We start from the raw sequence: 56,746 nt of genomic DNA, 5'->3' as shown, positions 1-56,746 counted from the left end.
CCTGCGAGAGCTTTATCAAGAAGTGATCTTCGATCACAACAGAAGCCCGCGCAACTACCACGGCATGGAACGTCCGAGCCACGTGGCGCGGGGCCACAATCCCTTGTGCGGCGACGAACTCACCGTCTATCTGCGCGTCGAGGACGGCGTGGTGGCCGAGGCCAGCTTCATGGGCCAGGGCTGCGCGATCTCCACGGCTTCGGCCTCCTTGATGACCGAAGCCGTGCGGGGCAAGCCGGTGGAAGAAGTCGAAGCCCTGTTTCGCGATTTCCACGCCATGCTGACCGAGAGCCAGCCCGAGGGGCGCGACTTCGGCAAGCTTCAGGTGCTGGCCGGCGTCAAAGAGTTTCCGGTACGGGTCAAATGCGCGACCCTGGCCTGGCACACCCTGCACAATGCACTGGTTGGCGTATCGGATACCGCCAAAACCGAATGAGGCTGTTCCATGTATCACAACAGAAAACCCAACGAAGTGGTCGTAAACCGTGACTGCCCGGCCGTTTCCGTGCCCTTCGGCGAGCCGGTCACCATCCAGGAAGGCTGCGTCGCACAGATCACCCAGCGCCTGGGAGGCAGCTACACCGTCTATGTAGAAGGCAATCTCTATCGCGTCGAAGGGCGCGACGCCGATGCGCTGGGCCTGGAGCCGGTCGAGGCGCCGGCGGTCCAGCCTTCCTCGGGGCCGGCCACGGCCGATTCGGTCGAGGCCTCGGCGCTGGAATTGCTGGCCACTTGCTACGATCCCGAGATTCCGGTGGACATCGTCAACCTGGGCCTGGTGTATCGCTGCGAAGTCCTGCCCGGCCAGGAAGAGGGCAGGTTCCGCATCGAAGTGGACATGACGCTGACCGCGCCGGGCTGCGGCATGGGCACGTTCATTGCTGAAGAAGCGCGTACCAAACTGATGTCGATCCCCGGCGTCGAAAGCGTCAGCGTCGACCTCGTCTGGGATCCGCCCTGGAGCCGGGAGATGATCAGCGAACACGGCAAACTCGAACTAGGCCTAATGTAGGATGCCGACGATCAATACACTGATGTAAGATTCAGCGTGGATGCGGCATGGTTTAATTTTCGCCCTCGTCATCCGTTATACATGTGCGAGCCCTATAGTTGCGTGCTGCAGTCTTTAGCGTAAAGGTCGGGAGGCGTTGGATATGTCGTTGCATGAGGTGGCTGGAAACCCCCGCGGGTTTTTGGACGGAAGCATCGAAGCGACCTGGTACGGCTGCCTCAAAGACATCCTGAAAGAAGGCCGGCTGGTCCCGGTATTCCAACCCATCATAGACTTGCAGGCGGGCGCCATCGTAGGCTACGAAGGCCTCATTCGGGGTCCGGCCGACGGGCCGCTGCATTCACCCGTGGACCTGTTTCGGGTGGCCGGCCAAAACGGCCTTACCGTCGAGCTAGAGATACTGTGCTGCCAGACCCTGCTGGGCCGTTTTGCGGATCTGTCCTTGCCGGGGCAGCTGTTTCTGAACATCAGCCCGCCGGCGCTGCCTCATATCGCCCGCGATGCCCGAGTGTTGGTGCGAGATCTCCAGACGCTCGGGCTGTCGCCCGACCAGATCGTATTCGAACTGACCGAGCATGCCGCCCATGACGGCGAGCGTTTTCATGGGCTGCTCGCATCGTATCGCGATGCCGGCTTTCAACTGGCGCTGGACGACCTGGGCGATGGCCACTCCAGCCTGCGCCGCTGGTCGGAGTTCAAACCGGAATACGTCAAGGTCGACCTGCACTTTGTGCAGGGCATCCATCTCGATTCTCTCAAGCAGCAGTTCCTGCGTTCGATCCGCGACATCGCGCGCGAATCCGGGGCGCTGGTGGTGGCCGAGGGCATAGAGCATCAGGAAGAGCTGGAGTATCTGGCCGCCATCGGCATCCGGGGCGGCCAGGGCTTTTACATTGCCGTGCCCAGTGCCCAGCCTTTGGTCGAGCTGCCCGAATCCCTGCTTTCGGAACTGGCCGATTACCGAGAGGCGCGCAAGCCCATCTGGACGCCTCCGGCCGGCGGCGTAGTCAACGCCGGCAAGCTGCTGCGCAACGTGCCGCATGCGGCGCCCGGCATGTCCAATGACGGTGTATGCGAACTGTTTGCCGCCCACCCCGAACTGCAATCGATCCCGGTCGTCGACCGGGGAACGCCGGTGGGCATGATATTGCGCGACGACCTCATCGGCCGCTTCGCCCGGCCGTATCAGCGCGAACTGTACGGCCGCCGAAGCTGCACGCTGTTCATGGACTCCAACCCGCCCATGGCGGACGAGTCCACCAGCCTGCAGCAGCTCAGCCACATGCTGATCGAGGCGGATCGCTCCAGGCTCATCAGCGATTTCATCATCACCAGCCAGGGACGCTATCTGGGCATAGGCACCAGCTACGATCTGCTGCGCGAACTGACCGAAGTCCAGATCATGGCGGCCAGGCACGCGAACCCGCTGACCCAGCTTCCGGGCAATGTGCCCGTTAATCTGCATATCGAACATCTGCTCGCCAGCGAAGTTCCTTTCTGCGCGTGCTACGCCGATCTGGATAATTTCAAGCCCTTCAACGATGTGTATGGCTACGTCAAGGGCGACGAGATCATCCAGATGACCGGGCGTTTGCTCAGCAGCTACGCACGCAGCCGGGATTTCGTCGGCCATATCGGCGGCGACGATTTCCTGATCCTGTGGTGCAGCCAGGATTGGGAGGCGCGCTGCCATGCACTGCTGAAGGCCTTCGGCTCGATGGTAAGCGCCTATCTGTCGGACAACGGGCTTGTCAACGGCGACGCCGACGGCGGCTATTGCGCGCGCGACAGGGCCGGCAAACAACGCTTCTTCGCCTGGCCCAGCATCTCGCTGGGCATCGTCAAGGCCCAGCCCCTGCAATACGAGAGCTACCACCAGATCGCCGCCGCGGCCGCCGAAGCCAAGGCGCTGGCGAAAAACATCAGCGGCAACAGCCTGCACATCGAACGGCGCCACAGCCACCGGCCCCATCCGGGCGGAGCCGGAGGGGCCGACATCCACCAGCTATCGGCCTGAGCACTCGGACTGGCCGCCTATACACGTCCAGCCCAGCTTGGCGCCCCGCGACACCGCGGCATACACCGCCGCGTTGCGGTTGTGAACATCCAGGCGCTGATACAGCGTTTCGGTATGAGCCTTGGCGGTGGCGACCGAGATATTCAGGTACCGGCCCACTGTCTTCATGGGATAGCCGCGCGCCAACAGCACCAGTACTTCGTATTGGCGCGGGGTAAGGCCCAGCATTTCGGATTCGGCATGCGCCTGCAGCGAAAGCTTGGATTGGCCCTGTTCGTCCTCCTTGCCTGGAAGACACGGCGTCTCGGGACGTTTCACAGCCCGCGCCTTTTGCTCCGGCGCGAGCTGTTTGCGCAGGGGAAAGCAGGTGCCGCCGGCAAGAACCAGGCGGATGGCCGCTTGCAGCACTTCGGGATCGGCGTTTTTTGGAACGTAGCCGCACACCGCAGGGGGCAGGGTGATGGAGCCCGGCAACTGGTTGTGTTCGGACAGAAGCATGATCGAGCGAGGCGCATAGGCATGCATCGCCGCGTCTATCAGATGGTTGGTGTCTTCAGCTGGCGAGATCGATAGAAGCACGAGGTCGATGTCGCGCGAATCTTGGCTGGAGTCGAACAGGCTACCGTAGTCGGCGCCTTCTATTTTGACGTCGGGGACGACGTTGGCGATGAGTTGCAGGAGACCCAGTCGGAGTATTGCATGTGGCTCCACTACTTTGATAATGGTCATGCTTGTCTTCCTACGTGCGACGTTGCATTTTCGAAGGGGTGGTTCCGCGTCTGCCCGGTTTGGCGCACAAGCATCCTGCCGTTCGCAGCAGACGGCTGTTGCACGTGGGACGTTTCTGTACTGGGCGGCCCAGCACGCGTGTTTCCCCTCTTATGGGCCGTATTATTTCGGCCTTTTCAGCGACGTCAATAATTTAAATGAATTGATATACGTAAGTAAATGAATACATTGAAAATTATATGCAACAAAATAATACAACGTTTGTGCAAAATAGTCACTTGCTTGCAGCTGGTCTTTGGGTCGAGCAATCGAATTCGTAGCGCTTCTCGGCGCCCTTGCTTTCCGTCAGGACAAGTTCGATCAGGCACTCTCCCGAAGACTGGCTGATGGCCAACCGGGGCAGGGCCACCGCCGTGCCGGCCGGCACAGTCAGCGCGCCGCCCTGGCTGACGCGGCTGCTGCCGCCGCCGTTGACTACGGTGGTGCGCAGCAGATAGCGCAGATTGGTGGAATGGCTGCTCTGCACATAAGGAACAATCACTCCCGGACGGGGCTGGGCTTGTGTTTCGAGCCATACCTGCAGGTCGGTGTCGGCGTTCATGTTGCGAGTCCTCGTGGCGTGGGCCGCGCGGTAGCGCGTCCGGGTTGTCGGGCCGGCGGGGCCGGCGGCGCTGCAAGGCCCGGTTTCTGCCGTGCATCGCCGCGCGGTCCGCCGTGTCGGTCGTCAGCGCTGCTGGATGACTCCGACGTTGTGGGAGCCCACTTGCGTGAGCGTGGCTGTATGGCCCGAGTTGGCCTGCAGGATGACCGCCTCGTTGCGATAGCCGTTCTGGTTGATGGTCGCGTTCAGAGCGCTGCCTTCCTGACGGATATAACCATCGTTGCCATGCCCGGTCTGGGTGAGACGGGCCACCACCCAGCTCCCGGAGCCTTTTTGGTACACCCCGGCCAGGTTGTCGACGCCGCCCTGGTTGATGACTGCGTCGGTGTTGCTGCCGCGCTGGGTGACCCATGCGGTGTTGTCCCAGCCCCAGTTCTGATTGATGGTGGCGTTCTGGTTGTTGCCGGGCACGGTATGGAACCAGTAGCTGGATCCGCTTTGGTCGATCGTGGCATCGCCCGCGTTGGCCGTCTGGGTGATGACGGCATTGGAATTGTTCACGTCCTGCTGAATGACCACGGCGTCGTTGCCGTAACCGTTCACCGTGATGGACGCGGTGGCGCCGTTGTTGTCGTATTGCTCGATCGACGAATCGTTCCACGAGCCGGTCTGGGAAATCGTCGCGGTATCGGCCAGCGCAGAGCCCGCGCCGAACACCAAGCCGATGCCCAGGGCAAGAGCGGATAGTTTGAAAGTCATAGTGTTTCTCCTCATGATGAAGACCGGGAATACTTCACGGCACCCGGCGGTCTCCAGAACCGGGCCCGATCACAACTCGGTCCGCCTCATTCAACGCGGTCGGTCGCCGTCGCGGTGGAAGCCGCGACGGTCGGAGCCTGCGCGGCATCGAGCGGTTGGGCGTAATTGGCCTCGGCGTGCAGATAGTTCTGAATGATCGGCGAGTTCCAGTCGTCGGGGTTTTTCAGGGCCCAGTTGCTGTCCTTCAATCCCTGCACCGTCAGGTGCACCACGGCGGCCTCGATGGCTTCCTTGACGCACAGCTGGGCCGGTTCGTTCTGGGTGATGCCGCCTTCTATTTCAAGCAGATCCTTGAAGTTGACGAACTTGAAGACGCTGGGTCTGACTTCGTAGGAAAAAATCGTCTTGGTGGTGGACACGGTCTGCAGCACGCGGCCGGTGCGGATGTCCACGCTGCGCAGACCCACCGTCACCTGGTCCATACGGTATTGCGTGGACAGGCCTATGCCAAGAAAACGCGCCCCGGCTCCTCCCGTTCTGATGTTGCTTTCGTAGGAGATGATGCCGCCGTCTATCAATATGGAGGCCGGCATCAGGGCGGGAATGCTGATCTGAGGCGTATTCTTGTCCTGCGAACCGTCCAGGGCGCGCACGATGCGCCGCTCGGTCAGCAATTCCTGCAGGCTTTCACGCTCGACAGGGGTGAACCAGCCCGAATCCTTCAGTGCCTTGACGAGCATGGAGGCGGCGCCCTGCGTCACCGAGGTGGAGAAGGAGCTGTCGGGCGAAGGCTTGTACTGGCCGGTCTGGTCGCGAAAGCCATAGACCGCCACCACGATCCTGCCCTTGGGCTCGGGCAGCTTGAGCAGATCATGGGTGGAGGGCGTGGCAGGCGTCAGCTGGGCCGCGTTGCCGACGTCCACCGGTTCACGGTAGGACGCGCAAGCGGTCAGCGCCCCGCAAGCGGCGATCAGGATGCCGGCCCTCAGGCCGCGGAGCGGATGCACGGCGTTCGTGCGGCGGGCGGGCGCTTTCATTGTCCCACCTGGAAAGTGGTTGAGCCGCCCGTCACCTTGTCGATCGTCGTGATCGACAGCAGGCCGCCACCGATATCGACGATGTTGATGGTGAAATTGTCGGTCTCCAGGTTGCCCGGAATCAGCTTGCCGTCCTCTCCCACGATGCGCGAGGTGGCCGAAGCGGCCAGGCGGCCGAGGATGGAGCGTTCGAGCGTGTCCTGGAATATCTGCAGGGGCGACTGCTGGGAGTTGCCGTACAGCTCGTCATCGGCGTCCGGATCGGTATGCTTGTTGGTCGCCAGCGCCGAATTGAGCAGCACGGGCCCGTTCAGCGGGCTGCCGCCGAAGGACGGATTGAGCGGAAAGTACACCAGCTCGGTGGCGCAGGCCGTTGGGCCGGCAAGCGCGGCGGCCAACGCCGCTGCGGCATATAGCGCCGCGCCGCGTGGTTTGCGTGTGGTTTTCATTTAGAGCTCCTCTTCTCCAAGGTCCTGACTTTGAACCAGCATCCGCTGGATGTCGCTGTTGACCACGTTCTCGTAGACGAGTTCGGCGGCTTGTTCGCCGATCTCCTTGGCCGCTTGCCGGGCGGGCGACAGAAACATGTGGAATACCCGTCCCTGGCGGTACTGCACCCAGATTTCGCTCCCCCAGCGTGCCGAAGGGCGTTCATATACGGAGATCGAATAGCGGTGGTCGCCGTCCTTTTCGCGCCAGGCCCGGGCGAAGTACCGGTAGAAGTCGTTGCCCAGGACCGTGACCGTACGGTTCACCACGATGCCGCCGAGGGGGTCGTCCAGCACGCTTTTCTCAGGCTTGGAATGCAGCAGGTCGCTGTCCAGCTGAGCGCTAGCCGCATAGGCCGCCACCCAGCTGAGGGCCAGCAGCGCCGCCTGACAATGCTTGATCCAGCGAGTCATTTCCTGCCCCCTCTCGCGTTTACAAAAGAAAGGTGTTATTACTTGTGGAAACCGTATGTTCATAATAAAGAGCCACTTGCCTACGGACATGAGACGTATGCCCTATGCGGCGGCAGCCATACGGCCTACGTCTTTTCCGCCGCGCAAGCCGGCCCGGCGGCCTACGCCGAAAGGCGTATTGCGGAGGTGTCGGCGCTTTCCCAGCGGCTGATTTCCCCGTCTTCGGCGTGGTGTATGACCAGCAGCCGGCTGAGCCGGATGTCTTCCAGCTGGGCTCCCGACAGCGCAAAGCGCTCGGCCTGCGACACGTCGTCCATCGGCACGCGCGACTGCGGTGCGCTGCGGGTCAGGCGCTTGCGATAAGTGCCCCACAGCATCAGCAGCAGCGCGTTGATGGCTGCGATCGTCACGTACAGCAGCAATACCAGCGTGGTGGATGCCGGCTGGCCCATCACCGAAAATTCGAGACTATGGTCGGTGCCGTTCGCGACCGAGATCAGCCCGGCGGTGATCAGGTAGCTGAAAGCCAGCCAGCCCGCGCAGGTAAGCAGGGTATCGAGCAGTAAAATGGTACGGGGACGTTGGGTACGGATGATGGGCGTCATGACAACTCCTTGATGCCGCGATCCGGACTGGTCCACCGGGCGCGCCGGCGGCGGATGCGCAGCATGACTTTTGGAAAACTAACGAGGGTGGTGCACAGGTTGATGAGCCAGTACACGAATGGATACCAGACAATCCAAAAGAGGGAACGGGAGATATTGGGCTCGTAGCGCCGTTCGATGAAGACGCTGATCCCGAACTGCAGCAGGCAGGTCACGGCCAGCACCATGCCTGTGAAAGAGGGCGGCCATACGCGCGATACTCGCAAGGCCGGGTCCATGTCGACGAACTGCCCGACGACCCACAGCACGATCGTCATGGCCATGGCAAAAGCCCAGATGGTCGACAGCATGAACTCGATCATCAGAGGCCAGAGGCGCCGGTGCCGCCAGCTCCATAGCAGCGAAATATTCTTCAGCAGGACTTCGGCGCCGCCCTGCGCCCAGCGCAGGCGCTGCTTCCAGAGGCCGCGCAGGGTTTCGGGCATCAGTATCCAGCACAGCGCGCGCGGCTCGAAGAAGACCAGCCATTGATTGCGCTGCAGCTTCCAGGTGATGTCGATGTCCTCGGTGATCATGTCCAGGCTCCAGTAGCCGACGTCGTCCAGCGCCCGCCGCCGGAAGGCGGTGACCACGCCCGAAACGCTGAAGATCTGGCCATAGACGCGCTGTGTGCGCTTGATCAGTCCGATGATGGAAGAGAACTCGCCCACCTGTATGCGGCCCACCAGGGTCGAGCGCGTGCGGATGCGCGGATTGCCCGTCACGGCGCCCACGCGCGGCCGCCCCAGCATGGGCGCCACGAGGTAGGCCACCGCGTCCGGCTCGAGCATGGCGTCGCCGTCGATGCAGACGATGTACTCGCCGCGCGCCGCCATCGCACCCATGCGCAGCGCCATGGCCTTGCCCTGGTTGCGGGCCAGATGAATGATGCGCAGCGTCGGATGCAGGGCGGCGAGTTCGTCGAACATCTGGGCCGTGCTGTCGGTGGAGCCGTCGTTCACCGCGATGACTTCGATGTGGCCATAGCGCTGTCCGAGCGCGGCAAGAATGGCTTCCCCGCCGTGGGATGCTTCGTTGTAGCAGGGAATCACGATGGTGATGAGAGGGTTGCCGGGCAGCACCGGCGCGATCTTGCCCGGCGCCCATGGCCAGCGCTTTTCCCACACCAGCCAGAAGTACAGCCCGCCGGCCATCCAGATGCCCGCCATGAAGAGCGGATAAAAGAACACGAAGCTCAGCAGCACGGTGGTCGTCAGTGCAAAGGTCAGGCCGATCGGGATGCCGATGGCGATGCACAGGATCAGCAGGGCGGTCAGACGGACTCTCATTGGAAGGGATGCCAATTGTTGGAAAGGAAGGGCCGGATGACTTCCAGGCGCGGTTCGTCCTGCACGAAGTCGTCGGGGTAGTAGCCCAGATTGCGGGCGCCATTCAATTGCAGCCATTGCATCCATTCGGCGAGCAGGGCGGAATCGATATGGCCGCCGTCCGATCCGTCCGGGTTCTCGCGCCAGTCCCGCGCCTGCAGCTCGAAAATGGTGCGATCCAGCGCGCCGGGACGCCGGGCCACTTCCTCGACCATGCGCTTCAGCCAGCCCTTGCTGTCTCGGGCCGACACGCCTTCCATCCAGGGCATGGCCATGGGCGCGGTCCAATCGTAGGCAGTCAGAAAATCATCCAGGTTCTGAGCGAACCAGGCCTCGCTTTTCGGATCGACCACGGGCGAGGCGAACATGTTGCGGGCGGTCTCGACCTGCGGTCCGCGCAGCGCGCGCACATGCTGGGCCAGGGTCTCGGTGAAGTCGACCAGTTGGCGGCTCTTGAAGCGCGTCCAGCGCTGCAGGGTCGCCGGGTCCGAGCGTATCTGTTCGATCGAGTCGCCCAGGCCCGCGGCGCGGTAGGCGGCCAGGGCCGAGGGACTGGCGTCCTCGAAGTCGGAAAGCAGGGCATCGTCGTGAAACAGGATGCCGGCAAAGATCGCATTGCGCGACAGGTCTTCGTAGAGATCGATGATCTGCTGCCGGGCCCGCGGGTCGAAGGGCGAAAGCCGCTGATACTGGTCGGGATCCACGCGCGCCTGCCCGTCCTCCGGATACCAGCGGGTGACTCTTTCCAGCTCAGGGTCCAGCTGGAAGCTCAGTACGGGCATCCAGGCGAATACCTCGACGAACGCGCGGCTGCGTAACTGCCAGGCTGCGCGATTGAACAGGTCTGCCCGCATGGGCAGGTGGCGATTGGGGAAATAAACCTCGCGCACCAGGCCGTCTCCGCTGGGGTCGGCGAAGGCCTGCAGGAAGACGGCGCTGATGCCCATGTTGGCTACGCGCTGCACGAGCTTGCCCAGATTGCGTTCCATCTGCTCGGGATCGTCGTCGTAGACATAGTCCAGGTCGACATGGGCGATACGCATTTCAGGCGCGTCCTCCATGCCGATGACGGTCTGGGCGAAGGTCTGAAGCGTGGGATCGGCGGACACCAGCAGCCGCGGCATGCTCATGATGTCGTCGAGAGAGGCCAGCCTATTGCTCAGGTTCAGAGCCATCTGATAGCCGTTTTCCTGCACGATCTTGAGCGCGGGGCCGCTCGCTTCGCCATAGGGCCACACCCACACCCTCGGCTTCTTGCCGGTCGCGCGCCTGATTTTTTCGGTGATGCGCTGGACGTCGCGGCGCACGCGGTCTTCGTAGGCCGCGTCGCTTTCATAGCTGCTGCTGGCGGCGTCATAGGCGCGCGCCGCGGCGGCGGGCTGCAGATTGCCCTGGGGATTGGCCACGATGCCGTAGTGCAGGGCATCGGTGTGCGCGCCGATCTCCACCAGACCCGACCGCGCGATCTCGGTCACCTGTTCCCAGGTCAGAAAGCGGCTGCGCTCCACCATCTTGCCTCCGAAATCGACGCTGCTGTCGTCGGGCGTGTCGACCCACGAGCCGACGGGCGCCAGGACGGCGGGCCATTGAAAGGCACGCAGCAGCGGCAGAACACGGGTGTAGAAGCTGCGGTAGCCGTCGTCGAAGGTCAGCAATACAGCCTGATCGGGCAGGGGCGGCCCGCCGCGCTTGGCCGCCAGGATCTGGTCGACGGAGACGGGCTGATAGCCGTTGTCGCGCAGCCAGGAAAACTGCTCGACCAGATGATCGGTGCGCACGGACACGAAGGACTGGTCGGGGTCTTCGTCCTCGACGTCGTGATAGGCCAGTACCAGATAGTGGTTGCGCGGCCATGGCTGCTCCGATTTTTCCAAGGGGCGTTGTTCGGGGGGGACGAAGGCCGGGCGCTGACCCGCGCAGCCCGCCATGGCGAGCAGGGCGCAGAACATGAAGGCGAGGCAGGACAGACGGGTCGAATAGGCAGCCATCTCGTGTCTCAGAATCGAAGTTGAAGGTCGAACATGATGCGGGCCTCGCGTTCGCGCACGCCGTCGTAGGGACGGCTGATGCCGGCGATGCTGATGCCCGCTTCGAGTTTTTCGTCGAAGCGCACCCGAATTCCGTAACCGGCCGTGGCGATGGCTCCGGACCCGTATCCGCGTTGCGAGTAGATGCCCGCGCCCAGCATGAAGCGATGTTCCAGCACCGTGTCGTAGCGCCGGTACAGCGTGTGTGTCAGGGATAGAGAGGGCAGGACCGACAGGTCGGCGCGCGGATTGAAATAGGGCGTTTCCTGATGCGTGTTATGCGAAGCCGAAACTTCCAGGTGGCCATCGAGCTTGAGGTGCGGCGCGGTGTACAGCCGCTCGCGGCCGGCCACGGCGCCTTCGATGCGGCGGTTGCCGTCGCTGAAGCGAGAAGGCGAGAGCGTCAGGCTCCATTCCCGCCGTTCGTTGGCCCGCCACCGGACGTAGGCGTCCAGGCGGTTGGAGGTGATGTCGTTGGCCAGCGCCTTCAAGGGGGTCTCGCGCGAACGGAAGGCTACCTGGCCGCCTATCTGCCACTGGTCGCTCAAGTCGTAGGCGCCTTGTATGCGCGCTCCGATCTTGGCGCCCTGGCCGTAGTGGTTGGAAGACACTTCCGCCTCGGCGGTCAGGCCCCGGCTGCGCCATTCGGCGCCGGCCCGGAACCAGTGGTAGTCGGCGTCGTATTCGTCGAAATCGGCTTTCGCCAGGCCGCCGCCGGCAAAGCCGCGCCAGTTGTAGCCTATGGGCGGTGTGTAGACGACGGTGTCCACTCCCAGATCGCGATTGCCGGCCACCGGATTGTCCGACGCCAGTCCGCGCGTCGCCGAAATGCGCAACTCGGCGCGGTTGTGGCGTTCCCAGTCCCGCGCCAACTGACGCACGTGGGCGTTCTCCGGAAAGCGCGCGTTGACGTCCGAGATCAGTATCTCGGCCTGCCTCCACTCCTGCAGGCTCATGGCCGTCTTGCCCTGTTCCGACACCACGGCCATGGAGCGGGGCGTATGGGTTTCGGCGATTTTCAGTTCCTGCTCCGCGCGACGCGGCCATCCCCGCGCCAGGTAGACCTGGGCCAGTGAACTGCGCAAGCCGGAGTGTCCCGGCGCGCGGGCCACCATCTGCTCCAGGCGTCGCTGTGCTTCTTCGGCGTCGTCCGCGTAGTGGTAGCCCAAGGCCGCATATTGGCTGGCTTCCAGATTCAGATCGTTGGGCTCGGGCAGCGGCGTGCCTTTCAGATAGAGCCAGGCGGGCTGTTCCTGCAGGGCGTCCGCCATCACTGTGTGCGCGTCGTCGAAGCGCTCCGATTCCACGAAGGAGTAGAAGAGGCCGGACTGGTGGCTCAGCCGCACCGCCGGGTCCACCGACGCGGCGCGTTCCGCATTGAGAATCTGCAAATACAATTCGGCCGCTTTCTCGGGCTGGCGCATGTCGAGATAGGCGTCCGCGACATGTCCCAGGGCGTACTGGGGCACGGCCACGCCCTCGGCCTGCAGGCTCTCGTATTCGCGCACCACGTCGCTCATGCGGGCTCGCGAATGCAGGGCGATGAGCCGGTCTACGCGCGCCCGCTGCGCCTGGGCCTGGGCGTTTCCGGCCTGAGCCGGCTGAGGCGCCCCGGTGTCTTCTTGCAACAGCGCGTCGTAGGCCTGCAGCGCCTCGTCCGCCACGGCGTAGCGCGTGGACTCCTGCCGCGACGGCCGCGAGGACAGCCGCGTCAGTTCGGCGGCGCGGTCGCCTTCCAGCGCGCGCAGCCGGGCCGGCGGAAAAAGTTCGGGGTGCGCGCGCGCCGTCTGCAGTGCGGTATCGGCAAGGCCGGCGGCCGTCAAGGCGTCGACGTATTCCTCTACCACGCTGGCGTTTGCCGGCGCCAGCGCATACGCTTTGGAGGCGGCTTCCAGGGCGGCATAGGGCTGATGGTTGAGCCTGTGCGCGTAGCTCAGCACGAGAAGGCTGGATGCGTCGCGAGGAGACCGCCGCACCTGTCCGACGGCCATGTCGAGGGCCGCGCGGGCGTCTCCCGAGTCGGCCAGCACCAGTGTTTCTCCCAGGCGGAAATCCGCATCCCGGGGAAAGCGGCGCATGCCCTCGCGATACAGCGACAGGGACTCGGACCATTGGCGATCGTCCCGATAGGCCCGCGCCACGGCGGCCAGGGCGGCGCGCGGCAAGGGCAGGGCTTCGGAAGGCAGGGCCCGGTACAAGCGGATCACTTCCTCATGGCGACCCGCCCAGCCGGCGACGATCAATTGATCGTGCTTGATGCGGGCGTCCTTCGGATGGAGCCGGGCCTGCTCGGCCAACTGTTCCAGCGCCCAGGCATGACGACCGGCGCGAGCTTCTTCGATCACATGGCGGTATTCTTGGCTTGTCGTGCTGGTCTTGGCCTGGGCCGCGTTGGCCGCGGCGAGTACCAGCAGAAAGACCGCGCCGTGCAGCAAGCCGGCGCGCAATGCCGCTGGCCGTGCCGCCGATGGCAGAATGTTGTGGTTTCGGACGGCACGGCGCATTGGCTTATTCCCCTCATGTTCAAACCCCTGGCGAAAATGTTAGACAAAGTGCAACAGCGGGGCATGAGCCGTATGGCGGACCGCATGCGAGAAGAAAGACTTAAGCCAAGTGAAGGGGGCCGAAAGAACGCTTACACGGCAAAAAAATCTGTGCTAGAATTTCGTTCTTTACTTCTTAGCCATACGCATTGACTGCGCTTTAACTTGCTCAAATAGCAAAAAGCGCAAAAAGCGGGTAATAACGAGAAGTAAGCAGTAGATGTGGGGCAGTAGGCCTGCATAAGCGGTAAATTCAAGCGGTAAATTCGGGGCGTAGCGCAGCCTGGTAGCGCACTTGCATGGGGTGCAAGGGGTCGAGTGTTCGAATCACTCCGTCCCGACCAAAATTCTCCAAAAAGGGGCAAGACCTTGGGTCTTGCCCCTTTTCTTTTGCCCGGGTTTTTTGTGCGCGGCTGCGGATGTTACCCTGTAAGGGAAAGTACGGGGAAACTGCGGCGGCGGCGCCGTTGCAGCCGTTTTGACGAAAGAAGAAGGAGATAAGTATTGAATTGTCGCAACGGTGAGGGCGCCTTTGCCGTCCTGGTGCAGAATCTGCTGCTGTGCATAGTGTTTCTCGGTCTTTTCGCGCTGACGCCCATGGCTCTGGCGCAGCAGTCGGCCTCTTCGGCCGAGCCGGCGGATTCGACGCCGGCGCAGGCCGAGACTTCGTCTACCTCTTCCGCAGGCCCCGCCACCGGCGCGGCCGTACCTTCCTATGCGGCCTTGGCCGACCTGCTCGAGAATGAGCGGTCGCGGCAGGCCCTGATCGCACAATTGCGTGAACTGGCCGGGGAAACGACCGGCAATACCTCCTCCGCGCAAGGCGAAGCCGCGGGACCTGCGGCCGAACGGCAAGGCGCGAGCGGCGATGCCGCGGCGGACCAGCGCGACGAAGACCCGCTGCGCGGCACGGCCGGCGCACTGCAGGGGTTCGCGGCCGGCCTGGCCCAGGACTTCTCGCAGACGGCGGTCATGCTGCGCGGGCTCTTCGCCGGCGAGGGCATCCATGGCATGACGGCCGAACAATGGCGGTCGCGCCTCTTGAATCTCGCGCTGGTCGTCGCCGCCACCCTGGTCGCGTTTGCCGTCTTCAGGCTCATTGCCCAGTGGTTCTTCAGGCGTCTGGACGCATGGGTCAGGTCCAGCCAGGCAGAGAAGCCGCTCAGCTCCTCACACGGGCGGCGGGCCGTGCGCCTGACGCCGCGTGTGGGCGCCATCGTCGGCGCGCTGGCCATCGATGCCGGCGCCATTCTGTTGGCCGCCCTGGTGGGCTACGGCCTGGCCTTGTTCATCCAGGAGCAATGGCGCACGTCCATCCTGCTGGCCCTGATCTTCGTCAGCGCCTTCGTGGCCGTCGAATTTGCACGTTCGCTGTGCCGGGCCGTGTTTTCCGAGCGCCACCCCCATCTGCGCCTGTGGCACATGGACGACGCCCAGGCCAGATACTGGAGCGCCTGGCTGCAGCGCATCATCAGCATCACGGGTTACGGCATGCTGGTCGCGGTGCCCGTCGTCCAGCAGATGCTGACGCCGTCGGTGGGCCAGCTTGCCGGGCTGTTCATCATGCTGGGAGTCTACATATACGCCGTGAGGGTGATCTGGACCAACCGGCATGACGTGCGCGGCCGCCTCGAGCAGCGCGCCGAATCGGCCTCCAACGCCTTTTTCTCCACTCTGTACCGGATTGCCGGCAGGCTGTGGCATTGGGTCGGCCTGGCGTATTTCACCGCCTTGCTGATCGCCACGCAAGTCGATCAGCAGGACGCGCTGCCCTTCATGGCGCAGGCGACGCTGCGCACCTTGATCGTGGCGGGCGTGGCGACAGTGCTGGCCGCCGCGCTTTCTTCATTGCTGACGCGCCGCATCACGCTTTCGTCCGACCTGCGCAGACGCCTTCCCTTGCTGGAGCAACGTCTGAACTCTTACGTGCCGGGCGCCATACGCCTGTTGCGCGGCGTCATCCTCGTGATCGCCTTGCTGCTGGTGCTGGATGCATGGCACGCCTTCAACTTGAGCGAATGGCTTTATTCTCCCGAAGGGCGCAACGCCATCGCCACCGTGGTGCACGTGGCGGTAATACTCCTGTTCGCCATGGGGGTCTGGACGGTGGTGGCCAGCATTATCGAAAGCCGGCTCAACGACGACAGTTCCTCGGGACGCACGACGGAAAGACAGAAGACGCTGCTGTCCCTTTTCCGCAGCGCAGCGCTGGCCGTCATCGTCACCATGACGGTGCTGGTCGTGCTGTCGCAGATAGGCGTGAATATCGGCCCCTTGATCGCAGGCGCGGGCGTTGTCGGCCTGGCTATCGGTTTCGGCGCCCAAAAGCTGGTCCAGGATGTGATCACGGGCGTGTTCATCCAGCTTGAAAACGGCATGAACCACAACGACGTGGTCGAAGTGGCCGGCATCTTCGGCACGGTCGAGAAAATCACCATCCGCTCGGTGGGCATACGCACGCTCGACGGCGGCTATCATCTGATTCCGTTCTCGGCCATCGACAAGGTGTCCAACCATATGCGCGACTTCGGCTACCACTATGGCGAATATGCCATCGCCTATGGCGCCGACGTGGACGAAGCCGTCCGCCATCTGCATGCGGCGTTCGACGAGTTCATGCAGGACCCCGAGCTGGCCGGCATGGTGCTGGACAACATCGAGATTCCCGGCGTGACCTCGCTGCACGAGCGGGGCTACAACATCCGCGTGCTGATCAAGACGGTGCCCGGCATGCAATGGCCGGTGCAGCGCGGCTTCAACCGCCTGGTGCGCAAGCGTTTCGCCGAGGTCGGCATCGACCTGCCGTATCCCCAGACCGTACTGCATTTCGCCAAGCCGCAGCCCGGGGATGCCGAAGGGCTGGTGCTGCAGCAGGCGCCGGAGGAGCCTCGCCCAGAAGCGGAGCCGGGCTCATCCGAGGCGCATGCGCAAAGCGGCGAAAATGTCGGACCGGCCCGGCCGGCCTCCGGCTCCAATCCCGGCCCGCTGGGGCCCGCGCCCAGCGGGCCTGATACGGGCGACGTTCCCGATTCGGGCCGCTGACCGGCTGCTGGGTGTCAACAGGCCCTAGCCCACCTGGAAGGGAGCTTCCGGGTGGCGCACGCGGCTGGCGCGCTGGGTGCTCAGGCTGTATATGAGCGTGAGCGGACCCAGCCGCCCGACGAACATCAGTACGATCAACAGCAGATGACTGGGCGCCGAAAGGCTGGGCGTGAGATCGCGCGTGGCGCCTGTGGTGCTCAGGGCCGAGACGACTTCGAAGAGAATGTCCAGGAAGCGCGCTTTCTCGATGATGCACATCAGCAGGGTGGCCACGAAGGCCAGTGCGCCGGTCACCAGCAGCAGGGCCAGCGATTTCTGCACGGTGTCGGGCGCGATGGTGCGCCGTAGCAGCACGATTTCGCGGTGGCCGCGTATGTACGACCAGGCGGCCGCCAGCAGAACGACGAAAGTGCCGACCTTGATGCCGCTGGCGGTGCTCAGCGAACCTCCGCCGATGAACATCAGCAGCATCAGCACCAGGGTGGTCTCGTCCTGCAGATGGACCAGGTCGATGCTGTGGAAGCCGGCGGTGCGCGAGGCGACGCTTTGCAGCCAGGCGGTCAGGGCCTGGGCATGCATGGGCAGGGCGCCCAGCGTGTGGGGATTGCCGTGCTCCAAGGCCCAGATCAGCAAGAAGCCGAACACGTTCAGCAGCAGCGTGGCCAGCAGGATGATGCGGGTATAGGAGGTAAGCAAACCCCATTTGCGCTTGGTCCGGACGTCGTTCACCACCGAGAAGCCGATGCCGCCCAGGATGATGAGAGCGGTCGTGGCCAGAATGGTGATGGGGTCGCCCAGATAGCGGCCCATCGCCGTGCCCGGCAGCGCCATGCCGCCATTGTTGAAGGCCATGATGGTGTGAAACACGGCCTGGGCCAGGGCCTGCAGGAAGCCGGTGCCGGGCAGCCACCATGCCGTCAGCACCAGGATGCCCATGAGCTCGATGGCCGCGCTCAGCTTGAATACGACGAAGGCCGTGGCCCGGATCTTGGACACGCTGGTCTGGTTGAAGGCCTCCAGCGCCACGGCCTGGTACTGCAGGGCCACCTTCTTGCCCAGGGACATGGCGGCCACCACCGCGAAGGTGACGAAGCCCAGGCCGCCGATCTGCACCAGGGCGGCCACGACCGCATAGCCGAACGGCTGTAGATGCGTATCGGCGTCGAGGATGCTGAGGCCGGTGACCGTGACCGCCGAGGTGGCCGTGAACAGGGCGGTGAAGAAGCCCAGGGGCTTGTCGGCGGCGAAGGGCAGGCACAGCAGGCCGGCGCCCAGCACGATGAGCAGCATGAATCCGCCGGCCAGCACCATGGGCGGACTGGCGCGGAACACGCCGCCGGTGCGCAGCTTCTTGTACGGGCCGCGGCCGGGCCAGAGCTTGAAAAGACGCATCTGCGATCCTGTGGCCCTAGGCCAGTTTGGGAGCGATGGCCTTGAGCGCGTTCAACTGGCCCAGCAGCACCAGCACGTCGTTGCCGTGGACTTCGAACTCCATGGGCGGATGGACGGTGATGTCGGCGCGCCGCTTGACCATCAGCACATGGAGGGGCGAGGGGGTGTCGCGCAGAAAGCGACCGATGGGCGCGCCGTCGAGCTGCTCGCTGACGTGGATCTCGACGATGAATTCGCCGTTGCCCAGCGAGATGTAGTCCTCGACCATGGGATAGCTGAGGGCCTGGGCGATGCGTATGCCCATTTCTTCTTCGGGATGGATGATGCGGTCGACGCCCAGCTTGTTCAGGATAAGGTGGTGGGCATGCGACGAGGCCTTCACCCAGATGGTTTTGACGCCCAGGCTTTTGAGATGGACGACGCACAGCAGGCTGGTCTGGATGTCGGTGCCCACGGCCACCAGCACAACGTCGTAATTGTCGACACCGAGTTCTTCCAGGGCGTGCTTGTCGGTGACATCGGCGATGACGGCCCGGGTGAGCTCATCCGCGTACTTGGCCACCAGCTTGTTGTCCATATCGACGCCGAGCACGGAATGCCCCAGCTTGATGAGTTCCTGAGAGGCCGCCGAACCAAATCGGCCCAGCCCCATAACGGCAAATTGCGCCATGTTTTTACTGCCTGAAAGTGGTTTGAGCGAGTATATCCGGTCGAACTATGTTAATTTTATGAGTACTAGGGTTTACCTTAATACAAATTTCGTCATGACCAGTTTGTTTGAACCCGTCCGATTGGGCGCCGTGTCCCTGAAGAACCGCATCGTGATGGCGCCCCTGACGCGCACGCGCGCCGCGCCGGGACGCATACCCAATGAATTGATGCGGCAGTACTATTGCCAGCGCGCCAGCGCCGGCCTGATCGTGACCGAGGCCACTTCGATTTCGCCGCAGGGCGTGGGCTATCCCAACACGCCCGGCGTATGGTGCCATGCGCACGTCGAAGGCTGGAAAAAGATTACCCAGGCGGTGCATGACAAGGGCGGCAAGATATTCCTGCAGCTCTGGCATGTGGGGCGTGTTTCCGACCCCGAGCATCTGAACGGCGAGATTCCGGTCGCGCCCAGCGCCATCGCCTGCGAGGGCCACGTGAGCCTGTTGCGTCCCAAGCGCGAGTACGTCGTGCCCAGGGCGCTGCAAACCGACGAGATCCGTGGCGTGATCGCCGATTTCGCCCAGGCGGCGCGCAACGCCAAAGAGGCGGGCTTCGACGGGGTCGAAGTGCATGCCGCCAACGGCTATCTGATCGACCAATTCCTGCACGACGGCTCCAACCAGCGCACGGACGAATACGGCGGCTCGGTGCAGAACCGCGTCCGCCTCCTGCTCGAGATAGTCGATGCCTGCGTGGGCATCTGGTGCGCCGATCGGGTGGGGGTGCATTTATCCCCCCGCGGCGACACGCATTCCATGAACGATTCCAACCCCGAGGCGCTTTTCAGCTATGTGGCCGAGCGGCTCGGCCAGCGCAAGCTGGCTTTCCTGTTCGTGCGTGAATCGGCCGGGCCGGACAGCCTGCTGACGGACATCAAGCGCCTGTTCGGCGGACCGGTCATCGCCAACGAAGGACACGATCTGCAAAGCGCCCAGCGGCTGCTTGACGAGGGCCGTGCCGATGCCGTGGCGTTCGGCAAAGCCTTTATCGCCAATCCCGATCTGGTGCGCCGCCTGCGCGAAGACTTGCCTCTGAACACCTGGGATCCCGCCACTTTCTACGGAGACGGCCCCAAGGGCTATACCGACTATCCCTGCGTGTCCGCCTGTAGCACCTCCGCGCTGTCCGCATAGGGCCTGTTGACACCGACTAGGACGCTGGCCTGTGGGCCGCCGGGGGCGTATGATTCGGACAGTATCATCAGGCGGAGAAACACCATGAAGGCATGGACGACGGTTCTGGCGACGAGCCTGCTTGCAGGATGCGCCCTGGGTATACAGACTGACGGCAGTTCGCCCAGCGTGACGTACACGGTGCCTTACAGCTACCAGGTCGTCTATATGCGGGCCGCGCACCAGGCCAACGAGTGCCAGTACGGAAACAGCGAGGTCAAGGTGCAGAGCCGCATCGACCCGGCCATGAACACCGGCGTCGTGTCGGTGCTTGATCCCATCACCGGCGTGGAAATGGCGCGCACCAGCCTGAAGGCGGTCGATGCCAGGCATACCGAGGTGGTGCAAATCGTTTCCGGGCGGGGTTCATGGAACCAGGACGTGCTCAACGCCATGCAGCAGTCCATCCGCATGGACGCTTCGGTATGCCACGTGTATAAATGAATGCGGCCGTCCGCGCGGGCAATGACAGCGCGCCGGCGGGGCCGTGCCCCGTAAAATCCGTACATCGCCCGGCCGGCGGCATGCCGCCGGTTTTTTAACGCTCAATCCGCCGCGCGCTTGCGCCGCACGATCTTGAAGGTGGCGCTGGCCGTGGCCAGCAGCGTGCCCTCTTCGTCGCGGGCCTGGCCTTCGCAAAAGGCCAGCGAGGCCCCGATGCGCAGGCAGCGCGCCTCGAAGATCACGGTGCCCCGGGCGGGCGCCAGGAAATGCGTGGTCATATCGATGGTGGCCATGCCGGTGCCGGGCTCGTGGGCGCGCGCGGCGGCGCTCAAGGTGAAATCCAGCGCGCTCATCAATGCCCCTCCATGTACGTCGCCCCGGCTGTTGGCCAGGTCGGGCCGGTGGGGCATGCGGGTGCGGGCCAGCTCGGTCGTCAGGTGTTCGGGCACCAGTCCGATGGACGCCATGAACGGAATGCTCAGCCCGAAGTAGTCGGGCGAATCTTCTTGCGCCGGGCCGGAAGGGCTCGAGGTACGGGGGCTCATGGGTTGAGCCGCGCCTTGACCTTTGCGGATACGGCGGACATGTCGGCCTTGCCGGCCAATGCCGCCTTGACCAGACCCATGACCTTGCCCATGGCGGCGGGGCCGCTCGCGCCTTCGGCGCCGACCTGGGAAATGGCCTGCTCGATGGCGGCGTCCACTTGCTCGGGACTGGCCTGTTCGGGCAGGAATTCCTGCAGCACCTGCAGCTCGGCTTTTTCCTGCTCGGCGGTTTCGGTACGGCCGGCCTGCTCGAACGCGGCGATGGACTCACGGCGCTGCTTGACCTGTTTCTCGATGATGGCGGTCACTTCGGCGTCGTCCAGCTCGCGTCTTTCGTCGACTTCTTTTTGTTTGATGGCGGCTTGAAGAAAGCGCAGCGTGGCGAGGCGCTCGCTTTGCTTGGCGCGCATGGCCGCTTTGACGGCGTCGCTCAGTTGGGGCTTGAGCGTGTTGCTCATGGTGAGTCCTGGAGAGTAAAGGGCGGTCGCTTGGACGCCGCATTGTAGGGAATGGCCTGGGCCGGGCATTGTCCATCTCATTTTAGCGCAGGCTTCGGCAGTGAGTGTCGCGTGGAAGGGCGTTTCTGGGTTCTTGAGCGGCTTGCGTTGGCGGCTGTCCATGGATCCGTCTCGATGCTCAATGAAAACTCAATGAAAATTGCGGCTGCGGGTGGGCAGGGTGCCGAGCAGGAAGCTCAGGTCGATGAGACGGCCCGCCATCAGATGGCGGACGCCTTCGTGCTGCTGCCACACCCCATGCACCGCCATCAGGCGTGATTGCAGCAGCGGCACGCGCTGGCACTCGGCCACCTGGGGTCGCACGATGACGTTGACGATGCCGGTTTCGTCTTCGAGGCTGACGAAGATGATGCCGTTCGCGGTCTGCGGCCGCTGGCGCATGGTGACCAGGCCGCAGGCCCGGGCCAGGCGGCCGTCGGGATGCTGCTCGAGCTGGGCGGCGCTGGCAAAGGGCCGCAGTTCGGGCAGGCGGCGCAGCAGGGCCAGTGGATGCCGCCGCAATGTGAGCTGCATGGAGTGGTAGTCGGCCAGTATTTCGCTGCCTTCGGTGGGAGGGAGCAGGGCAGGGGCGTCCGTGTCGCGTACCGGGGCATTGCGCAGCAGGCCCTTCAGGGGTGGATTGGCGGCCTGCCACTGTGCCTGCCGTCTGTGGCCGCTGAGCGGACGCAGGGCGTCGGCGCCGGCCAGCCGTTCGAGGTCGGCGCGCTCGAGGCCCGCCCGCAGGGCCAGATCGTGCTGATCGCGGAATGGGCCTTGCCGTCGCGCGGCTTCGATGCGCAGGCCGGTTTCTTCGGAAAAGCCCTTGATCTGGTTGAAGCCGAGGCGGACCGCGGGCCGGGGAGCGCCGTCGTCGGATGACGTCGCTAAGTGATCCGCCACATCATGGGCTTGAGATATGGCTTCTAGAGCATCAAGCCCGTTGGACGGACTCATGCCTTTGGACGGCCGTCCACCGCCGGTCAGGCCCTTTCCATCGGGCAGGACGAGGCTGGTTTCCCATAGGCTGGCCGTGACGTCGACCGGTAGAACTTCGACGCCATGCCGCCGGGCGTCCTGTACGAGCTGGCTGGACGAGTAAAATCCCATGGGCTGGGAGTTGAGCAGGGCCGCCAGAAAGGCTTCGGGTTCACGGCGCTTGAACCAGGCGCTGAAATAGGCCAGCTGGGCGAAGCTGGCCGAATGGCTTTCGGGAAAGCCGTATTCGCCGAAGCCCTCGAGCTGCTTGAAGATGGCCTCGGCGTAGTCTTCGTCGTAGCCTTTTTCTTTCATGCCGTTGATCAGTTTGGCATGAAAAGGGCCGATACCTCCTTTGCGCCGCCAGGCCGCCATCGAGCGGCGCAGCTCGTCGGCCTCGTCAGGCGTGAAGCCGCCGGCATCGATGGCGATCTGCATGGCCTGCTCCTGGAAGATGGGTACGCCCAGGGTGCGCTCCAGTATCTTTCTGATGTCGGGATGGGGGTAGTCAAATTTTTCTCCGTTGCGCCGGCGCAAGTAGGGATGCACCATGCCGCCCTGTATCGGTCCGGGCCGCACGATGGCCACCTGCACGACCAGGTCGTAGAACACTTTGGGCTTCAAACGCGGCAGCATGCTCATCTGCGCGCGTGATTCGATCTGGAAGACGCCTATGGTGTCGGCCCTGCGGATCATTTCGAAGGTGGGCTCGTCGTGGGCCTCGATATCGCCCAGGGTAAAGCACCGTCCGCGCCGCTGCGAAACCATGGCCAGCATGCGGTTCAGGGCCGACAGCATGCCCAGGGCCAGCACGTCGACCTTCAGGATTTTGAGCGCGTCGAGGTCGTCCTTGTCCCACTGCACGACGCTGCGGCCGGGCATGGCGGCGTTTTCGATGGGTACCAGCCGGGCCAGGTTGTCGTCGGCCAGGACGAAGCCGCCCGGATGCTGCGAGAGATGGCGCGGAAAATCGCGCAGCTCTTGTGCCAGGGCGGCCCACTGCCGGGCCAGGCGCGAATCGGGGTCCAGACCCTGTTCGATCATTTTCTGGATCAGTTCGCCCTTGCCGTCCCAGTGGCGGCAGGACTTGGTCACTTTTTCGATCAGGTCGAACTCCACGCCCAGGGCCTTGCCGGTGTCGCGCAGTGCGCTGCGGGCACGGTAGGTGATGACCACGGCGGTGAGGGCCGCCCGCTTGCGCCCGTATTCCTTGTAAATGTACTGGATGACCTCCTCGCGCCGCTGGTGCTCGAAATCGACGTCGATGTCGGGCGGCTCGTTGCGCTCGGCGCTGATGAAGCGGGCGAACAGGGCGTTGCCGTTGACGGGATTGACCTCGGTGATGCGCAGGCAATAGCAGACGGCCGAATTGGCGGCCGAACCGCGGCCCTGGCAAAGAATGCCCTCGCGGCGCGCAAACCGCACGATGTCGTAGACCGTGAGGAAATAGGGCTCGTACCCCAGCGAGGCGATGATGTTCAACTCGGTTTCCAGCTGGGCCTGTACTTTGGACGGTATGCCCTGAGGATAGCGTCCGCGGGCGCCTTCAAGCGTTTCCTGGCGCAGGTACTGGGTGGGTGTCAGGCCTTGTGGAACGATTTCGCGCGGATACTGGTAGCGATCCTTGATGCTGTTGAGATCGAAACGGCAAAGCCGGCTGATGGCCAGGGTTTCTTCCAAAGCCTGCGGCGGATACAGCTGCAGCAGGCGCAGGCGGCTGCGCAGATGAGGCTCGGCATTGGAAGCCAGGGCATAGCCGCACTGGGCGATGGGGGTGCGCAGCCGGATGGCCGTGAGCGTGTCGTGCAGGGGCTGGCGCGAACGGCTGTGCATATGCACTTCGCCGGCGGCAGTGATGCGCAGGCCGTGCTCTTGGGCCGCTTGCTGCAGCACCATGGCATGCCGGGCGTCGTCTTGGCGATGGTGCAGGGTGAGCCCCAGCCAGAAGCCATCTTGAAAGGCATGGCGCAAGCGCTGCAGTTGCCGCCGCAGCGCTTCGGCCTGGATGCCGTAGGCGGGCTTGAAGATGATGGCGCAGCCGGGCAGGCCGCGCAGATGAGTGAGGCCTTGCGGCGGTTCGAGGATGTCTTGCAGGCTTAGCTGGTACTGCCCCTTGGGTGTGCTGCGCGTGCGCGCCAGGGTGATGAGTTCGGCAAGATTGGCGTAGCCTTCGCCGTTGCGCGCCAGAGCGATGATGTGCAGTTCGTCTGCGGGCTCGTCGGCGTCCAGCCGGAAGCGGCTGCCGACGATGAGGTGGATGCTGTGTTCCAGCGACTCGATGTATGCCCGCACCACCCCCGCTACCGAGCATTCATCGGCCAGCGCCAGGGCGCTGTAGCCCAGTTTGGCCGCGCGCCGGACCAGTTCGTAGGGATGGGAGGCGCCGCGCAGGAAGCTGAAATTGGAGATGCAGTCCAGCTCGGCGTAGTCGGGAAGCGTGTCAGGCTGCATGATGCTATCCGAAAAGGCCGTGCAGGAACCAGCGTGCATCCAGGGCGGCGCGCTGGCGGTAGATCCAGTAGCGCGCATGCTGTGCATCCTGGGCGATGAAGTAATCGCGCTGCTGGTGCTTTTCGCTCCACCAGCCGCTTTCGATGCGCTCGGGTCCTTGTATGAGGCGCAGGCGGCGGCCTTGGTACAGGGGAGTGTGGCGGTCGACCTGCAAGGCCAGGGGCGGGTCCAGCAGCCAGAAAGGCCGGGCCTGCTCCGGCAAGGCGGGTGCGGCCTCGGTGGAGGGTGCGTCCGCCTCGGCGGCGGGCACCCAGCGATTGGCGGCTTCGGGCAGATGGCTGGCAAAAGGCCTGGCTTTCAGGATGTGGTCTTCGCCCAGGCGGGCGCGCAGCAGGTCGAGCAGGCGGCTTTCCTGGCGGGCCCATTGAGCGGGCTCGGGGAACAGGCCTTGGCTGCGCGCCATGCGCTCCCGGGTTTCGTCGACCCGTAGTTCGATGGCGATGACGTGGTCGGGCAGGACCAGCCGGCTGAAATGCTCGGCCAGCGCAGGCAGAAAGTCGTCCGGACGCCAGCCCGGCTGGGACAGGGACAGCTCCAGCATGGAGGGCGGCCGGGCATGGCGGCCTTTTTCGTGATGCAGCATGAACGAGAGCCGGCTGGCCGAGCGGTGGCCCGCCTGCAGCCAGCCGCAAAGCTGGTCGATGAGCTTTGCGGCCACGGCCTGCACGGCATGGACGTGCTCCAGGCGCTGCAGCGTATCGTGGCGGCGCCCGAACCTTGCCGGCGGCGTGACCCAGGTGCAGGGTGGAGTGTGGCGGCCATAGGCGGCATCGATGGCTTGCATGGCTTCGGGCCGGGTGCGTTGCTGCAGACCTTTGCGGGGCAGGCGGCGCAACTGGCCCAGGGTGGAACAGCCCAGGCTCTCCAGCCATTCGAGCCAGGGGTGCAGAGCGGGCAGGCAAGCGGCGGACAGGGGATCGAGCCGCCGGGACAAGGTGGCGGGCTTGAGCACCCGCCGCCGCCGGGTTTGCGTCTGCAGAGCCAGCGCCCAGGCTCCTTGGCAGGTAGGGGCCATGGCCAGGCTCGGATTCAGGCCGAGGCCTTGCAGCGAGTCTTGCACCCGCCTCCATAAGCTGCGGGGGCCGCCGAACAGGTCGAGGCTGGCGTCCACCTCCATGGCCAATGAATGCGCATCGAGCAGGGTAATGTCGGGCGTGAACTGCAGCAGGCAAAGCAGCGCCTGCTGCAAGCCCTGGGCTTCAGCCTGGAAGTCACGGCGGCTGAGCAAGGCCTGCGGCGCCCGCGCCCGCGCCGTGCCGTGGCGCATGCCGGGCGTGATGCCGGCCTCGAGCGCGGCCGGTGTCAAGGCGCAGACTTGCTCCTGATCGAGGACGGCCGCGGCCAGCTGCCTAGTGCGCCAATGAGGAAAAGCGGCGTCCAGGCTGTGAAAGGGCAGGTGAAGGCTGATCCAGAGAGACATGGGAGGCGGCTGAGCTGGAATAGGCGCGTTCGGGATGCAGGACGATGGGCACCGTGTGCCCGCAGGCCGGCCCGCGACGCTTGAGGATGGACACCTGCAAGCCCTGCTCGGCCGGCCGCAGCCCCAGGCGCAGCGGCGCGGCGCAGGGCTGTCGGGTGTCGGCCGGCGAACGCAGCATGACAAGCAGGGTGTCGCTTTGCTGGGCGGCCAGATGCAGGCGGCGCAGCGACTGGGCCCGCGCGCCGGGCGCCCAGCAAAGCAGGGCCGAGCAGGCGTTGTGCCGAAGGGCTTTGTCGCAGGCCCACAGAGTGTCGGGAAGGCTATCGGTTTGCACCCAGAGCAGGCGCTGGCCGTGCAGCCCCCAGTTGGTCCAGCAATGGAAGTGCGGCGCGCAGGGCGGCTGGATGAACATGATGCTTCGTTCGCCGCCCAATTGAGCCAGGGCCGGGCGCAGCAGGGCGATCTCGCCGATGCCTGGACGTTCGAGGGAGATTTCGATCAGGGCGCCCAAGGGCCAGCCCCGGCCCGGCAGTTCGTCGTCCAGTTGGCTGAAGCCGGTGGACAGGGCGGGGCGCTGGGCCTGGGCCAATTGGGAGCCTTTCCAGAGACCGGAGTGGATGCGCTCGGGGTGGCGCAGAATGGAAGAGGAAAGCTTCATGGGATCGCGCTTCGATACTGTATTTATGTACAGTATATATCAGGCGGATCGGCGATTTCCAACCGGCCGGCGGTTTGTCACAAAAGGCCGGCCTGGGCTAACCTAGCTTCATACATTCTTGCTTGTGTGGAACCGATTTTCATGACTACACCCAAAGGGCAAATGCCCATGCCGCTGATCTACGTGCCCGCGCAGGGCGCGCCCAAGCAGCTTTTCGTCCTGCTTCACGACGACGCCTCATCACCCGTGCAATTGAGCCAGCTGGCCCAGTCCGTCAAGCAGGCCTTTCCTCAAAGCATGGTCGTGCTGCCCTATGCGCCGTTGCGTTCGGCCGATACCGCCCACCATTGGTTCGAACAGAATGGCTTGACCGAAGAAAACTACGTAGAGCGCGTCAAGACGGCCCTGCCCGCCCTGATCAACCTGATCCAGCGCCTGCAAAGACAATACCAGCTCGAAGGCGAGCACACTGCGCTGGCGGGCTTCGGCCAGGGCGCCACCATCGCGCTCGAGGCGGTCCATGCCCAGTTCGATCTGGCGGGGCGGGTGCTGGCCTTCTCGGGCTGTTACGCCCGCTTGCCGGACATGGCGCCGCCGGCCACCACCCTGCATCTGCTGCACGGCGAAGAAGACCCGCTCGTGCCGGTCGAGTTCATGCGCGAAACACACGAGCATCTGGCCGAGCTGCAAGGCGACGCCACCCTGGACATCGCCACCAAGGTGGGACACGAATTGCACGACGCCCTGATCCGGCAGGCCATATACCGCTTGCAGACCTGTGTGCCGCTGCGCAGCTGGAAAGCCGCTTTGGGTGAATTGCGCAGCGACCCCGACGTTCCCGACCTGAATGATCTCGACCCGCCTTCACGGACACTGCACTGATAAAACCCGGTCGTGGCCAAGGCCATGTATCGCAGCGTCAGGAGCCGTGCGCCAGGGCGGGGCGCTCAGCCACGATGAAAGGCCAATCATGGCGTTCAACCGCCACCCCTTGCGGGTCGTAGGTGATTTCACTGAAAAAGCCGCGGCCATCGCCGCTTATGGCCACGACGGTGGAGCAGCGCGTGCCGTATTCGGGGCTGACGATGAAGGGGCTGCTCAGCAGGCGCTCACGCTCCAGCGACAGGCCGGTGCTCGGCAGCGCGTCGTCTTCGGCCGGGGTGGTGTCTTTCAGAATGTCGAAAACCGGGTTCAGGGTCTTGGCCAGTTCTTGCAGGGGGTATTCGTCCAGCCGGGTTTTCAGCCTTTGAGTCTTGGGCCAGGCCGTATTCAGCAAGTGGTTGGACAACACGTATCTGCCGGGTTCGAGTCCCATGGCCCGGCCCTCGCCATGCCGGTTGCCCACATAGCAGGTTTGTCCGAGGTCGCCCACGATGAGGTTGAAGCCGTTGTAGCGGCCGCCTTGCCGGGCGACCCGGGCGGCGTAGTCTTCCGGCGGTATTTCCTCTCTCAAATAATCGGCGACGAGCGCGCCGCGTGAAGCGGCCTGCGGATCGTAAGCCATGTCGCGATAGTTGGTCAGCAGGCCGAAGCGGCCCTGGCGCGTGACGCCCAGCCAGGTGCCGCCGGCCATTTCGTCGATGCCCGCCAGCAGATCGGGATGCGCCGGCCAGGGACCCGCCGCCGTGGTGGGGCGGGCGTGGAATTCGTCGCGGTTGGCCGCGATGAACAAGGGCCAGTCGGGATGGGCGCCGATGGCCAGGTAGGCAATGCACATGATCTGTCGAAAGGCTGGTGTCGATGAGCCTTAGCTTACTGCATTTGTATGCCTAGCCTCATGGCGCGCCTCCATCATTGCTTCAGCCTCTTCAGTTCGCTGCGCATGGCAAGGGATAGCCGGCCGTGCTTGTGTGATGGCATTGCCTCATTGCGGCGCCCGGCTTTCTCCCACGGTGACGCGCTTCATGAGGCGGCGCTGGCTGCCGTCGAAGTCGCGGCGCGCGTGCATGGCGCAGCGATTGTCCCAAACCAAGATGTCGCCCGCCTGCCAGCGGTGCGCGTACACGAAGCGCTCATCCTCGGCGTGGTCGCACAGGCTGTCCAGCAGCTCGCGGCTCTCGGTTTCGCTCAGCCCCAGGATGCGGTCCGTCATGAGGCGGCAGACGAACAAGGCCTTGCGCCCGGTCTCGGGCACCGTCCTGACGACCGGATGCACCGCCGTCGGCGCGTCCTGCGCCAGCTTCTTGTTCTCGGCGTGGGTCTGGCCATACTCATAGGTGTTCAAGGCGGTCAGCCCATCCAGGCGCTTGCGCGTGTCGGCCGGCAGGGTCTCGTAGGCCAGGCACATGTCCGCGAACAAGGTTTCCCCGCCGGCGTCGGGAACCTCCAGAGCATGCAGCACGCCGGCCTTGTTCGGCACCTTCTGGTGGATGCGGTCGTAGTGGAAGGTCAGCTCGCCGTCGGGCAGGGCGCCCACGGTCTGGCCGTTCTCGCGGATGTTGGAGATGACCATGATTTCGGGCCGCGAGGCCAGCGACGATCGCCGTCTCGCGTTCTCGATTTTGCCGAAACATGCTCCGAAATCGACCAGTTGGTCTTCGGACACAATCGGCCCATGGATGACGAGCACGTGGTACTTCAGCCAGGCATCGTACAGTTGCCCGGCTTCGTCGGGACCGAGGCGGGTGATGTCCAGACCGGTCACGCGCGCTCCAAGCGGGGCATCGAATGGAATGAAGGAAAGCGCCATTTTCGTCTCCCGGCCGCGCAAGGCTGGCGGCCCAAGTTCTAGTTCGACAATTTGTTCAGTTGCATGAAGGCCTGGTTGCAGCGTTCGATTTCCGCCCGATCCATCAATGGGTCCACGAAGCGGATGCTTGCCCCCTTCGGCGAAGAAGCCAGTTTCTTGACGGGCGAGTAGTAATCCATCTTCAGGATGAGGGGCTGTGCATCGCTGATCATGTATTCATAGAACAGCAGCGCCGCATGCGGATTCGCCGGCTGGCGCGATACCGCGATGCCGTTCGTGCGCGCGATGATGGGATCGATGGCGAACCAGTCGACCGGCGCCCCTTGGCGCTTGGCCTGGTCGATCATATAGCTGTAGGTGGTCAGTCCGATGGGCACCTCGCCCGAAACGACCATGTTCGCAAGCAGGGAGTGTCCGCTGCGCACCGACCATTTATTGGTTCTGACGATGTCGTCGAACAGCTGCTTGCCTTGTTCCTGTCCCAGATGCTCGACCTGTCCGCAATACCAGTCACCGTCGCTGGCTTCCACGCCCAGCTGTCCCCTCCATTTGGGATCGCGCAGATCGGCATAGGTCTTGGGCAGGTCCGCCTCTTTGATGGCGTTGGTGTTGTAGGCCTGTACGAACAAGGTGATGAACTGCGGCGCCCAGCCGCGATGGGAAGGCATGGCGTCTTCCAGCAGGGTGGCATGAAGCTTCGAGTCGACCTGCTGCAAGAGGCCTTCCCGGTACAGCGCTTCGAGCTCGGGAGAGGAAATATCCACGACGTCGAAATTCCACTGGCCGGCCTTTTTCTCGGCCACCATGCGCTGGACGACCTTGAGCGTGGAGGCGCGCCACACATTGACGTGCACGCCGTAGCGTTTCTCGAAATCAGCGGTGAGCACGGCCATGTCCTTCGACGGAATGGAGGTATAGAGGGTAAGCGAACCTTCCCGGCGCGCCCGTTCCACCAGCTGCTCATGGCGCTGCGGCGTGTCTTTGAAAGCCAGGTCGGCGAACGAGGCGGCATGGGCCGGAAAGACGCAAGCCGCCGACAGGGCAATGGAGGATACCAGGCTTTTTATGCTCATATGTATCATAAGGATGTCTCCTCGAGATGAGCTTCGGTTATAGCACGCTCCTGGGAAGAAATAAAATTTTTCTGTATAAAGGGATAGTGTTCTTTTATATGGAAAATTTTATTGACGTATGACAAAGCCCGGTGATAGAGTCGGCCGTGCCTGGCCCGGGTCGCGACAGGAGGCATCGCCGGGCGTTGCGCCATTCGAAGCGCATCTACAGCAATGCATCAGGAGACACGATGAAAGAAAGACTCGAAGGCCGCGTAGTGATCGTCACCGGCGGTGGACATGGCATCGGCAAGGCGTACGCCGCAAGGCTTGCGGCGGAGGGCGCCAAGGTGGTCATCGCCGAGATAGACGAAAAGGCGGCGCAGGCTGTTGCGCAGGAACTGAGCGATGCCGGCCACGAAGCGTTGGGCGTGCGTACCGACGTGTCCGACCCCGTCAGCGTGGAACAAATGGCCGAGGCCGCCGTCCAGCGCTTCGGCCGTATCGATGTCCTGGTCAACAATGCCGCGATATTCGCCACCGTGCCCATGTCGCGCTCGCCTTTCGACGAAATCGGCATCGACGAATGGGACCGCATGATGTCGGTCAACGTGAAGGGCACCTGGCTGGCCAGCCGCGCCGTCATCCCGCAGATGCGCAAACAGGGCTACGGCAAGATCGTCAACGTCAGTTCGGGCACCGCGCTGAAAGGCTCGCCCAGCCGCATCCACTATGTCACCTCCAAGGCCGGCATTCTCGGCTTCACCAAGACCTTGGCCAACGAAGTGGGTAAGGACAATATCTGCGTCAACTGCGTGGCGCCCGGCAGCACGCTGTCCGAAGAGAACCCGGACGACAGCATCGTGAAGATGCGCACCCAGGCAAGCGCTACGCGCGCCCTCAAGCGGGTGCAAAGCCCCGAGGACCTTACCGGCGCGGTGGTCTTCTTCGCCTCGGCCGACAGCGACTTCATCACCGGCCAGACCCTGGTGGTGGATGGCGGCTCCTGCATGCATTGAGGCCGCAGGCGGCCGGGCGCCGCCTTTTCCGATTGGAGGACCGCATGGCATTCAACCATGTTGTTGTACGCATCGTCTTGCTTTGCCTGGCCTGCGTGACGCTGCCACATGCCGCCGCCCAGCAAGCGTCGCTGCAGGCACTGGCGACGATGTCGGGCGCCGACCGGCAGCAGCGCCTGGAAGCGGGCGCGCGCAAGGAAGGCACGGTGGTGTTCTACACCACGACGCCGGCGCAGTACGTCAAGATGCTGATCGAGCCCTTCGAGAAACAATACGGCGTCAAGGTGGACGTCTGGCGCGCACGGTCCGAACTGATCTTGCAGCGAGTGGTCAATGAGGCTCGCGCGGGCAAGCCCCGGGCCGACGTGGTCGCCAGCATTTCGCCCCCCATCGAGGCCATGCGGCGCGAAAACCTGCTGCAGGAAATACATTCGCCCCATCACGAAGAGCTCATTTCTTCGGCCGCGCCGGCGCATCGCCAATGGGCTTCCACGCTCCAATATGTTTTCGTACAGGCGTACAACACCAAGGCCGTCAAGCAATCGGACCTGCCCAAAACCTATGAAGACCTGCTGGACCCCAAATGGAAGGACAAGCTGGCCATCGAAGGTTCCGACCATGAATGGATGACTTCGGTCATCGCCGGCATGGGCGAGAAGAAGGGCGAGCAGTTCTTCAGGGACTTGGTCGGACGCAACCGGTTGACGGTACGCAACGGCCACCCCTTGCTGACCAATCTGGTGGGTTCGGGAGAAGTGCCCCTGGCGTTGACGGTCTACCAGTACAGCGTGGATCAAGCCAAGGCGAATGGTGCGCCCATCGAGTGGTTCGCCATCGAGCCCGCAATCACCATCGCCGATGCCATGGCGGTGCCTCGGGGCGCGCCTCATCCCCACGCTGCGTTGCTGTTGTATGACTATCTGATCAGCGGGCCGGCTCAGAAAATACTGGCTGAAATCGGCTATCTTGCGACCAACGCCAAGATAGAGCAGCCCGTCAAGAAGCTTCGCCTCAAGGTGCTGGACCCCGCGACGTTGTTGGATGAACAGGAGGAGTCCTACGCCAGATTCGAAGCCATTTTAAGAAAATGAAACTTGATTCCGTATATAAGAACATAAGCGTTGACACTCCAAACCGCCCCGCGGATACTAAAAACGCCGGCAACAATATGCTTATAAACCGGGCCTACATATGTCGTCGATGAGCGGGCCCGGACACCAATGAAGGAGAACCACAATGAACAGGATGTTCAGGGCTTTGGCCTGCTCGATGCTTTACTGCGCGTCGTCTCTTGCCTGGAGCCAAAGCACCGAGCCGATCGCGCTGTACAGCGGAGACGACAGGCAGGCGCGCATGGAAGAGAGTGCGAAAAAGGAGGGTACGCTGGTGTTCTACACCACTATCCCGACTCAATACGCCAAAGACCTGATCGAGCCCTTTGAAAAGAAGTACGGCATCAAGGTCGAGACCTGGCGCGCGCGCTCCGAATTGATCCAGCAGCGCGTCATCAACGAGGCGCGCTCGGGCCGGCCCAAGGTCGACATCATCGCCAGCACGTCTCCGCCCATGGAGGCACTGCATCGCGAGGGGCTGCTGCAGAAGGTGCAAACACCGCGTTTCGATAGCCTGATCGACGAAGCCATACCTGAACACCGGGAATGGGTGTCCATCAATCTGCTGACATTGGTGCAGGCCTACAACACGCGTGCAGTCAAGAAAGAAGACCTGCCCAAGACCTACGAAGATCTGCTCGACCCAAAGTGGAAGGGCAAGCTGGCCATCGAAGGCTCGGACTACGATTGGATGGCCTCGGTCGTTCACGATATGGGCGATGAAAAGGGCACGCAGTTCTTCAAGGATCTGGTCGCCAAGAACCAGCTCTCGGTGCGCAATGGCCATCCATTGTTGACCAACCTGGTCGGCTCGGGAGAAGTGCCGCTGGCGCTGACGGTGTACGACTACAGCGTCGAACAGGCCAAGAAGACCGGCGCGCCGATAGAATGGTTCGCCATTGAGCCGGCCGTCACCATTACCATCGGGATGGGCATACTGAAGGATGCGCCGCATCCCAATGCGGCCATGCTGTTCTACGACTATCTGCTGGGCGAGGAGGCGCAACGCGTGCTGCGCGAAATCGGCTACTACGCCACCAACAAGAAGATCGATCCGCCTTTCGAAAACGTGAAGCTCAAGATACTGGACCCGGGCACGGTGCTGGACGAACAGGAAGAAGCCTATCGGCGCTTCGAATCCATCATCCAAAACGTCCGGTGACTCGACAAATGCCCGCGGGCGTTGCAGTCGACGCCCGCAGGCTGCTCGGAATATCCGGATGGAAAGCGTGCGCCCCGCGGGCGCCCTTTGCTGCTACAGCATGGCCAGATTGGTTTCGTTCTCGACGAATTTGCGCAGCCTTACCGCATCGCCTATGCGCGAATAGCTTCCGGTGGCATTGAGCAGCACGATGGCCAGGTCCCGGCCGCCAATGCGGGTGACCATGACGAGGCATTGTCCCGCTTCGTTGATGAAGCCGGTCTTGGAAAGCTGGATGTCCCACTGGCTGTTCTTGACCAGCCGATTGGTATTGTTGTACTGGAGCGAACGGCCCTTGCCCACGGTGACTTGATAGCTGTCGTCGGTGGAATAGCGCTGGATCAGGGGTTGTTCGGCCGCCGCGCGCAGCAGCTTGACCAGGTCGCGCGGCGTCGAAACATTGTGTTCGGACAGGCCCGTGGGCTCGACGAAATGAGTGCGGCGCATGCCCAGCGCCCGCGCCTTGTCGTTCATTGCGCGGATGAATGCGGGCATGCCGCCCGGGTAATGCCGGCTCAATGCATGAGCCGCCCGGTTTTCGGACGACATCAGCGCCAGGTGCAGCATGTCGGCGCGGCTCAGCTCGGTGCCGACCGCAAGGCGCGAGCGTGAATGGCGCACCCGGTCGACGTCTTCGTCGGAAATGGACAGAATCTCGTCCATGGGCAGGTTGGCCTCGGCCACCACCAGCGCCGTCATGAGCTTGGAGATCGACGCGATGGGCCTGGCCTCGTCGCTGTTCTGGTCGTACAGCACGGTGGAACTGGACAGATCCTGCACGAAGGCCACTTCGGAGTGCAGCTGCGTCAATTGAGAGGGAGCAGGCGTCAGTTCGCGGCGCGAGGGCAGAGGCGCGGTTTCGTGCCGGCTCTGGCGCAAGGCCACCTGGATGACGCCGCCTTGGCCTGCGCCGGCCAAGGCGTGGCTGCGCCGGGGTGCGACATGGCTTGCCGCGGCGCCCGAGGCCGGCTGCACGCGGATCTGGCCGGGTTCTTGGGCCCGCAAGGGGGTTGAAGACAAGGCGCCGACGGCAAGGACGGCGGCCAGGGACCAGGACAGGGCATGTCGGCGAGAGGCGAATGGCATGGCGGGCGCGGGCTTTTTGAGACGGGAAAACTGAAAGCGATCATATCAGACAAAATCAAAATCACCAATATATTTATGGAGTTACATTCAGAACTTAAAGCGTTTTTATACCTTTCTGACGCCGCACTGAATTTCTCTGGCGCCCAGCCGCCGATCTTGCCGGCCGAAAGCTTCGTTTCCGCGCCGTTCCACAGCGCCCGAAGCACATACAATGAGTCCGTTCCGCTTACTCTCAAATACAAAAAACCATGGCCGCCTTCCTTCACATCCGCCGCTTCGGCCTTTACCTTCTTGCCTTCTGCCTTGCCGCAACGAGCGCCATGGCGCAGGCGGCGGGACGTCTGGACGAAACGCCGCGCATCGCCGTCATTTCCGCCTTCGAGCCCGAAGTAGCCATATTGCGCGGCGCATTGGGTGAAACCGCCCGCCATTCAGTCAACGGCGTGGAGTTTCTGACCGGCACGCTGCAAGGCAAGCCCGTGCTCGTCTTCCTGAGCGGGGTCAGCATGATCAACGCGGCCATGAACACGCAATTGTCGCTCGACCGATTCAATGTGACCCACATCGTTTTCAGCGGGGTGGCGGGCGGGGTGAACCCCGGGCTGCACATCGGCGACGTGACGGTGGTCGAGCGTTGGGGGCAGTACCTGGAGACCGTGGCCGCGCTCGAGAACGAGCCGGGCCGCTACGATGCCATGGGCGTGGGCGGCGATGTGGACGCGCCGGGCTTCGGCATGTTCTTTACGCGGCCTGTCATGGTGCGCAACGCCGCGCAGCCCGCCCTGCATGAAAAATTCTGGTTCGACGTCGACCCCGGCCTGCTCGAGACGGCGCGTCGTATCCAGGACCTGGAACTGAAGGATTGCGACGCCAGGGGCCAATGCCTGACTCACCGGCCCGAGCTGGTGGTGGGCGGCAATGGGGTGTCGGGCCCGGTGTTCGTCGACAACCCGGCCCTGCGCGAACATCTGCACGAGGCGTTCCAGGCCAATGTAGTGGACATGGAAAGCGCCGCCTGCGCCATGGTGGCCTATAGCAACGGCGTGCCCTTCATCGCCTTTCGCTCACTGAGCGACCTGGCGGGAGGCGGCGACGGCGCGGGCGAGGTGCACACCTTCCTGAACCTGGCGGCCGAAAACTCCACCCGCGTGCTGATGGCTTTTTTGAAAGCATGGCAATGAGGCGCCGAACATGACCCACGACGACACCCCCGCGCAGCGCCTGATCAGGCAGCTTGGCCTGCTGCCCCATCCCGAGGGCGGCTACTATCGCGAAACCTACCGCAGCTCCATGGGCGTGACGACGCAGGCCGGTCGCCGCGACGCGTCCACGGCCATTTATTACCTGTTGGAAGGCAAGGACCACTCCGCCTGGCACCGTATCGCTTCAGACGAGCTGTGGCATTTCTATGCGGGGTCCGCCTTGAACATCCATGTGCTGAACGATGAAAAAGGTTTGTCGACGCATCGCCTGGGCGATCCTCTGCGCGAGCCGGGGTGCGTATTCCAGGCAGCCGTTCCGGCGGGATGCTGGTTCGCTGCGGAGCTGGCATCGCACGCAATGCATCGCGCCGATGACGCGGCGCGCGACGCCTTTGCCTTGGTGGGCTGCACGGTGGCGCCCGGCTTCGAGTTCAGCGAGTTCGAGCTGGCCGACACTCGGGCCTTGATCAGACGGCATCCCCAGCATGCCGATCTGATGGCCCGGCTTGCACCCGCGACTGCTCGATGCGCCACCACGAAGGCAGCAGGCGGCGTACCGCCGGCCGGTTGTAGCGATCGTCCATGAGGTAGACCACGCCCGCGTCCTGAGGCGTGCGTATGATGCGGCCCGCCGCCTGCACCACCTTGCGCAGGCCGGGATACAGATAAGCATAGTCGTAGCCGCGCCCTGTGAAACTGGCGTCCAGGCACTGCTTGAGCGCTTCGTTCACCGGATTGACCTGCGGCAGCCCCAGAGTGGCGATGAAGGCGCCTATCAGACGGTCTCCCGGCAGATCGATGCCTTCGGCAAACACGCCGCCCAGCACGGCGAAGCCGATGCCTTGCCCCGAGGCCTCGAAGCGTGCCAGGAACTGCGCCCTGGCCGCTTCGTCCATGTCGCGCGACTGGGTCCATATGGGCACGGCTGGTAGACGGCCGCCAAAAGCCTCGGCCAGTTGGTGCAGGTAGTCGAAGCTGCTGGCGAACACCAGGTAGTTGCCGGGCTGTCGCGCATATTGCGCGGCGATGACTTCCGCCATGGGCGCCAGCGACGCCTGGCGATCGGCGTAGCGGGTGGAAATGTCCCGAACGACCCGGACCCGAAGCTGTTCTGCGCGGAACGGCGTGTCTACGCCGATCCAGGCGGTGGTGCAGGGCAGGCCCAGCACGTCGGCGTAGAACGGCGAGGGCTGCAGCGTTGCTGAAAACAGCACACAGGCGTGGGCGGCTTCGAACCTGGGCTTCAGGAAGGGTGCGGGAACGACGTTGCGGATGCCGCATTCGGACAGCGCCTGGCCCGCCTCGTGGCGCAGAAGCTTCGTGGTCTCGAATACCGAGTGCGGACCGAAGCTTTCAGCCATGCGCAGAAAGTGCTGGATATCGAAATAGAAGCGCAATGCATCGTCCTGCGCCGAATCCGCGCCTTGCTCCAGATGGTCGGACAGCGCACCGGCGGCCTGGCGTAGCGATTCGACGAAAGGCTGGGGCGGGGCCGAATGGCGATGATAAGCGCCGGCCTGGTCGGCGAGAAGCGCCGTCCAGGCGCGCGCCAGGCTGTTCAAGGCGTTTCGCAGTCCCTTGCAGGCGGAAGGACGGGCCAAGGAGCCGGCGGGATCCGCCTCTTGCCAGAGCGAGGCCTGGTCCGGTATGGACAACGTCGGGGCGGCAGTACCGTGGCCGGCCCGCCCGCGCGCAGCGGCGCCCTGCGCCGAGTCGGGCATGGCCCGCAGCAAGGCGCGCAGGTCGTGCAGGCGCAAGGTGGCCGAGTACATGGCCCGTGCGCGCTCGACCAGATTGTGAGCTTCATCGACCAGCACGGCGGCTCGCCACTCTTGGGCGACGGCCTGGGCGTGGAGCGTCGCGCCCACGTCGAAATAATAGTTGTAGTCGCCCACGACGACGTCGCACCAGGGCGCAAGTTCGCCGCCCAGATGGTAGGGGCACAGATCATGTTCCAGGGCGTGCCGCCGCAACGCCGCCCGGTCGAGCATGCCGGCGTTCAGCGCCTGCTCGCGCGCCTTGCCCAGCCGGTCGTAAAAGCCCTTGGCCAGGGGGCAGCTTTCGCCGTGGCATTGCTTGTCGGGATGCTCGCACGCATGATCGCGCGCGGCCAGTTCCACCACGCGCAAAGGCATGTCCGGCGAGTCCCGCAGGGTCCGCAGGGCGTGCAGCGCTACGTTGCGGCCCGAGGTCTTGGCGGTAAGAAAGAACACCTTGTCCAGGCCCTGGGCCGGCACGGCCTTGAGCGCGGGAAAGAGCGTGCCCATGGTCTTGCCGATGCCGGTGGGCGCCTGGATGGCCAGGTGCCCGCCGTCGCGCAGCCCGCGATATACCGCTTTGGCCAATGTGCGTTGGCCATCGCGAAAGCCCTCGAAAGGCAGTTCCAGCGCCTGCAGGGCCTCGTTGCGTCGCTCGCGATGCCGGATTTCCTGTTGGGCCCAGGCAAGGAATTCGTCGCACAGGGTATTGAAGTGGCGTTCCAGGTCGGCGGCGGCGCAGTGCTCGCTGCGAACGGTTTCGCGCCCTGTGGCGACATTGAAATACACCAGCGCCAGTTCGATGGCGTCCAGCTTCAGCTTCCGGCACATGAGATGGCCGTACAGACGGGCTTGCGCCCGGTGCAGGCTGCCATGGCTTGCGGAAACGTCGCGCAGGCGGCCGCGATAGGTCTTGATTTCCTCGAGGCGGTTGGCCTCCGGGTCGAAGCCGTCCGCGCGTCCGCGCACGGTCAATGCTTCATATTGGGCTTGAAGCGATATTTCTTTTTGATAGCGGGCGGGCCGCCGGGAGGTGACGATGCGATGTCCCGCCACGCCTTCCTGGCCGCTGGGCGCCAGATGGAAGCGCAGATCGAGATCGCCACGCCTGGCGGCGAATTCGCACAATGTGCGCACCGAAACGACGTAGCTCATGGCGATTCGGCCCAACGCACGAAGCAGACGGAGACAGGCATGTCGTGTTCGGCAAAGTAGGCCAGCCAGCGCTGCTGGTTGTCCTGAAGACGGTCTCCGGGGCCCTTGACCTCGACCATGTGGTAGCGTCCTTCGGCGGGCCAGAACTGGATCAGGTCGGGAAAGCCCGACCGGTTGCCGGGGATGTCGGCCAGCAGGCGCAGAAACCATTTCTTGAGATGGCCGGACGGTATGCAGCGCAGCGCCTGTTGAAGCAGCTCGGGGCTCAGCGCCGGCCAATGCACGAACGAGCATTGCCGGCCGGCCTTGCTGTTGAGGTTGTTCCGGATGGTATGCAGGTATTGGTCGGAATCGAGCTGGGACAGGCAGGCGTCGAAGCGCGCTTGCCGCCGTCGCACGAAATCCGGTTCGCTCAGGTCGGCCGGCCCGCGCTGGAAGGGATGGAAAAAGGCGCCGGGCAGAGGGGCGAAGAGCACGTCCCAGCACAGCAGGCCGAACAGGGCGTTGACGAGCGCATTTTCGACGTAGTGGGCCGGCGCCTCATCCTGATGCAAATACCGCCGCGCCAGCTCCTCGACGCCATGCGGGGCGTACTGCGCCCGCAAGGTGATTGTAGAAGGCGGACGGGGTTTTTTGGGCCGGGCCGGAACGGGCAGACCCAGCTTGCGCCGCAACCGGGGATGCATGCGCGCCAGTTGCTGCGCCTCGGCCTCGCTCGCCGGTTCGCTCAGCGCCGCCTCCGCCGCCTGCAGGGCCGCCTCGTGGCGCATCGCACGTTCCAGCACGCGCACGCGGCGCAGCCTGGCCTCGCCATGGCTGCTTTCGCCATAGGCTCGCAAGGCGCCTTCCCAGTCTTCGGCCCGCTCGCAGGCCTGGCCGATGCGGAACAGCAGCTTGGCGCGCCGCCGCTCGATCCAGCCGTTGGCATGGACATGCGCCGGAACGCAGGCCATGACGCTCGCGGGCCCTTCGCCTTGGAGCAGGCGTTCGGTGCAGGCATGCAGATGTAGATAGTCATCGACGTCCTGCCGGGTGGCCAAAGCCCGGCACGAGGCGGAGAAAGACACCGCTTCGTACTGCAGCAAGCCCAGGTCGGCCAGCACGAATTCGCTCCAGTCCTGGCGCAGATTGCCGAAGAACATCAGCCTGAAGCGTTCGCACAAGGGCATGGCGAGCAGCTCGCAGACCTCGTCGTCCGCGTCCCTCCACCAGCCCGACAGCGGCAGAGCTTGGTCGTGGGCGGCGGACGTGTGCGAGATTCGATCAGCGGGCCCGGCCGGTGACGCGGGCTGAGAAGGCGCGGCGGCTGCGGCGAGCCCCTCGGACAGGCGGGTGTACAGGGCGGCCTTGGACAGCGACGCCGGCAGGCCATGGCCGGAGAATGCGCGAAGCAGCTCGGCCTTGGTGAAGAGCCCGAACAGCTGCCTCAGGCTCAGGCAGGGACGTGCGTCGACCCAGCCGGCCTGTACGAGCGGCGCCAGGGCCTGCTCAACGGGGCCGATTTCTGCGTAGCGCAGCCGGCTGCGCCGGAACAGCACGCCCCGGCGCATGACCATGCGTGCCAGCAGGGCGCGCGACGAGCGGGGCAGGCCCCGATATTGCTGGATGAAGCCCTGTTCATCGCCGCTTAGCACGTCGGCATAGCGCTGCCCGACCCAGTTCAGCACGAACTCGAAGTTGTCGAGGTAATAGAAGGGATTGTCGAGCTGCTGCGCCATAGGTCGATATGCTGTGTATAAAAACAGTATATCAGGCAAGGCGGCCCGTGAAAAAATGGCACAGGCCGAGGCGCCGCCTTGCTCTAAGCGGCTTGGCATGGATCGCAACGGCGTGTGCCGGCATGAGGAGGTACGATATGGCGGGAGCCGGGCTATTGATGCTGCTGGACGACATCACCACCATACTGGACGATGTCGCCGCGATGACCAAGCTGGCGGGAAAAAAGACCGCCGGCATGCTGGGCGACGACATCGCCCTCAACGCCGAGCAGGTCAGCGGCATGGCCGCAAAGCGCGAGCTCCCGGTGGTCTGGGCCGTGGCCAAGGGCTCTTTCCTGAACAAGCTCATCCTCGTTCCGCTCGCGCTGCTCATCAGCGCGATCCTGCCCGCGGTCATAACTCCCTTGTTAATGGTGGGAGGACTGTTCCTCTGCTATGAGGGAGCAGAGAAGATCGTCCATTCTTTTTCGGGCTCGCGGCACAAGGCCAAGGCGGAAGGCCGCGAACAAGGCGGGACGGAAGCCCACCGCCGGCCGGCCGGTGAAGAAGCTCGCCATGAGAGTACGGCAGCCGATCAGGGCCGGCACGTCGCAGAGGCGTCGCCCGCTCAGTCCGCCCGAGCGGCGGGCGAGCCGGCATCCGGCCGAGCAGAGCTGGACCCGGCCGCCCTGCGCGCCCGCGAGCGAACGAAGATCAAGGGCGCCATACGCACCGACTTCATACTGTCGGCCGAAATCGTGGCCGTCACGCTGGGCACGGTGGCCGGCGCGCCGTTCACGACCCGCGCGCTGGTGGTGTCGGTGGTGGCCGTCATACTGACCGTCGCCGTTTACGGCCTGGTGGCCACCGTCGTCAAGCTGGACGACGTGGGCAGCTGGCTGCTCCGACACCGGGGCGAGACCATGGCGCCGCGCGCAGCCCGTGCGGCGGGCCGCGGCGTACTGGCGTTTGCTCCCTACGTGATGCGGGGCCTGTCCATCGCGGGTACGGCCGCCATGTTCCTGGTGGGCGGCGGGCTGCTCATCCACGGCATCGCCCCGCTGCAAGGCTGGGTGCACCACGCTTTCCATCATGCGGCCAACAAGCACCCGTCCTTGCTTGAAGCCGCCGCTTCCTATCTGGGCCCGGCCCTGGTCAGTGTGGCGACCGGCGTCGTGGCGGGCATGGTCGTATACGGTGCTCTGTCTCTGCTGCAGCGCCTGCGGAAGTGAACGCCGAATATCCGACCCGGCTCGCCGCCGGCATCGGCGGCGCAGGGCTCACTCGATATTCTGCGCCTGCTCGCGCATCTGCTCGATCAGCAGTTTGAGGTCTATGGCGGCGCGCGTGACTTCGATGCCGCTGGCCTTGGAGCCCAGCGTATTGGCCTCGCGGTTCATTTCCTGAAAGAGAAAATCCAGCCGCTTGCCGATGCTGCCCGCGGCGGCCTTGCCGGTGTTTTTGCTGTCGGCCGGCGGCAGGCTGTCCGCGGCGCCGGAATCGCCGCCCAGCAAGTGCTGGAGCTCGCTGATGTGCGAGCGCAGGCGCGACAGCTCTTCGGCGACGTCGATGCGCAATGAGAACAGCGAGGCTTCCTGGGCGATGCGGGCCGAGAGCTCTTCGCCGCTGATCAGGGACAGGCCCGCGGGGCTGGCGGCTTCGAGGGTTTCACGCAGCTTGGCGGCCAGCTTCTGCCGGTGCTCGGCCAGCAACTGCGGCACGTCGCCTTCGACCGTCTGGACGATGCCGGCCACGCCGCGCGCGCACTCGAGCATCATGTCGGCCAGGCGCGCGCCTTCTCGCTCGCGATTGGCCTGCAGCTCGGCCAAGGCCTGGGCGCTGGCCTCGATGCAGAGGGCGCTCCAGGCCTTGGGGTCGGGCGCTTCTTCGGAGGCGCCCGCGCCCTTGATCAATTCGGCCAAGGTCGGGGCGGGCGTGTCGGGAATGAAACCGCGCGCGCGGCCAAGCTGCTCGGCGGTGTGCTTGAGATAGTCGTCGGTGAGCGCCTGCGCGGCATCGTCGCCGGCGCGCGCGAAGGCGGCGCGCACTTCGACCTTGCCGCGGCGAAGGTGTTTGGCGATCTGTTCGCGCAAGGGCGCTTCGGCCAGACGCAGGTCGTCGGGCAGGCGCAGGCTGACGTCCAGATAGCGGCTGTTGACCGTGCGGATTTCGACGGTGACGCTGCCAAGGGACGATTCGGCCCGGGCGGCGCCGAAGGCGGTCATGCTGCGTATCATGAATGGGTATCCTGCATAATGATGGGTGACCTCTATTATTGCCCATGCCGGCGACCCTTTTCATCAGAATCAGGAGCTTTCTTGTCTTCCAGCCCCACTCAAAGGCCTTCGGGCCGCCTGCCCGACCAGCTGCGTCCGGTCCTGTTCGAAACCGGCTATACACGCCATGCCGAAGGGTCCGTACTGATCAAGATGGGCGATACCCATGTTTTGTGCAATGCCAGCGTGCTCGACAAAGTGCCGCCTTTTCTCAAGGGCAGGGGGCAGGGCTGGGTCACCGCCGAGTACGGCATGCTGCCTCGCTCCACCCACACGCGTTCGGACCGCGAGGCCGCGCGGGGCAAGCAAAGCGGCCGCACCCAGGAAATCCAGCGCCTGATCGGGCGCAGCCTGCGGGCCGTGTTCGATCTCCAGGCGCTGGGCGAACGCACCCTGCATCTGGACTGCGATGTATTGCAGGCGGACGGCGGCACGCGCTGCGCCGGCATCACCGGCGCATGGCTGGCTGCGGCTCTGGCCGTGCGTGGACTGGTGCACGGCGGCCTGCTTGCGGGCAACCCCTTGCGCGACCATGTGGCGGCGGTGTCGGTCGGCCTGGTGGGCGGCCGGCCCGTGCTCGACCTGGACTATCCCGAGGACTCGGGCTGCGGCGCCGACATGAATATCGTCATGACGGGGCAGGGCGGGTTTGTCGAAGTGCAGGGCACGGCCGAAGGCCAAACCTTCGATCGGCCTCAACTCGATGCCTTGCTCGGCCTGGCGGCCCAGGGCATCGCTCGTCTGGTCGAGCTGCAGAAGCAGGCCTTGTCGGACGCGGCTTAGCGTCGACAGGCCCTGGGGCACGCGCTTTCACGCCGTCCGGCCCAACCCCGTCGGTTAAAATGAAGCCTACTCCACGCGCCGGCTTCGAAGCCCGCCCCTGCGGGCTTCCGCCCGCCACCGGCGTTTCGTCGCGGTCGGCCAAGGCCTTTCCCATTTTCATTCCGTTCCAATGTCCGATCAAACCTCCTCGTCCACGCCCCCCGCTGAATCCGTGCTTTCCAAAGTCGTCCTTGCCTCGAACAATGCCGGCAAGCTGAAAGAATTTTCGGCCATCCTCGCCACTGCGGGCATCCAGATGGTGCCGCAGGGCGAATTGGGTGTCGCCGAAGCCGAAGAGCCGTTTGCCACTTTCGTCGAAAATGCGCTGACCAAGGCGCGCCACGCCAGCCGCCATACCGGGCTGCCGGCGCTGGCCGACGATTCGGGCCTGTGCGTCGGTTGCCTGGACGGCGCCCCGGGCGTGTATTCGGCCCGCTATGCCAGCCTTGCCGGCGGCGAAAAATCCGACGCGGCCAACAACCGGCATCTGCTGCATGCGCTCGAGGGCCGGGCCGATCGCTCGGCCTCGTATGTGGCTGTGCTGGTCTATGTGCGCAGCGCGGACGATCCGCGCCCCATCATCGCGGAAGGCGTGTGGCAGGGCCGGATCGCGCTCGAGCCGGCCGGCGCCAACGGCTTCGGCTACGACCCTTATTTCTACCTGCCCGACCTGGGCATGACGGCGGCCGAACTGCCTCCCGAAGAAAAGAACCGCCACAGCCATCGTGCGCGCGCCCTGCGCAAGCTGCTCCAGGCCCTGGCGGGGCATGACGAGGCCTGAGTGCAAAAGGTCATACCCATCGCGCCCGAGGGCGGCGCCAGGCGGGCCGACGCGCTATCCGGCGGCGTCAGGCTGGCCACCCTGCCGCCCCTGTCGCTGTATGTGCACGTGCCGTGGTGCGTGCGTAAATGCCCATACTGCGATTTCAATTCGCACGAGCTCAAGGGCGATCCGCCCGAACAAGACTATCTGGCCGCGCTGCGCGCCGACCTCGAACAGGCGCTGCCCCTGATATGGGGCAGGCAGGTGCATACGGTCTTCGTGGGCGGCGGCACGCCCAGCCTGTTGTCGGCCGCCGCCGTGGACGAAATGCTGGCGATGTTCCGCGCCTGCCTGAATCTGTGGCCCGATGCCGAGATCACCATGGAGGCGAACCCGGGCACGGTCGAGGCCGCGCGCTTCCTGGATTACGCGCGCAGCGGAGTCAATCGCGTGTCGCTGGGCATACAGAGCTTCGATGATGCCGCGCTGAAGGCGCTGGGCCGCATCCATGACTCGGCCCAGGCGCGGCGCGCCATCGAGTCGGCGCAGGAGGCCTTCGCCCGCGTCAACCTGGACCTGATGTTCGCACTGCCGGGGCAGACGCAGCAGGCCTGCCTGGCCGATCTGCGGACCGCCATGGCCTTCGGCACCGAGCATCTCTCCCTGTATAACCTCACGCTCGAACCCAACACCGTCTTCGCCAAGTATCCGCCGCCCGCCTTGCCCGACGAGGACGCGGCGGCAGCCATGCAGGACAGCGTAGCCGAACTGGCCGAAGCCGGCGGCTGGCAGCGCTACGAGGTGTCCGCCTATGCCCGGCAGGGCGGACGCAGCCGCCACAACCTCAATTACTGGGAATTCGGCGATTACCTGGGCATCGGCCCGGGGGCCCACGGCAAACTGTCCTTTCCCGACCGCATCATCCGCCAGTCCCGGCTGCGCCAGCCGCAGTCCTGGATGGCCGCGGCGCACAAGCGCGACGGCGGCCATATCGCCGAAGAGCGCCATGTGTCGCCGCAGGAATTGCCCTTCGAATTCATGCTCAACGCCCTGCGCCTGAAGCAGGGCGTCAGTGCTTCCAGCTTCGAGGACCGCACGGGGCTGAGCCTGGCGTCCATTCTGCCCGTCGTGAATCGGGCGGTGGCCACGGGCCTGCTCGAAGACGACCCCGCCCGCATCCGGACCACCCCGCTGGGCTGGCGCTTCCTGAACGATCTCCAGGCCATGTTCCTGGATTGAACGCTTCCGAATGCCCTCTGCGCAGTCATGATCGTGTCATGGGGCCGCCATTTACGACTCGTTTCCATGATAGGGACGTTTGTGCGACGCCGTTGCACTACAATTTGACCCAATATGGGGCGACGCACCAAGTCGGGGCATTTCTTCCGGCGAAAACACGCGGTATTTTCCGGCGAGCAGGTCGAACCGCCTTGTTTCTGGTGCCCAAGAAACTGGCATGCATATTGCGTAATGCATATCGACGTCCTATTTTTGACCTTTACTAGCCTGGAGCATCTATGTCCACCGCAGAAGAAATTGTGAAGCTGATCGCCGAGCGCGAAGTCGCCTTCGTGGATTTTCGTTTTACCGACACGCTCGGCCGCGAGCATCACATGACGGTGCCGGGCGGCACTGTCGATGAAGAAAAGATGGAATCCGGCCAGGCCTTCGATGGTTCGTCGATCTCCGGCTGGAAGGGCATCGAGGCTTCCGACATGCTGTTGATGCCGGACCCCGCCACGGCGCGCCTGGATCCCTTCCGCGAAGAGGCCACGCTGATCCTCACTTGCGACGTGCTCGAGCCTTCGGACCTGAAGGGCTACGACCGCGACCCACGCTCGCTGGCCCGCCGCGCCGAAGCCTACCTGAAGTCCAGCGGCCTGGGCGATACCGCCTACTTCGGCCCCGAGCCCGAATTCTTCGTGTTCGACGGCGTCACCTGGAACGACGATGCCTCGGGTTGCTTCGTCAAGATCAAGTCCGAAGAAGGCTCCTGGTCGCGCGGCCTGGACCTGGAAGGCGGCAACATGGGCCACAGGCCATCGGTCAAGGGCGGCTACGTGCCGGTGCCCCCGGTGGATTCCTTCCATGACATGCGTTCCGAAATGTGCCTGCTGCTGGAACAGCAGGGCGTGCCCGTCGAAGTGCACCACCACGAGGTGGCCGGTCCCGGCCAGATGGAAATCGGCACACGCTTCTCCACCCTGGTGCAGCGCGCCGACTGGAACCAGATCCTCAAATACACCATCCACAACGTCGCGCACGTGTACGGCAAGACGGCCACCTTCATGCCCAAACCCGTCGTGGGCGACAATGGGTCGGGCATGCACGTCCACCAGTCCATCTGGAAGGACGGCCAGAACCTGTTTGCGGGCAACGGCTATGCCGGCCTGTCCGAGTTCGCGCTGTTCTACATCGGCGGCATCATCAAGCACGCACGCGCGCTGAACGCGCTGACCAACCCCGCCACCAACTCGTACAAGCGCCTGGTGCCTCACTTCGAAGCCCCGGTCAAGCTTGCATACTCGGCGCGCAACCGCTCGGCATCGATCCGCATTCCCTATGTCAGCAGCCCGAAGGCAAGGCGGGTCGAAGCACGCTTCCCCGATCCCCTGGCGAATCCCTATCTGGCTTTCTCGGCCATGATGATGGCCGGCCTGGACGGCGTGCAGAACAAGATCCACCCAGGCGATCCGGCCGACAAGAACCTGTACGACCTGCCGCCGGAAGAGGACGCCAAGATTCCGACGGTGTGCGCTTCGCTCGAGCAGGCTGTCGAGGCGTTGGATGCCGACCGCGAGTTCCTGACGCGCGGCGGCGTCTTCAGCAACGACATGCTCGACGCCTACATCGAACTCAAGATGGCCGAGATCACGCGCCTGCGCATGACCACGCATCCGGTCGAGTTCGACATGTACTACAGCCTGTAGGCGCAAGCCCCCGGCAAGCAGGTGAAGCGATGGCGCCCATTGACCACTTCGACCTGCTTGCCACCGCCATACTGGTGCTGGACGAAGACGGTGTAGTGCTGGAGGCCAATGTGGCCGCGCAGGAGCTGTTCGGGCTCTCGCAGCGCCAGCTCGCGGGCATGGATGCGCTGACGCTGTTTGCCGGCGATGCGGCGCTGGCGGAGCGATTCGTCGATGCGGTGCGCGGACGCTATGGCGTCCTGCGGCTCGCCACGGCCGCTCGTGCGCAGGGCGCGGAGCTGCCGGTGGGCCTGACGGTGGCGCCCGTCGACCATCCCGGCTGGGCCGCGCTGCTCGAGGTGCGCAGCCTCGAACACCAGGGCACGCCCGACCGCACTCAACAACTGAGCAAAGAGCTGCAGGTGCAGCGGGAATCCCTGCGCAATCTGGCTCACGAGGTCAAGAACCCCCTGGGCGGCATCCGCGGCGCGGCCCAGTTGCTCGAGGCCGAACTGGGGCAGGGCGATTTGCGCGAATACACCAGCGTCATCGTCAGCGAAGCCGACCGCCTCAGGGCCCTGATCGATCGGCTCATTGCGCCGCAGGGCGACAGCCTGAAAATGCTGCGCTTCAATGTCCATGAAATCTGCGAGCGCGTCTACACGCTGGTGCGGGCCGAGTTTTCGCCGGTCATCGAGGTCCGGCGCGACTACGATGCTTCGGTTCCGGACCTGACCGGCGATCGCGAAAGACTGGTCCAGGCCCTGTTGAACGTCGCCCGCAATGGTGCGCAGGCCTTGCTCGAACATGGGTCGGCGTCGGCGCCCATGCTGACCCTGCGCACCCGCATCGGTCGCCAGCTGGTGCTGGCCAGCCGGCCCGTCCGCATGGGCGTGGTGATATCGGTCATCGACAATGGGCCGGGCATACCCGAGGCCCTGCGCGACAAGGTGTTCCATCCGCTGGTAACGGGGCGCGCGAGCGGTACGGGCCTGGGTCTGAGCCTTGCTCAGGAATTCGTGCAGCAGCACGGGGGAGTCATCGAGTTCGACTCGTGCGCGGGCTGCACGGAGTTTCGCCTGATACTGCCGCTGGAGTCGCCATGAAGCCGGCGCTGACGGAGGGACTCGAACCCTCGATGCGAATGCGCCCGAACCATCTTTGGAGTTGCCATGAAGGCCGTCTGGATAGTCGACGATGATCAAAGCATACGCTGGGTACTGGAGAAGGCGCTGCAGCGCGCCAATCTGCCCACGCGCAGTTTCGTCTCGGCCGACGCGATGCTGCATGCGCTTGAAGCCGACGCGCCTTGTGTATTGATCACGGACATCCGCATGCCGGGCAGGGATGGCCTGGAACTGCTGCAGGAAATCAAGCAGCGCCATCCCGGACTCGCGGTGATCGTCATGACGGCCTACACCGATTTGAGCAGCACGGTGTCCGCATTCCAGAAGGGGGCCTTCGATTATCTGGCCAAGCCCTTCGATATCAACGAAGCGGTAAGCCTGATCCAGCGCGCCATCGAGACGACGGCGGGGCAGGAGGACAGCGAAGAAGAATATGCGACGCCCAAAGCGGGAGAGCGCCTGATGATGAAGTCGGCTTCGCCGGCCATGCAGGAAGTGTTCCGGGCCATCGGCCGCTTGGCGGTGTCGCCGGCGACGGTCCTCATCACGGGCGAGTCGGGTACGGGCAAAGAGCTGATTGCTCGGGCGCTGCACACTCATAGCTCGCGGGCCGCCAAACCCTTCGTGGCCCTGAATGCGGCGGCCATTCCACGCGACCTGCTCGAAGCGGAGCTATTCGGCCATGAACGCGGCGCCTTCACGGGCGCGACGACGATGCGCCGCGGCCGCTTCGAGGAGGCGGACGGCGGCACGCTGTTCCTGGATGAAATCGGCGACATGCCCTTCGAACTGCAGACGCGTTTGCTGCGCGTGCTGGCAGAAGGCAGTTTCTATCGGGTCGGAGGTTCGCAGGCGATCAGGGTGGACGTGCGCATCGTGGCGGCCACGCACCAGCCGCTGGAGCAGCGTGTGGCGCAAGGGCAGTTTCGCGAGGATCTCTTTCATCGCTTGAATGTGATCCGACTGAGGCTGCCGCCCTTGCGTGAGCGCAAGGAGGACATCCCCGCATTGGCCGGCTTGTTTTTGCAGAATAGCGCGGAGAAACTGGGGGTGGCGGTGCGGCGCCTGACGCCGGAGGCGCAGCGCGCGCTGGTGGAATTCGATTACCCGGGCAATATCCGCCAGCTCGAGAATTTCTGCCATTGGCTGACTGTGATGGCGTCGGGCCAGTGGGTGGACGTGGACGATCTGCCTCCGGAGGTGCTGGCGGGGCGGAGCGGGGCGGACGGATTGTCGCCGCAATCCAGCGTCCCGGCGTCGGATGTCGTGGAAGAGGCGGCGCAGGAGGATCTGGGCACGCCGGTATGGTGCCAGTTGCTGGCGCAGGATGTAAGCCGGCGGCTCGAGCGCAATGAGCCTGCGATCATGGCGACTTTGACGCGTGAATTCGAAGCGACGCTGATCCGCACGGCCCTGAAGCATTCCCGCGACCGCCGCGCCGAAGCGGCGCAGCGGCTGGGCATAGGACGCAATACGCTGACTCGCAAGTGTCAGGAGCTGAAGCTGTCGTCTGAGTGAGACGTCCCCTCAGCCCGCTTCCTCGCCTCGCAAATACGCCTGCGCGCGCTGGGCCATCAAGGCCTCGCGCCGGATGAAATCCGCGACGAAAGGACTGGCCGGAGCATGGTGCAGTCCGTAAGGCGTGTCCCATTGCGCGATCACGCCTTTCTGCATCACCCCGATGCGGTCGGCGATCGCGAAGGCCTCGGCCTGGTTGTGGGTGACCAGCAGCGCCGTGTGCTTCGTCGCCTTCAGGATGTCCCGCACCTCGAACGCCAGGCGTTCCCGCGTATCGATGTCCAGATTGGAGAAAGGTTCGTCCAGCAGCAGCAGGTCGGGCTCGGGAGCCAGGGCCCGTGCGAGCGCTACGCGCTGCTGCTGGCCGCCGGACAGCTCATGCGGATAGCGGCGGCCCGAGCCCTCCAGGCCCACCAGATGCAGCAGGTCGTTCACGCGCTTGGCGCGTTCGGCCTTGTCGAGGCGGCGCAGGCCGAAGCCGATGTTCTTTTCCACCGTGAGGTGGGGAAACAGGGCATAGTCCTGGAACATCATGCCGACCCTCCGGTGCTCGGGTTCGAGCTGGAAATCGACGGTGGACAGAACTGTGCCGTCCAGCACGATGCGTCCGGCGCGCAGCGGCTCGAAGCCGGCGATGGCGCGCAGCACGGTGGTCTTGCCGCAGCCCGAAGCGCCCAGCAGGCAGCCGATATGCCCGTGCTCGAGGCTGAGCGAAAAGTCGTCGACGACGGCCTGGCGGCCTTGGGGCGTGTCGTAAGCCAGCGAGATGGCTTCCAGTTGCAGTAAATCAGCCATGAAGCGGCGGCCTGTGTACGGTGAGCGTGTGCATGGAATGGGCGGAGCCGGGCGTCAGTGGCCCGATTTTAGCTGGTGGCGGGCCAGCAGCATGACGGGCAGCAGGCCTGCGGCGACAATCGCCAGCGCCGCGACGGCGCCTTCTTCGTAGGTGCCTCGGGCCGCCTCGGCATAGAGCCAGGTGGCCAGGGTCTCGAAATTGACGGGACGCAGCAGCAGGGTGGCGGGCAGCTCCTTCATGGCGTCCACGAAGATGAGCAGGGCGGCGGCGCCGATGGCGGGACGCAAAAGCGGCAGGTGGACGCGTCGGAGCGTGCCGGCGGGGCTTTCGCCCAGCAGCCGCGAGGCTTGTTCCAGCGACGGCGGAATGCGGGCCAGGCCCGATTCGAGGCTGCCCACCGAGATGGCCAGGAAACGGATGGCGTAGGCGCACACCAGGGCCGCGGTGGAGCCCATCAGGAGCAGGCCGGGAGCCGTATCGGTAAAGGGCCGCGCCATCCAGGCGATCAGGTCGTCGATGGCGATGAGGGGCAGAAGCAGGCCGATGGCCAGCACGGTGCCCGGCAAGGCATAACCCACCGTCGAAACACGCGAGCACAGTTTCATGAAGCGGGTCTTGGCGGTGTGGGCGCTGCGCGCGGCCCACGTCACCACCAGCGCGCCGGCCACGGTGACGAAGGTGGCGATGAGGGCGATGCGCACGGTGTTGTAGCCGCTTTGCAGGAGTTGGGCCGATACGCCGCCGGTGGCGTCGAAATGCTTGACGGTCTCGTTCAGCAGATACAGCGCCGGGGCGACGAAGCCGATGAGCACGGGCAGCCAGCCCAGGACCAGTGCGGCGGCGGCGGGCATGCCGCGCAGCTTTTCGGGTTGGATGGGGCGCATGCGCTGTGTGTTGGCATAGCGCTGATGCCGGCGGCCATGCCTTTCGAGCAGGATCAGCAGCACGACGATGGCCAGCATGGAAAGGGCGATCTGCGCCGCGCCGGCCAGGTCCGAACGCGTGATCCAGGTGGTATAGACGGAGACGGTCAAGGTCTGCACGCCCAGGAATTCCGAGGCGCCGATGTCGTTGAGGGTCTCGAGCAGGGCCAGGCTGACGCCCACCGCGATGGCGGGACGCGCCAGGGGCAGGGCGACGCGGAAGAACACGCCCCGCCGCGACTGGCCCAGTATGCGGCCTGCCTCGAGCAGGCTCGCCGCCTGCGTGGAAAACATGACCCGGGTGCTTAGATAGACATAGGGATAGAGTACGAAGCCCAGCAGGAAGATGGCGCCGGGCAGGGCGCGCAGGTCGGGCAGGCGGAACTGCCGGGGGCTGTCGTAGCCCAGCAGGTCGCGCACCAGGCCTTGCACGGGCCCAAGGGGATGCAGGATGTCGAGATAGGCGAAGGCGACGATGTAGGTCGGCACGGCCAGGGGCAGCAGCAAGGCCCACAGCAGCATGCGCCGCGTGGGAAAGTCGTAGGCCGTGACGAGCCAGGCGCTACCCGTTCCCAGGCAGGCCACCAGCACCCCCACGCCCAGCAGCAGCGCGGCCGTGTTGCCCAATGCCGTGGGCAGCACATGCTGCGCCAGATGCCGCCAATGATCCAGCGAGCCGTCCAGCGACATCCATATCAGGGCAAGGACGGGGGCCGCCACGCAGGCGGCGATCAGGGCCGCGCCCAGCCGCCACGGCCAGCCGGCCGCCGGACGAAGGAGCCGCGAACGGCCTTTCAGAACACCGGCCGCGGCAGAGGCAGGCGCTGCCGCGGACAGCGTCTTAGTTGTCGAAGCCAACTTTGTCCACCAACTCGCTGGCCTGCTTGCGATGCTTGGCGATCTCGGCCAGCGGCAGCGGATCGACCACCAGGTCGCCGAAGCTGGCTACCACCGGATCCAGGGCTACGCCCTTGCGCACCGGATACTCGTAGTTCGCATTGGCGTAGAGATGCTGGGCCTGTTCGGACACCAGGTACTCGAGCAGCTTGACGGCGTCTTCCCGATTGGGCGCGTGGCGCGCCACGGCGGCGCCGGAAATGTTGACGTGCGTGCCCTTGCTGGCGTCGTTGGCGAAGGTGGGGCGCACGACGTGGATGGCATCGCCCCATTTGCGCGCGTCGGTGCCGGGCTCGGCGTTCTTCATGCGGCCCACGTAATAAGCGTTGGCGATGCCCACGTCGCAGATGCCGCCCAGGATGTCGCGCGCCACATCGCGGTCTCCGCCGGTGGGCTTGCGGCCCAGGTTGGCCTTCAGGCCGCGCAGCCATTCTTCGGCGGCCTCGACGCCGTTATGGGCGATGAAGGCGGCGATGAGGCCGGTATTGTAGGGATGCTGGCCCGAGCGCGTGCAGAACTTGCCTTTCCATTTGGGATCGGCCAGCGATTCGTAGGTCAGTTCCTTTACGTCGACGTCGTTCGACACATAGGCGACCCGATCGCGCATCGACAAGGTGTACCAATGGCCGTCGCTGCCGCGCAGGTTGGCGGGTATGGTGTCGTTCAGCTCTTTGGATTCGACCGCCTGGGTGACACCGCCCTGGACCAGGTCGATGAGATTGCCGATGTCGACGGTCATCAATACGTCGGCCGGCGACTTATCGCCTTCGGCCTTGACGCGCTCGAGCAGGCCGTCCTTGACGAAGACCGTATTGGCCTTGATGCCCGTGTCTTTTGTAAACTGCTCGAGTATCGGCTGGATCAGACCCGGTTCGCGCGTGGTGTATAGCGTGACGTCCGCGAATGCATTGCCGGCGCAAGCTGCCAGGCCCGCAAATACAAGGGAACGAGCGAGCGGCAAGAGGGTGGGGCGTGTCGTTCGCATGGAGAAGGCTCCTGTTAATGCAAATGATTATCAGCTACATGTAAAATGTGCAAAAGATAACAGTTTAAAGGAAAGACTTCAAATCCGCCGACACGAGGCTCGGCTTGGTGAAAACCAGGCGTATACACTCTTTATTGTCAGTGGTGGTCACATGCCGCCGAAATGTCCCGGTTTCATGCACATATCTTTATGGGCGTTGTAAATACAGCATTTAAAAAGAAATTTAACTGAGTGAACACTAAATAGTGTAGAATCAAGACACAGTAGTTCACGTCGATAACCACGCCATGGGTTCCCGAAGCAAGCGCATGCGCTCCTTCTCGCCCTTCGGCATTTTTTACGAACAAGACTATGGCAGCTTTCAATTCCGAGCAGGTTCTCAGCGTACGTCACTGGAACGACACCCTTTTTTCCTTCACCACCACGCGCGATTCCGCGCTGCGGTTTCATAACGGCCACTTCGTCATGCTGGGGCTCGAGGTCGAAGGCAAACCTCTCATGCGGGCCTACAGTATCGCCAGCGCCAACTACGAAGAGAACCTCGAATTCCTCAGCATCAAGGTGCCCAACGGGCCGCTTACCTCGCGCCTGCAGCATCTGCAGGTCGGCGACTCGGTGCTGATCAGCAAAAAACCGGTCGGCACCCTGGTGGTCGACGACCTGAAGCCCGGCAAGAATCTTTATCTGTTCGGCACCGGCACCGGGCTGGCCCCTTTCATGAGCATCATCAAAGACCCCGAAGTCTACGAGCGCTTCGAGAAAGTGGTGCTGCTGCATGGCGTGCGTTTCGTCAGCGAACTGGCCTATGCGGACTACATCCAGAACGAACTGCCCAACAACGAGTACTTCGGCGATATCGTGCGCGAGAAGCTCATCTACTACCCGACCGTCACGCGCGAGCCTTTCCGCAACAGCGGCAGGCTGACCACGGTGATCGAAAGCGGCCAATTATCGCAAGACATCGGCCTGCCTCCGCTCAATCCCGAAACCGATCGCGCCATGATGTGCGGCAGCCCGGCCATGCTGGCCGACCTGTGCAAAATTCTGGACGACCGCGGTTTTGTGGTCTCGGCCGGGGTGGGCGAACCGGGCGACTACGTCATCGAGCGCGCCTTCGTCGAAAAATGATGCGGCCGGCGAGGTGTGGCCGGCGAGGTGTGGCCGGCGAGGTGTGGCCGGCGAGGGTGCAGCCGGTGGTGGGGGGGTGTTAATTTTTGCTATAGCTGTTTAAACTCTGATAGTGGTTTTATTTTCACTTGACAGAGATCGACATGGCCAAGCAAATCATCCATACCGACGCCGCACCCGCCGCAGTAGGGCCTTACTCACAAGCCGTGGCCGCTCCGGCGGGCAAGACAGTCTATCTTTCGGGGCAGATCGGGCTCGAGCCCGGCACGGGCGACCTCGTGTCCGAAAACTTCGAAGGCCAGGTGCGTCAGTCCTTCGCCAATATGCAGGCGGTCATCGAAGCGGCGGGCGGTTCGCTCGACAGCATCGTCAAGCTCACCCTCTACCTCACCGACCTGAGCAAGTTCGGCAGCGCCAACGCCATCATGGCGGACATCATTCCGCAGCCTTTTCCCGCACGCTCCACCATCGGCGTGGCGAGTCTGCCCAAGGGCGCCCAGTTCGAGGTCGAGGCGATCATCGTCGTCTGAAGCCGCTCGACAGGGCCTCGACCGGATCCGACCGATCCCCCCAGCGCATGACCCCATAGCGAGTTCTTCCGTGTCCAGCACCTCGACCCGGCGCAAGACTTCCAGGGCCGCATCGGCCGGTGGGAAGGAAGACGCGCAAAGCGCCATGCAGCGGCGCTTCCTGCGCCTCGGCCTGGAGCGCCAGCAGGACTTCGTCGTCCATCTGCCGCTGCGCTACGAGGACGAAACCCGCATCCAGCCTATCGGCTCGCTGCGTCCGGGCCAGACGGGACAGATCGAGGGCGAGATCCTGCACAGCGAAGTGCAGTTCCGGCCGCGCCGCCAGCTGGTGGCCATGATCGAGGACGGCTCGGGACGCCTGGCCCTGCGCTGGCTCAATTTCTATCCCAGCCAGCAGCGGCAGGTGGAGCGGGGCAAGCGCGTACGGGTGCGGGGAGAACTCCGGGGCGGGTTCTCGGGCCTCGAAATGGTCCATCCGCGCGTCACCGTCGCGGACGGCGCGCTGCCCGATTCGCTTACTCCGGTTTACCCCACCACCGACGGACTGAGCCAGCCGACCTTGCGGCGCGCCATCGACCAGGCGCTGCGCGATGCCGATCTGAGCGACACGCTCGGCGAGGACATCCGCCGCCGCTACGGCCTGATGCCGTTCGCGGAGGCCATCCGCATCCTGCACCATCCGCCGCCCAGCGTCTCGTACCAGGACTTGGTCGAGCGCGAGCATCCAGCCTGGCGGCGCATCAAGTTCGACGAGCTGCTGGCCCAGCAGTTGTCGCTGGCCATGGCCCGGGCGGCGCGGCTTTCCCAGCGCAGCCGGGCTTACGCCGGAGCCGGCCCAGGCCTGGTCCCGGCGCTTGAGAAGAGGCTGCCCTTTGCGCTGACCGCCGCTCAGCGTCGGGTCGTGGAAGAAATCTCGGCCGACCTGGCCCGCGCCTATCCCATGCACCGCCTGTTGCAGGGCGACGTGGGCAGCGGCAAGACCGTGGTGGCGGCCCTGGCCGCCGCGCAGGTCATCGCCAACGGCGGCCAGGTGGCCATGATGGCGCCCACCGAAATACTTGCCGAACAGCATCACCGCAAACTGGCCGGGTGGCTCGAACCGCTGGGGGTGCGCATCGCCTGGCTGACGGGCAGCC

49 protein-coding genes and 1 tRNA gene (2 of these 50 running past the window's edge) are annotated in these 56,746 nt (G+C 64.3%); 23 read left to right on the top strand and 27 right to left on the bottom strand.

Features of this window, described 5'->3' with window-relative positions:
- The 3 genes from sufU to CSC67_RS18660 all read left to right on the top strand — a co-directional run.
- Positions 1-436 carry the 3' portion of a Fe-S cluster assembly sulfur transfer protein SufU gene (gene sufU, locus CSC67_RS18670; RefSeq protein ID WP_118995968.1) on the top strand. Its footprint begins 20 nt before the window's first position, so 436 of the gene's 456 nt are visible here — the last part of the coding sequence; the start codon falls outside the window, past its left edge; the stop codon is at positions 434-436.
- Between the two features lie 9 nt (positions 437-445).
- Entirely contained in the window at positions 446-1,012 is a 567-nt protein-coding gene (sufT, locus tag CSC67_RS18665; protein ID WP_118995967.1) for a putative Fe-S cluster assembly protein SufT, read from the top strand.
- A 142-nt stretch (positions 1,013-1,154) separates the two neighbouring features.
- On the top strand, positions 1,155-3,029 hold the full coding sequence (locus CSC67_RS18660) for a GGDEF domain-containing protein (protein WP_118995966.1): 1,875 nt from the start codon (positions 1,155-1,157) through the stop codon (positions 3,027-3,029).
- On the opposite strand, the gene CSC67_RS18655 is transcribed toward CSC67_RS18660, so the two are convergent.
- From CSC67_RS18655 to pgaA, 10 genes are all read right to left on the bottom strand, one after another.
- Positions 3,018-3,758, bottom strand: coding sequence for a response regulator transcription factor (locus tag CSC67_RS18655; protein WP_118995965.1), 741 nt, complete (start codon positions 3,756-3,758; stop codon positions 3,018-3,020). The genes CSC67_RS18660 and CSC67_RS18655 overlap by 12 nt on opposite strands.
- 274 nt (positions 3,759-4,032) lie before the next feature.
- Positions 4,033-4,359, bottom strand: coding sequence for a curli-like amyloid fiber formation chaperone CsgH (gene csgH / locus CSC67_RS18650; RefSeq protein WP_118995964.1), 327 nt, complete (start codon positions 4,357-4,359; stop codon positions 4,033-4,035).
- A gap of 123 nt (positions 4,360-4,482) precedes the next feature.
- Positions 4,483-5,118 (bottom strand): hypothetical protein, encoded by a 636-nt coding sequence (locus CSC67_RS18645; protein WP_167752961.1) that lies wholly within the window; start codon positions 5,116-5,118, stop codon positions 4,483-4,485.
- Positions 5,119-5,204: 86 nt separating this feature from the next.
- Entirely contained in the window at positions 5,205-6,155 is a 951-nt protein-coding gene (locus tag CSC67_RS18640) for a CsgG/HfaB family protein (protein WP_118995962.1), read from the bottom strand.
- Positions 6,152-6,604, bottom strand: coding sequence for a curli assembly protein CsgF (locus CSC67_RS18635; RefSeq protein ID WP_118995961.1), 453 nt, complete (start codon positions 6,602-6,604; stop codon positions 6,152-6,154). Before CSC67_RS18635 ends, CSC67_RS18640 begins: the two co-directional genes overlap by 4 nt.
- Positions 6,605-7,057, bottom strand: a complete 453-nt coding sequence (locus tag CSC67_RS18630) for a curli production assembly/transport protein CsgE (protein WP_118995960.1) — start codon at positions 7,055-7,057, stop codon at positions 6,605-6,607. It abuts the gene before it with no gap.
- 161 nt (positions 7,058-7,218) lie between these two features.
- Positions 7,219-7,662, bottom strand: a complete 444-nt coding sequence (gene pgaD, locus CSC67_RS18625; protein ID WP_118995959.1) for a poly-beta-1,6-N-acetyl-D-glucosamine biosynthesis protein PgaD — start codon at positions 7,660-7,662, stop codon at positions 7,219-7,221.
- Positions 7,659-8,990, bottom strand: a complete 1,332-nt coding sequence (gene pgaC / locus CSC67_RS18620; protein ID WP_118995958.1) for a poly-beta-1,6-N-acetyl-D-glucosamine synthase — start codon at positions 8,988-8,990, stop codon at positions 7,659-7,661. Before pgaC ends, pgaD begins: the two co-directional genes overlap by 4 nt.
- The gene (pgaB, locus tag CSC67_RS18615; RefSeq protein WP_118995957.1) at positions 8,987-11,017 is read right to left on the bottom strand and encodes a poly-beta-1,6-N-acetyl-D-glucosamine N-deacetylase PgaB; all 2,031 of its coding nucleotides are present in this window, start codon (positions 11,015-11,017) and stop codon (positions 8,987-8,989) included. Before pgaB ends, pgaC begins: the two co-directional genes overlap by 4 nt.
- 8 nt (positions 11,018-11,025) lie before the next feature.
- Positions 11,026-13,560: a poly-beta-1,6 N-acetyl-D-glucosamine export porin PgaA gene (pgaA, locus tag CSC67_RS18610; RefSeq protein WP_118995956.1), complete on the bottom strand. Its 2,535-nt coding sequence runs from the start codon at positions 13,558-13,560 to the stop codon at positions 11,026-11,028.
- A gap of 306 nt (positions 13,561-13,866) precedes the next feature.
- Between pgaA and CSC67_RS18605 the strand changes: the two genes are divergently transcribed.
- Positions 13,867-13,943: transfer RNA gene (locus tag CSC67_RS18605), tRNA-Pro, on the top strand.
- Between the two features lie 160 nt (positions 13,944-14,103).
- Positions 14,104-16,641: a mechanosensitive ion channel domain-containing protein gene (locus tag CSC67_RS18600; protein WP_118995955.1), complete on the top strand. Its 2,538-nt coding sequence runs from the start codon at positions 14,104-14,106 to the stop codon at positions 16,639-16,641.
- A gap of 24 nt (positions 16,642-16,665) precedes the next feature.
- Here CSC67_RS18600 and CSC67_RS18595 read toward each other — a convergent pair whose 3' ends face one another.
- Both CSC67_RS18595 and CSC67_RS18590 read right to left on the bottom strand, forming a co-directional pair.
- Entirely contained in the window at positions 16,666-18,033 is a 1,368-nt protein-coding gene (locus CSC67_RS18595) for a TrkH family potassium uptake protein (RefSeq protein ID WP_118995954.1), read from the bottom strand.
- A gap of 16 nt (positions 18,034-18,049) precedes the next feature.
- On the bottom strand, positions 18,050-18,703 hold the full coding sequence (locus CSC67_RS18590) for a potassium channel family protein (RefSeq protein ID WP_118995953.1): 654 nt from the start codon (positions 18,701-18,703) through the stop codon (positions 18,050-18,052).
- 94 nt (positions 18,704-18,797) lie between these two features.
- Between CSC67_RS18590 and CSC67_RS18585 the strand changes: the two genes are divergently transcribed.
- Together CSC67_RS18585 and CSC67_RS18580 are read left to right on the top strand one after the other, a co-directional pair.
- Complete coding sequence (locus CSC67_RS18585; protein WP_118995952.1) at positions 18,798-19,877, top strand: alkene reductase; 1,080 nt, start codon at positions 18,798-18,800, stop codon at positions 19,875-19,877.
- Between the two features lie 84 nt (positions 19,878-19,961).
- Entirely contained in the window at positions 19,962-20,360 is a 399-nt protein-coding gene (locus CSC67_RS18580; RefSeq protein ID WP_118995951.1) for a BPTD_2524 family lipoprotein, read from the top strand.
- Positions 20,361-20,461: 101 nt separating this feature from the next.
- Here CSC67_RS18580 and CSC67_RS18575 read toward each other — a convergent pair whose 3' ends face one another.
- From CSC67_RS18575 to imuA, 5 genes are all read right to left on the bottom strand, one after another.
- A complete protein-coding gene (locus tag CSC67_RS18575) occupies positions 20,462-20,905 on the bottom strand; it encodes a PaaI family thioesterase (protein ID WP_118995950.1) in 444 nt (147 codons plus the stop codon).
- Complete coding sequence (locus tag CSC67_RS18570) at positions 20,902-21,363, bottom strand: GatB/YqeY domain-containing protein (protein WP_118995949.1); 462 nt, start codon at positions 21,361-21,363, stop codon at positions 20,902-20,904. Before CSC67_RS18570 ends, CSC67_RS18575 begins: the two co-directional genes overlap by 4 nt.
- Positions 21,364-21,552: 189 nt before the next feature.
- Entirely contained in the window at positions 21,553-24,828 is a 3,276-nt protein-coding gene (locus tag CSC67_RS18565) for an error-prone DNA polymerase (protein WP_118996026.1), read from the bottom strand.
- Positions 24,829-24,832: 4 nt separating this feature from the next.
- Positions 24,833-26,308, bottom strand: a complete 1,476-nt coding sequence (locus CSC67_RS18560) for a Y-family DNA polymerase (RefSeq protein WP_118995948.1) — start codon at positions 26,306-26,308, stop codon at positions 24,833-24,835.
- Positions 26,238-26,966, bottom strand: a complete 729-nt coding sequence (imuA, locus tag CSC67_RS18555) for a translesion DNA synthesis-associated protein ImuA (RefSeq protein WP_118995947.1) — start codon at positions 26,964-26,966, stop codon at positions 26,238-26,240. Before imuA ends, CSC67_RS18560 begins: the two co-directional genes overlap by 71 nt.
- 141 nt (positions 26,967-27,107) lie before the next feature.
- Between imuA and ypfH the strand changes: the two genes are divergently transcribed.
- Entirely contained in the window at positions 27,108-27,848 is a 741-nt protein-coding gene (ypfH, locus tag CSC67_RS18550; protein WP_118995946.1) for an esterase, read from the top strand.
- Positions 27,849-27,885: 37 nt separating this feature from the next.
- Here ypfH and CSC67_RS18545 read toward each other — a convergent pair whose 3' ends face one another.
- From CSC67_RS18545 to CSC67_RS18535, 3 genes are all read right to left on the bottom strand, one after another.
- Positions 27,886-28,683, bottom strand: coding sequence for an NRDE family protein (locus CSC67_RS18545; RefSeq protein WP_118995945.1), 798 nt, complete (start codon positions 28,681-28,683; stop codon positions 27,886-27,888).
- Positions 28,684-28,830: 147 nt separating this feature from the next.
- Complete coding sequence (locus tag CSC67_RS18540; protein ID WP_118995944.1) at positions 28,831-29,655, bottom strand: TauD/TfdA dioxygenase family protein; 825 nt, start codon at positions 29,653-29,655, stop codon at positions 28,831-28,833.
- Between the two features lie 38 nt (positions 29,656-29,693).
- Positions 29,694-30,728: an ABC transporter substrate-binding protein gene (locus CSC67_RS18535; protein ID WP_245220290.1), complete on the bottom strand. Its 1,035-nt coding sequence runs from the start codon at positions 30,726-30,728 to the stop codon at positions 29,694-29,696.
- Positions 30,729-30,958: 230 nt separating this feature from the next.
- Here CSC67_RS18535 and CSC67_RS18530 point away from each other — a divergent pair, with 230 nt between their 5' ends.
- The 3 genes from CSC67_RS18530 to CSC67_RS18520 all read left to right on the top strand — a co-directional run bounded on the left by CSC67_RS18530 (position 30,959) and on the right by CSC67_RS18520 (position 34,000).
- Positions 30,959-31,726, top strand: coding sequence for an SDR family NAD(P)-dependent oxidoreductase (locus tag CSC67_RS18530; protein ID WP_118995942.1), 768 nt, complete (start codon positions 30,959-30,961; stop codon positions 31,724-31,726).
- A 44-nt stretch (positions 31,727-31,770) separates the two neighbouring features.
- Positions 31,771-32,817, top strand: a complete 1,047-nt coding sequence (locus CSC67_RS18525) for an ABC transporter substrate-binding protein (RefSeq protein WP_118995941.1) — start codon at positions 31,771-31,773, stop codon at positions 32,815-32,817.
- A gap of 145 nt (positions 32,818-32,962) precedes the next feature.
- A complete protein-coding gene (locus CSC67_RS18520; protein WP_118995940.1) occupies positions 32,963-34,000 on the top strand; it encodes an ABC transporter substrate-binding protein in 1,038 nt (345 codons plus the stop codon).
- Positions 34,001-34,093: 93 nt separating this feature from the next.
- On the opposite strand, the gene pbpG is transcribed toward CSC67_RS18520, so the two are convergent.
- Positions 34,094-35,125 (bottom strand): D-alanyl-D-alanine endopeptidase, encoded by a 1,032-nt coding sequence (pbpG, locus tag CSC67_RS18515; RefSeq protein ID WP_118995939.1) that lies wholly within the window; start codon positions 35,123-35,125, stop codon positions 34,094-34,096.
- 248 nt (positions 35,126-35,373) lie between these two features.
- On the opposite strand from pbpG, the gene CSC67_RS18510 reads away from it, so the two are divergent.
- A complete protein-coding gene (locus CSC67_RS18510) occupies positions 35,374-36,306 on the top strand; it encodes a 5'-methylthioadenosine/S-adenosylhomocysteine nucleosidase (protein ID WP_118995938.1) in 933 nt (310 codons plus the stop codon).
- A 10-nt stretch (positions 36,307-36,316) separates the two neighbouring features.
- A complete protein-coding gene (locus tag CSC67_RS18505) occupies positions 36,317-36,913 on the top strand; it encodes a cupin domain-containing protein (RefSeq protein WP_118995937.1) in 597 nt (198 codons plus the stop codon).
- Here CSC67_RS18505 and CSC67_RS18500 read toward each other — a convergent pair.
- Both CSC67_RS18500 and CSC67_RS18495 read right to left on the bottom strand, forming a co-directional pair.
- Complete coding sequence (locus tag CSC67_RS18500; RefSeq protein WP_118995936.1) at positions 36,795-39,239, bottom strand: ATP-dependent DNA helicase; 2,445 nt, start codon at positions 39,237-39,239, stop codon at positions 36,795-36,797. The genes CSC67_RS18505 and CSC67_RS18500 overlap by 119 nt on opposite strands.
- Positions 39,236-40,957, bottom strand: a complete 1,722-nt coding sequence (locus CSC67_RS18495) for a VRR-NUC domain-containing protein (protein WP_118995935.1) — start codon at positions 40,955-40,957, stop codon at positions 39,236-39,238. The genes CSC67_RS18500 and CSC67_RS18495 overlap by 4 nt, the downstream gene beginning before the upstream one ends.
- Before the next feature lie 137 nt (positions 40,958-41,094).
- Here CSC67_RS18495 and CSC67_RS18490 point away from each other — a divergent pair, with 137 nt between their 5' ends.
- Complete coding sequence (locus CSC67_RS18490; protein ID WP_118995934.1) at positions 41,095-42,168, top strand: DUF808 domain-containing protein; 1,074 nt, start codon at positions 41,095-41,097, stop codon at positions 42,166-42,168.
- 48 nt (positions 42,169-42,216) lie between these two features.
- Here CSC67_RS18490 and CSC67_RS18485 read toward each other — a convergent pair whose 3' ends face one another.
- Complete coding sequence (locus tag CSC67_RS18485) at positions 42,217-43,173, bottom strand: YicC family protein (protein WP_118995933.1); 957 nt, start codon at positions 43,171-43,173, stop codon at positions 42,217-42,219.
- 81 nt (positions 43,174-43,254) lie between these two features.
- Here CSC67_RS18485 and rph point away from each other — a divergent pair, with 81 nt between their 5' ends.
- The 6 genes from rph (at position 43,255) to ntrC (ending at position 50,351) form a co-directional block, all read left to right on the top strand.
- Positions 43,255-43,995, top strand: coding sequence for a ribonuclease PH (gene rph / locus CSC67_RS18480; protein WP_118995932.1), 741 nt, complete (start codon positions 43,255-43,257; stop codon positions 43,993-43,995).
- 169 nt (positions 43,996-44,164) lie between these two features.
- Positions 44,165-44,815, top strand: a complete 651-nt coding sequence (rdgB, locus tag CSC67_RS18475) for an RdgB/HAM1 family non-canonical purine NTP pyrophosphatase (protein WP_118995931.1) — start codon at positions 44,165-44,167, stop codon at positions 44,813-44,815.
- A complete protein-coding gene (hemW, locus tag CSC67_RS18470; RefSeq protein WP_118995930.1) occupies positions 44,816-46,036 on the top strand; it encodes a radical SAM family heme chaperone HemW in 1,221 nt (406 codons plus the stop codon).
- A 278-nt stretch (positions 46,037-46,314) separates the two neighbouring features.
- Complete coding sequence (gene glnA / locus CSC67_RS18465; RefSeq protein WP_118995929.1) at positions 46,315-47,727, top strand: type I glutamate--ammonia ligase; 1,413 nt, start codon at positions 46,315-46,317, stop codon at positions 47,725-47,727.
- Between the two features lie 29 nt (positions 47,728-47,756).
- Entirely contained in the window at positions 47,757-48,812 is a 1,056-nt protein-coding gene (gene glnL, locus CSC67_RS18460) for a nitrogen regulation protein NR(II) (RefSeq protein WP_118995928.1), read from the top strand.
- 66 nt (positions 48,813-48,878) lie between these two features.
- Positions 48,879-50,351, top strand: coding sequence for a nitrogen regulation protein NR(I) (gene ntrC, locus CSC67_RS18455; RefSeq protein WP_118995927.1), 1,473 nt, complete (start codon positions 48,879-48,881; stop codon positions 50,349-50,351).
- 9 nt (positions 50,352-50,360) lie between these two features.
- On the opposite strand, the gene CSC67_RS18450 is transcribed toward ntrC, so the two are convergent.
- The 3 genes from CSC67_RS18450 to CSC67_RS18440 are packed head-to-tail and all read right to left on the bottom strand — an operon-like array spanning position 50,361 to position 53,952.
- Positions 50,361-51,146 carry an ABC transporter ATP-binding protein gene (locus CSC67_RS18450; protein ID WP_118995926.1) on the bottom strand — a complete coding sequence of 262 codons (786 nt, stop codon included), beginning with the start codon at positions 51,144-51,146 and terminating at the stop codon, positions 50,361-50,363.
- A gap of 54 nt (positions 51,147-51,200) precedes the next feature.
- Positions 51,201-52,868 (bottom strand): ABC transporter permease, encoded by a 1,668-nt coding sequence (locus CSC67_RS18445; protein ID WP_118996025.1) that lies wholly within the window; start codon positions 52,866-52,868, stop codon positions 51,201-51,203.
- Between the two features lie 43 nt (positions 52,869-52,911).
- Entirely contained in the window at positions 52,912-53,952 is a 1,041-nt protein-coding gene (locus CSC67_RS18440; RefSeq protein ID WP_118995925.1) for a Fe(3+) ABC transporter substrate-binding protein, read from the bottom strand.
- 351 nt (positions 53,953-54,303) lie between these two features.
- Here CSC67_RS18440 and CSC67_RS18435 point away from each other — a divergent pair, with 351 nt between their 5' ends.
- From CSC67_RS18435 to recG, 3 genes are all read left to right on the top strand, one after another.
- Positions 54,304-55,080, top strand: a complete 777-nt coding sequence (locus CSC67_RS18435) for a ferredoxin--NADP reductase (RefSeq protein ID WP_118995924.1) — start codon at positions 54,304-54,306, stop codon at positions 55,078-55,080.
- Between the two features lie 143 nt (positions 55,081-55,223).
- Positions 55,224-55,610: a Rid family detoxifying hydrolase gene (locus CSC67_RS18430; RefSeq protein ID WP_118995923.1), complete on the top strand. Its 387-nt coding sequence runs from the start codon at positions 55,224-55,226 to the stop codon at positions 55,608-55,610.
- A 145-nt stretch (positions 55,611-55,755) separates the two neighbouring features.
- Positions 55,756-56,746, top strand: the start of a protein-coding gene (gene recG / locus CSC67_RS18425; RefSeq protein ID WP_245220295.1) for an ATP-dependent DNA helicase RecG. It continues 1,022 nt past the right edge of the window; only the first 991 of its 2,013 coding nucleotides appear in the window; the start codon lies at positions 55,756-55,758; its stop codon lies beyond the right edge, outside the window.

The organism is Pusillimonas caeni, assembly GCF_003545815.1.
In the GTDB taxonomy this organism is placed as follows: Bacteria; Pseudomonadota; Gammaproteobacteria; order Burkholderiales; family Burkholderiaceae_B; genus Pusillimonas; species Pusillimonas caeni.
Note: the sequence above shows the minus strand (reverse complement) of the source record. Positions and strands in the feature narration are given on the sequence as shown.

Excerpts from the sequence above, each read along its gene's own strand:
- sufT (WP_118995967.1), top strand. The coding sequence starts at position 446 with ATGTATCACAACAGAAAACCCAACGAAGTGGTCGTAAACCGTGACTGC.
- CSC67_RS18660 (WP_118995966.1), top strand. The coding sequence starts at position 1,155 with ATGTCGTTGCATGAGGTGGCTGGAAACCCCCGCGGGTTTTTGGACGGA.
- CSC67_RS18655 (WP_118995965.1), bottom strand. The coding sequence starts at position 3,758 with ATGACCATTATCAAAGTAGTGGAGCCACATGCAATACTCCGACTGGGT.
- csgH (WP_118995964.1), bottom strand. The coding sequence starts at position 4,359 with ATGAACGCCGACACCGACCTGCAGGTATGGCTCGAAACACAAGCCCAG.
- CSC67_RS18645 (WP_167752961.1), bottom strand. The coding sequence starts at position 5,118 with ATGACTTTCAAACTATCCGCTCTTGCCCTGGGCATCGGCTTGGTGTTC.
- CSC67_RS18640 (WP_118995962.1), bottom strand. The coding sequence starts at position 6,155 with ATGAAAGCGCCCGCCCGCCGCACGAACGCCGTGCATCCGCTCCGCGGC.
- CSC67_RS18635 (WP_118995961.1), bottom strand. The coding sequence starts at position 6,604 with ATGAAAACCACACGCAAACCACGCGGCGCGGCGCTATATGCCGCAGCG.
- CSC67_RS18630 (WP_118995960.1), bottom strand. The coding sequence starts at position 7,057 with ATGACTCGCTGGATCAAGCATTGTCAGGCGGCGCTGCTGGCCCTCAGC.
- pgaD (WP_118995959.1), bottom strand. The coding sequence starts at position 7,662 with ATGACGCCCATCATCCGTACCCAACGTCCCCGTACCATTTTACTGCTC.
- pgaC (WP_118995958.1), bottom strand. The coding sequence starts at position 8,990 with ATGAGAGTCCGTCTGACCGCCCTGCTGATCCTGTGCATCGCCATCGGC.
- pgaB (WP_118995957.1), bottom strand. The coding sequence starts at position 11,017 with ATGGCTGCCTATTCGACCCGTCTGTCCTGCCTCGCCTTCATGTTCTGC.
- pgaA (WP_118995956.1), bottom strand. The coding sequence starts at position 13,560 with ATGCGCCGTGCCGTCCGAAACCACAACATTCTGCCATCGGCGGCACGG.
- CSC67_RS18595 (WP_118995954.1), bottom strand. The coding sequence starts at position 18,033 with ATGCGTCTTTTCAAGCTCTGGCCCGGCCGCGGCCCGTACAAGAAGCTG.
- CSC67_RS18590 (WP_118995953.1), bottom strand. The coding sequence starts at position 18,703 with ATGGCGCAATTTGCCGTTATGGGGCTGGGCCGATTTGGTTCGGCGGCC.
- CSC67_RS18585 (WP_118995952.1), top strand. The coding sequence starts at position 18,798 with ATGACCAGTTTGTTTGAACCCGTCCGATTGGGCGCCGTGTCCCTGAAG.
- CSC67_RS18580 (WP_118995951.1), top strand. The coding sequence starts at position 19,962 with ATGAAGGCATGGACGACGGTTCTGGCGACGAGCCTGCTTGCAGGATGC.
- CSC67_RS18575 (WP_118995950.1), bottom strand. The coding sequence starts at position 20,905 with ATGAGCCCCCGTACCTCGAGCCCTTCCGGCCCGGCGCAAGAAGATTCG.
- CSC67_RS18570 (WP_118995949.1), bottom strand. The coding sequence starts at position 21,363 with ATGAGCAACACGCTCAAGCCCCAACTGAGCGACGCCGTCAAAGCGGCC.
- CSC67_RS18565 (WP_118996026.1), bottom strand. The coding sequence starts at position 24,828 with ATGCAGCCTGACACGCTTCCCGACTACGCCGAGCTGGACTGCATCTCC.
- CSC67_RS18560 (WP_118995948.1), bottom strand. The coding sequence starts at position 26,308 with ATGTCTCTCTGGATCAGCCTTCACCTGCCCTTTCACAGCCTGGACGCC.
- imuA (WP_118995947.1), bottom strand. The coding sequence starts at position 26,966 with ATGAAGCTTTCCTCTTCCATTCTGCGCCACCCCGAGCGCATCCACTCC.
- ypfH (WP_118995946.1), top strand. The coding sequence starts at position 27,108 with ATGACTACACCCAAAGGGCAAATGCCCATGCCGCTGATCTACGTGCCC.
- CSC67_RS18545 (WP_118995945.1), bottom strand. The coding sequence starts at position 28,683 with ATGTGCATTGCCTACCTGGCCATCGGCGCCCATCCCGACTGGCCCTTG.
- CSC67_RS18540 (WP_118995944.1), bottom strand. The coding sequence starts at position 29,655 with ATGGCGCTTTCCTTCATTCCATTCGATGCCCCGCTTGGAGCGCGCGTG.
- CSC67_RS18535 (WP_245220290.1), bottom strand. The coding sequence starts at position 30,728 with ATGAGCATAAAAAGCCTGGTATCCTCCATTGCCCTGTCGGCGGCTTGC.
- CSC67_RS18530 (WP_118995942.1), top strand. The coding sequence starts at position 30,959 with ATGAAAGAAAGACTCGAAGGCCGCGTAGTGATCGTCACCGGCGGTGGA.
- CSC67_RS18525 (WP_118995941.1), top strand. The coding sequence starts at position 31,771 with ATGGCATTCAACCATGTTGTTGTACGCATCGTCTTGCTTTGCCTGGCC.
- CSC67_RS18520 (WP_118995940.1), top strand. The coding sequence starts at position 32,963 with ATGAACAGGATGTTCAGGGCTTTGGCCTGCTCGATGCTTTACTGCGCG.
- pbpG (WP_118995939.1), bottom strand. The coding sequence starts at position 35,125 with ATGCCATTCGCCTCTCGCCGACATGCCCTGTCCTGGTCCCTGGCCGCC.
- CSC67_RS18510 (WP_118995938.1), top strand. The coding sequence starts at position 35,374 with ATGGCCGCCTTCCTTCACATCCGCCGCTTCGGCCTTTACCTTCTTGCC.
- CSC67_RS18505 (WP_118995937.1), top strand. The coding sequence starts at position 36,317 with ATGACCCACGACGACACCCCCGCGCAGCGCCTGATCAGGCAGCTTGGC.
- CSC67_RS18500 (WP_118995936.1), bottom strand. The coding sequence starts at position 39,239 with ATGAGCTACGTCGTTTCGGTGCGCACATTGTGCGAATTCGCCGCCAGG.
- CSC67_RS18495 (WP_118995935.1), bottom strand. The coding sequence starts at position 40,957 with ATGGCGCAGCAGCTCGACAATCCCTTCTATTACCTCGACAACTTCGAG.
- CSC67_RS18490 (WP_118995934.1), top strand. The coding sequence starts at position 41,095 with ATGGCGGGAGCCGGGCTATTGATGCTGCTGGACGACATCACCACCATA.
- CSC67_RS18485 (WP_118995933.1), bottom strand. The coding sequence starts at position 43,173 with ATGATACGCAGCATGACCGCCTTCGGCGCCGCCCGGGCCGAATCGTCC.
- rdgB (WP_118995931.1), top strand. The coding sequence starts at position 44,165 with ATGTCCGATCAAACCTCCTCGTCCACGCCCCCCGCTGAATCCGTGCTT.
- glnA (WP_118995929.1), top strand. The coding sequence starts at position 46,315 with ATGTCCACCGCAGAAGAAATTGTGAAGCTGATCGCCGAGCGCGAAGTC.
- glnL (WP_118995928.1), top strand. The coding sequence starts at position 47,757 with ATGGCGCCCATTGACCACTTCGACCTGCTTGCCACCGCCATACTGGTG.
- ntrC (WP_118995927.1), top strand. The coding sequence starts at position 48,879 with ATGAAGGCCGTCTGGATAGTCGACGATGATCAAAGCATACGCTGGGTA.
- CSC67_RS18450 (WP_118995926.1), bottom strand. The coding sequence starts at position 51,146 with ATGGCTGATTTACTGCAACTGGAAGCCATCTCGCTGGCTTACGACACG.
- CSC67_RS18440 (WP_118995925.1), bottom strand. The coding sequence starts at position 53,952 with ATGCGAACGACACGCCCCACCCTCTTGCCGCTCGCTCGTTCCCTTGTA.
- CSC67_RS18435 (WP_118995924.1), top strand. The coding sequence starts at position 54,304 with ATGGCAGCTTTCAATTCCGAGCAGGTTCTCAGCGTACGTCACTGGAAC.
- CSC67_RS18430 (WP_118995923.1), top strand. The coding sequence starts at position 55,224 with ATGGCCAAGCAAATCATCCATACCGACGCCGCACCCGCCGCAGTAGGG.